Below are 56,279 nucleotides of genomic sequence, written 5' to 3'. Positions count from 1 at the left end.
TGCGCGAAACCGATATGCTCAGCGTCTTTCCCTGGCCGCTGGTGGAGCTCTGCGCACAACGCGAAGGCCTGTGCGCCCTGCCCTTGCGCGAGCCGGTGGGCAGCGCTTCGGTCGGTGCCATCAGCCGCAGCGGGCAACCGCTGCGGCCAGCGGCGGAGCGGTTCCTGGAATGCCTGATCGAAACCATCCACTTCGAGATGGGCCATGCCCACTCGCCGTATCGACGCATGTTGCAGACCGTGGATTTACTGGTGTGAGGCGCTCAGGATGACGCCGTGGCAGACCTGTACCTTTTGACCCGGTACATCTCGCCATCCGCATGGCGGAGCAGCGTATCGGCATCCTGGCCGTCGGCGGGATAACAGGCCACGCCGATGCTGCACGAGGGCATGCTGATCGCACCAAATTCGGCACCCAGCGGCTCGGCCATGGCCGCGAGGATCTGCGCCACCTTGTGCGCCACCGCGTCCGGCGACTGGATGTCGGTCAACAGCACCGTGAACTCATCCCCCCCCATCCGGGCCACCGTGTCCGTCTCGCGCACACACGCGTGCAGCCGGCGGGCGATCGTACAGAGCACCCGATCGCCAGCGGCGTGGCCATGGATATCATTGATCTGCTTGAAGTCATTGATATCCAGGAACAGCAACGCCAGCGTGCGCTGCTGCCGGTGGGCGGCGTGCAGCGCTGAGTCCAGTCGATCATTGAACAGCGAGCGGTTGGTCAGTTGGGTCAGCGGATCATGATGGGCGAGAAACCGTAGCTCCTGCTCGGCCTGCCACAGGGCCGTCACGTCCCGAGCGACGCCGATCCGCGCCCCCACCTCCTCGGACCAGAACGCCGCCCACAGGATGTGGACGACAGCGCCATCCTTGCGCAGATAGCGGTTGCGAAAATCCACATGGGGCTGGCCATTCATGACCCGGACAATCGAAGCCCGCGTGATCGCCAGGTCGTCAGGGTGCATGTAGTCGGTGATCGGGGTGCCGATCATCTCATCGGCGCGGTAACCGAGCAGCGTCTCGCAGGCGTCGCTGACAAATGCAATCTGGTTATCCCGATCAACGACAAACACCGTGTCCAGCATCAGATGGATCAGTTTGGGATAGAGCGCTTGCAGGTCTACGGCCATAGGTCAGTGCAATCTGGTTCGAATCGACTGATCATGCCCGATCACCCGGGGCGCCGGCTAGGGATCCTTGGGCAGACAGGTTCAATCACTGATGACCTGCCCTGTACGCGAGCGGGTTGAACACCTGCAACGTGGCAGCCCCTCTGGAAAAGTCTCCTGCACTCAATGGACAAAGACAGCTTGAATGACGACCTTCTACGGTTTTCAGGGCAGCACTACAAAAAAACTAGACTGTAGTAAACACTACACATACACTCGATATCGATGATGTGAAGCAAATCAAACAAACCCATAAGAACCGCACACATGACCAATTTGCGAGAACGCCTCACTGATCCTGCGCTGAACCCAACGCCTTCTGAACGCAAGGTGATCCGCGCATTGCTCGACCACTACCCGCGCAGCGGTTTGGGGCCCATGGCCAAACTGGCTGGACATGCCGGCGTCAGCGATCCGACCATCATGCGCCTGGTCAAAAAGCTGGGGTTCATTGGTTATGGTGACTTCCAGGATGCCTTGCTCAGTGAGATGGACCATCGCCTGCGCTCCCCTGTCACCCTCTTGCAACCCCGCTCGCACTCCTCCCAGGACGATTCCTGGACGAGGTACCTGGATGAGAGCAGTCGCAGCCTGCAAGAAACCCAGGCGCTGACCCAACCTGAAGATGTGCGCGTGCTGGTTGAGCTCATACTCGATACCCGTCACCAGATTTATTGCTTTGGTGGACGCCTGAGCAGTTTCCTGGCCGGCTACCTGGTGGGTCACCTGCGCCTGCTGCGCCCAGGCTGCCATGCACTGGAAGACAACGCCCAACTGCCGGACCGCCTGTACGACGTCCAGCGCCAGGACATTGTCCTGCTGTTCGACTACCGCCGTTATCAGACCCAGGCGCTGCGCGTTGCCAACGCCGCCAAGGCACGTGGGGCACGCGTCGTGCTGTTCACCGACATTTACGCCTCGCCCTTGCGCGAACTCGCCGACCTGGTCATCAGCGCCCCCGTTGAGTCGATCTCTGCCTTCGACACGATGGTGCCGGCCCTGGCGCAGGTTGAAGCCCTGATTGCCGCTCTCACAGTGCGCACCACGGACCTGGAAGATCGCCTGGAAGGCATCGACAAACTGCGCACCCGTTTCGCCGCCCACCTCCTTGAGGAAAAACAATAATGTTCACACTCCCTCATCAATCGCCACGCGACCTTCCCTACGTGCACGGCCACACCGCCCTGCTGCTGGTGGACATGCAACGTGCCTGGCTAGACCCGCAGTTCGATCCACATTTACACGACCCTGAGGCGCAGTATTTCCTGACACGCACTCAGGCCGAGGTCATCCCCAACCAGCAGCGGCTCCTCAAGACGATGCGCGACGCCCAGCAAAATGTGCTTCATACCATCATCGAAAGCCTCACGGCCGACGGGCGTGACCGCTCCCTGGACCACAAGCTGTCGGCTATGCACTTGCCCAAGGGCAGTTACCCCGCCGGCATCATCGACGAACTGGCCGCCCGTGAAAACGAAGTGATCTTGCCCAAGACCTCATCCGGGGTGTTCAACTCCACCAACATCGATTACGTGCTGCGCAACCTTGAGACCCGCCATTTGATCATCGCGGGTATCGTCACCGATCAGTGCGTGGACATGGCGGTGCGCGATGCGGCGGATCGCGGCTACCTGGTGACGCTGGTCGAAGATGCGTGTGCCACCTACACATCGGCCCGGCACCAGGCCTGCCTGCAAGCAATCAAAGGCTATTGCTGGATCACTGACACCGAGACCGTGATCCAACGGCTGCAGGAGATGCAAGCATGAGCCGGCCCACACCTGACACTGGCATGATCGGCCCTGTTGCGATGACCACGATCGTCACCACCGACTTGATCGGCATCACCCGCGGTCGCTCATTTCCCACCGACGAACTTGAAAGCTATCAAGCCAGCGGCTGTGGCTGGGTGCCCGCCAACAGTGCACTGACCCCACAGGATGTAGTGGCCGAGAACAATCCCTGGGGCGCTTATGGCGACTTGCGGCTGATCCCGGACATGCACACTCGCGTCAAGGTACCTAACGGTCCCGACGCCACTGCACCGGGCCTGGATTTCATTCACGCCGATATTTGCGAGACCGATGGTCGGCCCTGGGCGGCGTGTCCGCGCACACTGTTGCGCACCGAAGTCGAACGCTACCGCGACCAATTGGGCCTGGAGGTCACGGCTGCTTTCGAACACGAGTTCAACCTCGGCGAGTTGGATGCGCCGCTCTCGCACCGGGCATTCTCGCTAGGCGCCCAGCACCACGCGGCCAGCTTTGGCGGCTGGCTGCTCAGTGCCTTGAGGGCCGGCGGGGTCGAGCCTGAAATGTTCCTGCCCGAGTACGGCAAGGCGCAGTACGAAATCACCTGCCGCCCGACCCAAGGCGTTGCCGCGGCCGACCGGGCGGTGAACGTGCGCGAAATCACCCGCGAAATCGCTCGCCAGATGGGCCTGGCCATCAGCTTCTCACCCAAGCTGCAAGAGGATGGCGTCAGCAACGGGGTGCACCTGCATATCAGCCTGCAGGACCAACAAGGCAACCCGGTGATGTACGACCCCGACACCAGCAATGGCTTGTCGACACTGGGCCAGCATTGGGCTGCCGGCGTGTTGAAGTACTTGCCAGCATTGTGTGCTTTCAGCGCTCCGACGCCGATCTCCTACCTGCGCTTGAAGCCCCATCACTGGAGTGCGTCCTACGCCTGCCTGGGGCAACGCAACCGTGAAGCTTCGCTGCGCATTTGCCCGACGATCACCATTGGCGGCAAATCACCGGCAAACCAGTACAACCTTGAGTTCCGACCGCTGGACGCCACTGCTTCGCCGCACCTGAGCATGGCAACGGTATTGATCGCCGGCCGGCTGGGCATCGAACAGAAACTCGCGCTGAACGCCACCACCGATGAAGAGCCCGACACCCTGACCGACGAACAACGGCAGGCGCGCCACATCGTCGCTCTACCAGGCTCCCTGGGCGAAGCTCTGGATTGCCTGCGCCACCACTATGAGCTGTTCGAAGCGCTGCCGAAACTGATGCTGGACGCTTACTTCGCGATCAAGACTCAGGAGCTCAAGTCGACAGATTCATTCACTCCTACCGAACTCTGTGACCACTATGCCCGCATCTACTGAAAACCCGGAACAGGGCTTGTACAGCGAGCCGGTCTACACCCTGAGCCAAGAGGATTCCGGGCACCCGGTGATCCTGGTGTGTGAGCATGCAAGCCCCTACATACCGCAGCAACTGGAGCGCCTGGGGCTCAGTCGCGAGGCGGCACGCGAGCATATTGCCTGGGACATCGGCGCCCTGGACCTGGCGCAACAATTGTCAAAAGCCCTGGGGGCAACCCTGATCTCGGCAGGTTATTCACGTCTGCTGATTGACCTGAATCGCCCCCTCGAGGCGCCTGACAGCATTCCAGAGCGCAGTGAAATCTATCCGGTGGCCGGCAACCAGAACCTCGACGAGACCGCACGTCAGTATCGACGGGACTGCCTGTTCGACCCTTTTCATCAAAGGCTCAGCGCCCTGATCGACGCCCGGCTTGCCGCTGGCCGCGCCGTACGAGTCGTTGGGATTCACAGCTTCACCCCGATCTACTTCGGCCAGCCACGCACCCTGGAAATCGGCGTGTTGTACGCTCGCGCCCAGGCCTATGCCCAACGTTTGCTCGAAGGCCTCGCGGCCCAGGGTCTCAAGGCGGCGGCGAACCAGCCGTATGAAATCAACCCGCTGGAGGATATGACCGTCCCCTTTCACGGTGATAGTCGCGGCATTGAGGCTGCGCTGATCGAGGTCAGGAACGACCTGCTACGCAGCCCGCAAGCCGTACAGGCTTGGTCGGATGCTTTAGCTCCACTGCTCTGAACGCTGTTGCTTGGTAAATCGGTAATACAACTATAAAAACACCGCTTGGGCGCCTTTAAACCTGCCGGGTTCAAAAACTTGCTTCAGTCGCCGCCGTTACCCGGCAGTGACTGGGCATCCGCCTTACTCGCTTACGGAGTACCCTGTCATGGCCGTCGAAAATTTTGGTTATAAACAAGAATTAAAACGCAGTTTGTCGCTCGCCGACCTGGTGGTCTATGGAATGATCTTCATGATTCCCATCGCCCCCTTCGGTGTGTACGGCTACGTCAACCAAGAGGCCTCCGGAATGGTTCCGCTGGCCTACATCATTGGCATGGTTGCCATGCTGTTCACGGCATTGAGCTACGGCAACATGGCACGGGCCTTTCCCATCGCCGGTTCCGTGTACTCCTATGCGCAACGGGGCGTGCACCCCAACCTTGGGTTCATTGCAGGCTGGCTGCTGTTGCTGGACTACTTGCTGATTCCACCGTTGCTGTACATCTACGCCGCCATGGCACTCAACCACCTCTACCCTGATATTCCGAAGTTCGGTTTTATCTTCGCCTTTCTGATCAGTGCGACCCTGGTCAACCTGCGCGGCATCACTTTCACGGCCCGCATGAACATCCTGTTCCTGCTCGCGCAGCTCACGGTCCTGGGTATTTTCCTGGCCTGTGCCTGGCAGGCACTGCACGCAGGTGGCGGGAACGGGCAGCTCACATTGGCCCCCCTGTACAACCCGGCGAACTTCAACTTTGGGCTGATGATGCAGGCGGTATCGATTGCGGTGCTGTCGTTCTTGGGCTTCGATGCCATCTCCACACTGGCCGAAGAAACCAAGGGCGATGCCGGGCGAAACGTTGGCAGGGCAGCTCTGATCAGCCTGCTGATCATGGGGGCCATTTTCGTCGCACAAACATGGCTTGCCGCGGACCTGGCCGCGGGCATGGGCTTCACATCGGCCGACACTGCCTTCTATGAAATTGCCGCCATCGCCGGTGGGGATCGACTGGCCTCCCTGGCAGCCATCGCCACAGCGCTGTCCTGGGGGGTTGCGGTCTCCATTACCTCGCAAGCCGCCGTTTCGCGGTTACTGTTTGGGATGGCCCGGGATGGCAAACTGCCAAAAATCCTCGCGAACGTTCACCCCAAATACCGCACGCCGCACGTGAGCATCTATCTGGTGGCGATCCTGTCAGTGGGTATCTGCTACGTCTTTATCAATGCCGTCGACACGTTGACGTCGCTGGTGAACTTCGGCGCGTTAAGCGGCTTTATCATTCTTCATATCACCGTCATCAACTACTACTGGCGCCGCCAGAAAACCGGAAAATTCCTCGCACACCTGATATTTCCACTGATGGGGTTAATCATCACCAGTGCAATCATGTACAACATGGGCCTGGACGCACAAAAACTCGGCTGTGCCTGGATTGCGCTCGGCCTGGTCTACTTGTGCATCCTCAACCGCAAAGGTGCAAACCTGGTGTTATCCAAAGACATTTGATGCACCTTGGCGGTGCGCTGCTGGATGAAAAACGGCGCCGCCCGCCACCCGTGCGGCCCCCCCGCGTGGGGTCACACAGTGCCCCCAGCGTTGGGATCAGTGCGAGATGTCGGCTCAACAGTCAGTCCCATGCATCACCACTTCATGATCATCGGCAATCCAGGACGGAAATCGTGTGTCTGCTTGCGCTCTCCATCTGCGCACGTGAGGCAGTCAAAGAGTTGGGTTGGCGCCGTTAACTGACTTTGAGCTTCTGATTCATCAGTGAGGTGTAGCCCGATGCATTGGCTGCCGGTATCCGTCCTTTGCGCAAGTCGGCGAAACACAGCGACTCGTCTTCTCCCCTGCGACACCGGAGCACGCCGAACCTAGGTCAGGTTCAACCCGCCGTCTGAGAGGAGTATCTCGCCGGTTAAGTAGTCCGACTCGACCAGCATGACAACCGCTTTTGCGATGTCGTCTGGGCTAGCGGCCCTGCGCATAGGTGCGCGAGTTCGCCACAACTCCTGGGCACCTGTCCACTCTGCGGTCAGAGGCGTGTCGACCAAGCCAGGCGCCACAGCGTTTACGCGAATTTCCGGCCCCAGCGTTACCGCGAGCAAGCGGGTCATGTGATTGAGCGCAGCTTTGCTTACTGCATAGGGAATCGATGCCCCCTTGGGACGGACACCGGCATGCGAACTGATGTTTACGACGCAACCTGCTCGACGATAACGGGCGGCATCGCGCAATGCCGACTCGGCCAATGCGACCAGGTGGAAGGGCGCCACGACATTGACCTCGTTGAGCTCGTGCCACACTGCCGAGTTGGCCGAGGCCAGGTCGCCGTGCGCAATGACTCTGCTAATACCGGCGTTATTGACCAATACGTCGAGCTGCCCCCACGCGGCAATTGCCTCGTCAATAAGCCTGACCCTGTCAGCTTCGAAAGCAAGATCCGCTTGCACGTAAACAGCCTGCTTCATTTCGGTAGCCATAGCGCGTCCCGTCTCCGCAGAATTGCGCGAATGGAGCACCACCGCATAGCCTGCCTGACTGAGTACACGTGCAATGGCTGCACCGATACCGGACGTGGATCCTGTCACCAACGCAACGCGTAATACGTTGTCGATTGTCGGATTGGGGCTCATTGGGATATCTCGAATGGGATGCTAGAAAGCCATCACCGTAGCACCAAGCGGGCAATGTCGGCATCAGGCGACCACGATAAGCCGGTATCCATTTTCAAATCAGGGACGCCTGGAAGTCCTGGCGATAATGATGCGTCCGACACCACGCCTTGCATAAGAGGCGCTGCCTAGCGTTGGCCAACTCGCACCGGGAGAAATTAAGCTTGAAATAAGGTTGGCACTTTATCGTCTGATTTTTTTGGACCTGAGCATTTCGAACATGTGCACCTTGAACGCGGAGTCGAACCCCCTTTTCAGCATCGTTCTGGTCAATTACAAAACCCTGGATTTGACCCGGGTCTGTCTGGATCTTTTACATGCACATGCACAAAAAGCCGGCATCCCCGTATGGGTAGTCGACAACGAATCTGCGGATGCCAGCACTGAATACTTGCGCTCACTCGATTGGATCAACCTGATCGAACGCAAGTCGCTCACCCCGGAACCAGGCCACATTGCCCACGGCAACGCCCTGGATATGGCGCTGGAAAAGGTGGATACCGATTACTTGTTTCTGATGCACACCGATACATTCGTCTTTGATCCACACGTATTCACGATGATGATGGAGCATTGTCGTCAAGATCCGGAAGTTGTCGCAGTCGGTTGTACCGAGCAACTCAATCGAGGCGTGCCCAGGACGCTCTGGCGATTCGCTTCGCGCCTGATGAAACATCATTTCCGACGCCTGAAGTTGTCCCTGGGTCTGCGATCCAGAGAACCGAAACCTTATAGGGAAACCTACCTCAAGAGCTTCTGTACGCTTTGGAACATCAAAATCATCAAGCAGCACGGCTTGCATTTTCAACTGGATGATCGAGTACCTGGCTACGCGTTGCAGGATTGGCTGACTGATTTCGGCTACAACGTTGTGTTTCTTTCACCGCGAAAAATCTTCAAGTATCTGGACCACATCCAGGCGGGAACGGTCGCCGCCGCTGGTGGTTATGGTCAGCATCACCGACGCACAAAAATGTACGAAAATATTCTTCAGCGTTTCAATACGTTGAATACGCCCACAGCCTGAACATGGCCAGTTCCGGCTATCGGCCGCGGCAGGATGGATGGATGGCGGTATCTGGGATTGGTGGCTTACAAGGCTACGGCAGGGAACCATAGACAATAAAATGTATGGTCAGCCCATCTCCTGCAACCCCATCGGGTGTTTTCGGTAAAGCTGGCTTGCGCTAATGCAACGCAGTGCCCCCAATAGGCAGGCTGATCCCGAACTCCAGCAGAAAGCCATGAATCTGGTTGGTCGCGACGGTGCGCTGGCCAATCAGGGCATCTCGGACACGATGCAGGGCTGAAAGCGTTTGCTGCTCTGCGGTTTTGATCGAGCAGAAGCGCATTGTGGGGCGGCTCGCCGCCTCGCAAATCGCTTCGGCATCAATGAAGTCGTTTTTGTTGCCTTTGACGAAGGGTTTGACGTACTGCGGGGCAATCAGCTTCACCTCATGGCCCAACGCACCGATCTGTCGAGCCAGCCAGTGGCGCCCCCGCAAGACTCCATCACCACCGTGCAGGCCGGCAGTTGGGCCAATGTGCTGAGCAATTGGCCGCGGTTGGTTTTTTTGCGCAGCACCTGATGACCTTTGGCGTCCTGGCCATGCAGGTGAAAACTGTGTTTGCCGATGTCGATACCGAGAAGCGTCATCGTGTTCATGAGAGATCCTCCGCCGAAAACGAGAAAAGCCCTGCAAGCGTAAACCTGCAGGGCTTCTCGGTCAGGCTGACCATCTCATTAAACCCGCACTAGGCGGGTTTCTTGGGTGTTTCGGGTGGCATTGGAAGCACCTGAAAACAAAAGGTGGTGCCCGGAAACGGAATTGAACTAATGCCTGTGGGCCTTATAAACAAAGGCCTCTTGCGGTTCGGGTCATTTGCTTGCCCCCCCAAAAAAAGAAATATGACAATTCTTGACGCAGACCGACGATACACCGTTGTCATCGAAATACCCGCATAAATCACCACAGGTTCCAGAAGCGGCGACACTTTTACAGCTATGTTTGATAGATCTTGCGACGCAATGGAGCCTGTCATGAAAGCTTTTTTGTGGGTGTTTGTGATTGTTTGCCTCGCCATGAACTCGGCTGGTTGCTCCTCCCGACAACCTTCCATTGCAGCCCAGACCCCGCCAGAGCTCAAACGAGTGAGCCCCAATCCTTGTCTAGACACAGTCTCCATGTGCGAAAGCCGTGATGCGATCGTATTCGTTCATGGGATTTACGGCAGTACGGATACGTTTAAAAACTCCAATACCGGTTTCGACTGGCCTAAAAACATAGGAAGTTCAATTCGAGGCAGACCCATAGACGTTTTTTCACTCGAGTATCAGAACGCGATGGTAGCTTGGGCAAAGGACAAAAACCCCAGCTTCGATGTCGTTGCAAGAGAAGTAAAAGAGTTACTAAAGCCGCTTAGGATGAAGAAATATCGTTCTATTGGATTTATTACACATAGCTTAGGTGGAAACGTAATCTCCACCTACATGGTTATGTTGCTGACAAATCCCGGCCATCCTCAACGATCTCAAGTGGGATATGTCATTAATTTGGCCACTCCGACTTACGGCTCTCAAATTGCGGATATTTCGTCGAGCTTGAAAGACACGTTGGGAATGAACGACTATCTGCTCGAATCGCTGAAGCAAGATAACCTCTATTTAGTAATGCTCGAAGTCTTCAGGAGCGAGGAAAACACGAAAAGTTTAGGGAACGGCTGCCGCCCCTCCAACCTGTATCTTGCAGTGGAAAACAAGACAATCGGCGGAGTACCGATCGTCTTAGCAGACAGCGCCTCTGGTCAGCGTGAAGAGGATGTCAGAGCTCGTCTTTTAGGGGGACGGCGAGTGGCGACAGGTGTTCGGAAGTTTGATCGTGATCATATCGCTATCTCAAAACCAGATGGAGTTGACGATGATGTCTATAAATGGGTAGGAGATATTTTGAACTCCGAATTTGTTCGACTATCCGAGTGGGATGAGCGAGTAAAAGACAAGCCTGCAAAATATCGACTCTGTACGCTGATACCATTTCATCTGGAAAGTTAATTTAGTAGAGCGTTACCAGCTGTATCCAGGCTAGGCAACGCATTGAGCGTTGCTTGACACCGGTTGCAGTCCTTACTACAAGTGCCAATCAACTACCGTACTTTGGGCTTGGCTGCTTTGAGAGCGGAATCGCTCAGGGGCGTGACTTTCAGGGCCATGGAGCACCATTTTGGGGGCATGTGAGATGACCGAACCGGTCATGCCCCCAAAGCTTTGGGCTGCCTAGGTCAGTTTGGGCAACCATAGACCACAAAAAACCCGCACCAGGCGGGTTTCTTGGGTTTTTCGGGTGGTATTGGAAGCACCTGAAAACAAAAGGTGGTGCCCAGAGACGGAATCGAACCGCCGACACGGGGATTTTCAATCCCCTGCTCTACCGACTGAGCTATCTGGGCGCGGCGCAATTAAACGTTTTTTAACCCTGAGGCGTCAAGCATATAAATAAAAATAACTAATGAATACCTATGCTTAGGAGTGTCATTCGGGTGGAAAAACAGAGCCTCAACAAAAACCTGAGCGGCAGGTCGGTACCTGGCTCAGGCCATGAGCCAACGGCAGCCCTTGGCGACCATCAACAATCGACCCAACGATGTCACGCACCATGAGATTGACCACTTCACTGACTGGAAATCTCCAGGATTGCCCGTAGCCCTCCTGAGGCTCGATTTTCCAGTTTGATACTGCCTCCCAGGCGAACGGCAATCGCCTGCACGATCGTCAGGCCCAACCCGGCGCCTTGGTCGTTGCCATGACTGTAAAAGCGTTCGAACAACCGTTCGCGCTCAGCTTCATCTATGCCTGGCCCCTCGTCTTCGACCGACAGCTCGAAGTGCTCCCCTTTTTTGGCCAGTCGAACCGTGATCGTTCCATGCGGTGGGGAAAAGTTTGCGGCATTGGTCACCAGGTTGTTCAGGGCAATATGGATCGCGGCGGGGTCTGCCCTTACCGGTGTCAGCGGGCCGCTGACATCGAATGCCAGTTCCAGCCCCCGGCTCAGCAACCAGGGTGTCAACTGCACCAGCGCTTCGCGGACCGTCGCTTGCAGATCAATGCTGGGCGTTGCGCAAAGCATCGATTGCGGTTCTATCCGTGCCATGGTCAGCAACTGATTAACCAGCCGACTGGTCCGGTCCACACCGGCGATCAAATGCTCAAGGGACTCCCGGCGGTCCTGATCGGAGCCCGATTCCATCAGGTTCTGTGCATGGACCCTGAGAACCGCCAACGGCGTACGCATTTCATGGGCCGCATCGGCGATAAACCGCCGCTCCCGACCCAGCACTTCCTGAATCTGCGCCAGCATCCGGTTCAGTGCGGCCTGCATCGGCTCCAGTTCGGTGGGCAGGGGCACCAATTGCAGCGGTTCAAGGGAGCCGGAATGCCTGGCACGCAGCGTCGTCGCCATGTTTTCCAGGGGCTTGAGCCCCCAGCCGATGGCCAGCCAGATCACCACCGCCAGCACCAGACTGCCGAGCAGGTTGGGCACCACCGTATGGCGAACGATGCGATCCACCAGGTCGGCACGCACATCGTCGCGCTCACCCACCCATATTTTCAGCGCGTATTGGGGGTCATCCAGCAGGAACGCTCGCCATTTGCGGCCATTGAGGTCGACCACGTCACTGAAACCGGTTTTGTCCGGTGCCGCAGTGAAGGCCGGCGCACTGGCGGTGTGCACCAGCAAGGTGCCCTGCATATTCCAGACCTGGAAAGCGATCTTGCTTTCGTAAGGATGGCCGTCGACCTTGGGCACCGCCTGACTCAACGCCAGATTGAACGCCTGATAAAGCTCGGCGTGTTCTTTGCTGGCCATCGGCATGCGCATGATGCCTTGCAACAGACGAGCGTTCTGGGCCAGTTGGGCGTCATAAACCTCATCGATTTCGTGATTGCTGTCGTGCAGGTTGAACACCGTCATGATCAACAGACCGATAAACAGCAGCCCGAGAATCAATGTCAGTGTGCGGCGCCGAATCGAGGTCATGGGCGTTCTTCGACCAGGTAGCCGACGCCGCGTATGGTACGGATCAGATTGCTGGAGAACTTCTTGCGCAGGTGATGGATATGCACCTCCAGGGTGTTGCTTTCCGCCTCTTCGCTCCAGCCATAGAGCAGCTGCATTAAGTGGTCGCGGGTCATCACCCGCCCTGGCGGCGACAGCAGTTCGTGAAGCAACTGATACTCCTTGGGCGTGAGGGAGACCGGCTCGCCCTGGTAGTTGACTTGCTGGGTACGTGGGTTGAGGCTGATCCCGGCGTGTTCGATCAGGACTTGGGCACGCCCGGCGCTGCGCCGCAACAACGCACGCAGGCGAGCTTTGAGCTCGGCCAGATCAAAGGGTTTGATCAGATAGTCATCGGCACCGGCGTCCAACCCGGCGATTCGATCTTCGGTGGCATCGCGGGCGGTGAGAATCAGCACCGGCAGGTTGGAGCCACTGTCCCGAAGGCGCCGTAGCACTTCAAGACCATCCATGCGCGGCAACCCCAGGTCCAGCAATGCCAGGTCAAAGGTTTCGCTGAGTAGCGCATGCAGGGCGCTGCTGCCATCGCGTACCCAGTCGACGGTATACCCTTCGCGGCCCAGGGCTTGATAGATGCCCTCCCCCAGCGCCCAGTCATCCTCGATCAGTAATAAACGCACACGCAAGCCCCCTGTCAGCCACGTTTTTGATTCACTTGCAGCAGTAAAGCTTCGATCTCTTGGCGCCGCCCTGCGTCAGCGGTTTCTCGGCCCGGCCGTGGCGTCGCTTGCAGGGCTTTTTGCAGGGCTGCCCCGGCTTCGGCGTAACGTTTCTGACGGTAGAGGTGATCGCCCCAGAAGTACAGACTATCGATACCGTTGGGGTTCAGTTGCAAGGCCTGTTTGAGCAACGCCTCAGCCTTGTCGGCATCGCCAAACCCGATCGGCCAGCCGGGCACCCGATCGTACAGGGCGCCCAGACTGGTATAGGCCGAACCCTGCAGGGCGTGGGGATCAATAGCCAGGGCTTTCTCGAGATCGGCCTTGGCCTGTTTGACCTTGCTCAACGCCCCCAGCCCACCTTGGGCTCCGGCCCAGCTACTGCTGACGATCCCGGACCAGATCCAGGCCTCGGCCACCGCCTGGCGCTCCTGAGTGAAGGCCGAGGCCTGAGCGGCCAGTTGTTCGAAAGCGGCGGTGCGCTGGTCGGCAGGCATTTGATACTGGATCTGCGCCCAGCGTTGCTGGATGCCGCTCAGACGCTGCTGATCAGCAGCATCAAGGGCCCAGACACTTTGGCTCAGGGCACCCAACAACAGGCAAGCGAGTTGTTTTTTCATGGTTTGAGGTTCTCGTTTTCAGTGTTCTGACTCAGGCGGCGGATCAATGGCAGTTGCTTGCGCAGACCACGGTCCACGAGGTTGGGCAAGAGGCTGTTGAGTCGCACGAAAAAGCGCTCCGGCCAGCCCAGGTAAAGGTCGCGTCGGTCACCGGCAATGGCGTGGATCACCGCCGCAGCGACTGTTTGCGGGTCGTCGACGTTCGCCTTGAGCGCATCGTTCAACGCCTGGGCAGCCGGGCTGTTCATGCGGGTGCGCGTGGCCCGGGGAGCGACGTACAACACGCCGACCCGGGTGTCCGCCAGTTCCCGGCGCAACGCTTCGGAAAAACCGCGCACGGCAAACTTGGTTGCGCAGTAACTGGTGTAGCCGGGATAGCCAATGGAGCCATAGGTGGAGCCGACATTCACCACCATGGCACTCGTTGCCTGCTTGAGCAGTGGGAGCAGCAGTTTGGTCAGGCAGATCGGTGCGCTGATATTGACCGCCAGCATCGCGTTGATGTCGCTGTCCTCCAGTTGCTCCAACATGGCAAAGTGGTTGACCCCGGCGGCGTTGATCAGCAGGTTGACACCGCCCATCTCTTGCGCGGCGGCCTGCACTTTGCGTCGGTCGGCCAAAAACGTCAGGTCGGCAGTCATCCAGGCCAGTTGCAGGGGATAACGCTCAAGCAGCGATGTCAGGGGTTCCCGGTGCCGAGCCACTGCCAGCACCTGCGCGCCACTGGCGCACAGCTGCGCCGCGATGGCCAGACCGATACCGCCACTGGCCCCGGTCAGGACCACGCGAGCCTCAGACAGGCGCATGCTCAACCTCCCCGTCCCGCGGCAAACCCCGGAACATGTCCGTGTAAAGCCGATAGACCACTTTGGAGGCATGGATAACCGCAGCCTGGTCGCGCGGGTCCTGGAGGTTATCCATCAGCCCGCGGTAGGTCTGCATATGCTCGATGTCCAATGAACCGTGAGAGCTGAGGTAGCTGAAAGCGCTTTGCGGCAGGTCCAGGCGCTGACGAATGCTGCCAGCGGCATGGGTCGCCAGGGCAATGCTGGTGCCTTCGAGGACATTGACCATGCCAAACAGCCCGACCGGATTGTCTCGGGCAATCAGGTCGTAGAGAAAGCTGACCATCAGTTCGATCGACATGCACGGACGACCGTCGCGCACAGCATCCTGATCGCCCCCACAGGCAGCGATGTCGTTGAGCACCCATTGTTCGTGACCGTACTCTTCCTCGATGTATTCACACACCGCTTTGCGCAGCCATTCCAGGCGCTGCGGCAAGCGCGCACCACAGGCCATCATCAAGGGGACGGTATGGCGCACGTGGTAGTAGGCCTGCGCCAGGAATGCACGATAACTTTCCAGGCTGACCTCACCTGCGAGCGCGTCGCGGATGATTGGCAGCGTGAACAGTTCCTGACGTTCCCGCTCGGTGGCGTGTTGCAGGGTGTCGAAAAAACTCATGATGCAGATTCCTCAAAATTGACCGACTCAGACAGGTGCGCCCGGTAACGCTCGACGATGGCATCGCGACGCGGGCGGCCATTGGCGGTCAGCAAACCGTTGGCGGGGGTAAAAGGTTGATTCAAGCGGGTCCAGCGGTGCACCTGGGCGTAGTCGGGCAAGGCCATGTTGGCTTCGGACACGGCGACAGCTAACTCGTCATCCGTGCACTCGGGACGGTGGGGCCAGAGCAAGGCGTGGTTGTGCGGCATGGCCTCGCCATGCACGAACGCCTGGGCAATGTCACGCCGTTGGGTCAGTTCGGCCTCAACCCACTCGGGGTTCACATTGCGCCCGAAGCTGGTGATGAACTGGTGCTTCTTGCGCCCCTTGAGGTAGAGAAAACCCTCGGCGTCGAACTCGCCGAGATCGCCACTGGCCCACCATTGCTGGGTATGTGCAGCCTCCCCCAGGTAACTGAGCAGCACCGAGCCGCGGATCAGCACTTCACCATCTTCGGCCAGGCGAACCTGTACATGCGGCAGCGGGCGCCCCACGCTACCGGGGCGATTGGCCTCGGGCCGGTTCAGGCAAACCACCGACGCACACTCCGACAAGCCGTAGCCTTCGTAGATCGGCAGACCGGCCCGCTGTGCACGCTCCAGCAACGCCAGGGACACTCGCGCCCCGCCGACGGCGGCAAATCGTAGCGATCGGGGATTGAAGACTTTCTGCTCCGCTGTGCTTGTCAGCAACAGCAGTAATTGCGGCACCAGGATCAGGCTCTGAGGCGCGCGAGTCGCCAGGCAACCGAGCAACGCCGGCACATCAACGCCACTGGCGCCTTGCATACCCAGGGTTTTCTGGCTCGGCACGCTCAGCGTTGCACCGGCATACAGCGCGGCGTAGCAACCGATGTTTTCCAGCAGGATCGCCAGTGGCAACAGGGCCAGATGATGCAGCGGCTTACACGGTTTACTGGCCCGTTCCAGTTCACGGGCAACGCTCAACAGGCTCTCGGCGCTCAGACACACGCCCTTGGGTGTGCCCGTGGTGCCCGAGGTGAACGTCAGTTTGGCCGTACCTTCAGGTAACCGGTTTGGCGCGCAGAACGTACGACGCCAGAATTCGCCAGTCTGGGTGTAGCCTGCTGCCCGGAGTTCGTCTCCCAGATCGGCTGCGCCAATGACCATTTCGGCTTGGCTTTGCTCCAGGCAATGACGGCGTTGAGCCGGACTGAAAAAAGCTGCCAGGGTCAGGCAGGTGAGCCCTTCGAACAGTAGGGCCAGGTCCCAGAGCACCGCTTCGATGCCGTTGTCCAATGCCAATGCGACCACCTTGACGTGCTGGTCTCGCAGGCACTGCTGACGGTACGACACCTCAACACTGAGCATGGCGTAGTCCAGCTTCAGTTCATCACCCCACAAGGCAATGGTGTGAGGCTGGCTCTCGGCAAAATTGCGCAGTGTCTGCTGCAATCGCAGTGTCTCAGGCGACATGACTGCCCCCCTCGATCGATGATGGCAAGCCGAGGCGATTGAACAGTCCAATGTTGCGCAGGTGGGTGAAGCCGGCACGGATGTTGCCGACGTGAACCCACGGCTGGCTTTCGTAGTAACTGCCCCAGCTGAGGCGCTCATCACCCAGACGTGCCGGGTCGGCAACACATAGCGTCAGGGGTTTGAGCCCCAGTCGGTGAAAACTGTTCACCAGACCAACATTCCCGGTGAACGCCACCCACTCCAGACCTCCCATGGCCAGCAGGTACGTCATCGCGACAATACTCAAGCGTGCGCTACCGGCATCGCTCGCGGCCAGGTTGCCGACTTCGACAATGGCAGCCCGGCCCACCGGTTGATCGGCGGCAGCGCTGATCAGCGGATCGATGGGTTCGTCCAGATAGCGCTCCAGAAACAGCGGCTCGGCACTGGCAAGCCGCACCCCCGCCACGGCACAGAGCGTGCCTGAGGGGGCACTCATACCGAACAGTTGCGGCATGAAATGGCGAATATCAGCACCGTGAATCGTCCGAAATCGTTGCTGGATATAGGCTTCGAAGGCAGGACGCTGGGACTCGTCCGGCAAGGCTCTGGCCAGCGTCAAGGGCGAATTCTCAGCTTGCCCCTGGCGCAGGGATAAAGGGATGTTCCAGTTAAAGTCGGACATTGGCGGCACGCCTCCCGGATAAGTTAGGGAGGAGTATCGAAGAGGTTTCTTAACGAAATCTGAAGGTGCTGAACAGACGCTTCGCAGGGGGCTTCAGTTCGCAAGGGGGGCGTTTGAATCGCCCCCTGGGTACCTGGAAACAACCGACCGATCAACCTGCTGAAAAACTGAACAAATAAATCAAGCCGATGACTACTGCAATCCATATCACGCACAGACATAGGTAGATCGCGATATACGGGAATTCATTCATAGGGAGGTCGAAACGCCTGAGTGAAGAATCCATAAGGACAGTTCTTGAGGGCGGGAGATAACCGGGTGTTAATTTTCACCCTGAGCCTTGTCCCTGGACGTTGCCGGGTCGTCCACCAACGGCAATGTCACAATAAACTCACTCCCTTTGCCATTACCCTCGCTCGTACCCGTCACGGTGCCGGCGTGGGCTTCGACCAATTCACGCACCACCGTCAGCCCAATACCCAGACCTGTGCCGTTGAAACCGACAGCATGAACGTCCTGCACAAAAGGCTCGAAGATAAACGGCAACGCCTTGGCGGAAATACCGATGCCCGTATCAACAATGCTGATTTTCAGCTGATCGGCTTGGGTGGTGAGCGAAAGCGTGACCGTGCCGCCTGCGCGCGTGTACTTCACCGCATTGCCCAGTAAGTTGCCGAGTATTTGCGCGAGCCGAATCGGATCGCCGTTCACCGTTAGCGCACACGCGGGCAACTCGACCTTGAATTGCAAATGCTGAGCGGTCATTACCGGACTGCACACGACGACGGCGTCCTGAATGATCTGCACCATGTCGACGATGCTGCAATCGAGGCGCAATTTACCGGTGGTGGCGCGGGAAACGTCGAGCAAATCGTCCACGAGACGCGACATGTGCTGCACCTGGCCCTCTATCAGCGCCTGCATGCGCGGTAACTCTTCACTGGTCACACGCACCAGTCGGCCGGCGATCATGCTGATCGGCGTGAGCGGGTTACGCAGTTCGTGGGCCACCGTGGTGAGGATGTGGCGTTGCTGCGCCAGGCTGTGTTCGGCCGAAGCCTGTAGGTGTTGCGCACTGAGGACGGCCAGCACCAACTGTTCGTTGGCTTCGCGCATTTCCAGATAGCGCTGCTGATCTTCGACAGAGCGCCGGGGGTGTTCCGCGTCGGATTGCGCCAACAGAATCGCCAGGACCAGTTGCTGATTGGCCTCGATCAGTTGTTCGATCTGCAGACTGTCGGCGCGCTGGGTACTGGCGTCGCTCAGCTCCTTGTTCAGCGCCGCCAGCACCGCACGTGCCTCGACGGTTTTCTGGCCGAGCAGGAACAACTCGCGGGCGGCAGTGGCCACCGCCTGCTCATTCTTGCCAGGGGGCTGGCTCATGATGTCTGGCTCATCCGTCATCTTCGCTCAGATGCTGGCGGGTCGGACGGCCTCCGAGCAGGCCCTCCTGATCCGGTAGCATCTCGCCGATCTGCAAGCCTTTATCGTCGATGCTGTACAGGCGCAGTTCATCGGAGTGGGCGCTGGCTCGGACCTTGACCACGGCCATAATGCGCAGCAAGCGGCTCTGCACTTCAATGTAGCGCTGGACGATGATCGCGTCGGTTAGAAACGCCGTGCCATAGGGGCTGAAACGCAGGTCGGTGTAGCGGTCTTCCAGCTCCGAGGTCAGCAACACGCTGACCCCGACGCTGGTCAGTGCGGTGACCATGCGCGACAGCGACTCGCGGAAGTCTTCGCGGAAGGTGGGGGCCAGCGCCAGTTCGAAGCCCGAAAGCGAGTCGATCACCACGCGGGAGGCTTTGAGCCGGGTGATCTCGCTTAACAGCAACTGCACGATTTCGTCGATGGACAGGTCTGGGGCGCGGCTGTCCACCAGGCCAACCTGTCCGCTCTGGATCAAACCCGCGAGCGTAGCGTTCTGGGAGTGATTGGGCCGTTGCTCGAACACCGCGATGACGCCTGTCTCGCCATTGCGCGCTCCTTCAGCGAGGAAGGTCGCAGCCAGAATGCTCTTGCCCGACCCCGAAGGCCCGGCCACCAGCAAGGAATACCCTCGAGGCAAGCCGCCACCGAGCATCTCGTCGAGCTGTGGCACGCCGACCTTCAGGCGCTTGATTGGCAACTCCAGCGGCGCTTCAACCGGGTTGAAGGGGGCAGGTGCAAACACCTTGATCCCCGACGTAGCGATGCGGAAGGTATGCAGGCCCGGTAATGTCGGCTGGCCGCGCATCTTCATGATTTCCATCTTGCGCACCATGGAGTTGCGCTGAACGCTTTGGCGCAACCAGATCAAGCCGTCGGCCACGGTGAAAATCGGGTTAGTGTCGGTTTCAGTGAAGTACTCCCCGATCAGGAAGGTCGTCGCCTGCCAGGTGGTCATCAACATGCCGAGTTGTTGAACAAACTGCGGCAGGTTGTTGTTCGGGTTGTCCTGGGTCTGGCTGGCCAGTACCACGGAACGGAAGGAATCGACGAACACCAGTGCCGGGGAATGCGCCTCGACCTCGCTGACAATGCGCCGCAGCACTTCATCCAGATTACCGGCCAGCGTGTCATCGGCCAGGTTGATGTAGCGAATCGAGTGGTTGATCGCTTCGTTGTCAAAAAAGTCGAATTGCTGCTGGTAACGCAGCATCTTCAGTGGCGGCTCACCCAGTACGGTAAAAAACAGCGCCGGGCGTTCAGGCGTCGCCAGGGCAAACATCATCTGATGAGCGAGGGTGGTTTTACCGCAGCCAGGCGGGCCGGCAATCAGGTTGAACGAAAACTCCGGCAATCCACCGCCTAGCACCTCGTCCAGTCCTGGCACGCCGGTGGCCAGTCGGTTGATAGTCACTTTGGTGCTCATGGCGAATTTTCCTGCGAAGGGGTGTCGCTCAAAGAAGGTTCCCACACGCCACGAAGCAAACGTGCGGTGAGCGAAGGCCCGATTAGCGTGGTCAGTAACTCGTAAAAGGTGGTCAGCAACACTTCACCGAGGAACAGCGCATCACTGTCGCTTTGCGCAACGAGTTTGGATGTGAGGGCCGTGAGGTCCATGTTGGCCTGCACACTGTCGTAGGTACCGGCCACACGTGGATGGGTAGAGCCACACAGCTGGAGGCTGCGGCGATAGAGTGCGGTAACCCCTTGATGGCCGATGATAGGCGTGAGGGCAGCGTCCATCTCTTGCAAGGTTGAAACAATCGCCTGGGCGACTCTTTCACTGTCAGCGTTGGGACCAACTCGCTGCGCCAGAGACGCTACGATCTGGCGGCTCTCTTCGCTTAGCGTGGACATGGCTGACTGATATCTGATGGACAGAGTCCGATGGTACACCCTATCGCAGGGGATGGACGCTCTATTGGCTGGCGCATTTCAAACGGGGCAGTCATTCAGGAAAAAGAGCCAGACGACTCTGAGGGCAGTGGGGGCAGCACGCCTCAGCCGGCCCCACTCGGCACCGCCAACCCCACCTTCACCCGATCCAGCGCGACAATGGTCTTGAACCAGGTGACGTTGCTGTTCTGCGCAAACAGTTGCCGTGCCAGGACCTGGTAATCCTGGACGATCGCCCGGTCGAATTTGTCCAGGTCTTGGCGTGTTGCAGGGGTTTTATCAGGAAAACTCGATTCCAGCGGCGATCAGCCGCGCAAATGGATCTCCGGACCCGAACACCCAACCGTCGGGCATTGTGGTTTTCCAGCCACGCTGTTTATCCATCCGGTTTTTTTCTTCTTCCGAGACCAGAACAATCGCCAGATGCCGCTCAATCATCTTTGCCACGTCTTCGACCAACTTGCCGTCTTGATACATCTTTATGCTTTGGTTGCGGATCAGGACGCAGGGCACAATGTGTTCTCTGTATCTGCCGCCGCTGGATGACCTTGCGCATATCAGCCACTCATCAGGAATGACGTGCTCAAAAATCCGGGTGCTGCCAACCCTGCCCTCTTCCCAATGATCGCGAAATATCTCCGCAAGTCGCTTGATGGCCCTGTGTTTCTTTTCTGCTTGCGTATGTTGAGCGATGTTGGTTGTCATTGGGTCCAGGCCATTGAAGATTGATCAAGCGCAGCCATTGCTTCCCGGCGCTGCGCAATGAGTGCAGTTTTGTCCTGCGCCGCAAGATGGGGGCCGGGGGTGGGCAAGGCCGAAGCGGTGGCCTCGCACCAGCGGTCAAAGGCGGCACTGGCAACGAACGCGGGTCCTTGCGGCTTGCGCAGCAAGGCTTTGTCTATTTGCTCAGCGATAACGGGATTGACTTTGGAATAGGTGAACCGCGAAGAGGGATGGTTGACCACGGCCACCGGCACATCACCGGCCAGGGAGCGAATCAATTTACCGCTACGCATGCTCAAGCAAACGATCAGATCCGGTGCCAACACCGTCAAGACTTCGCCGAATGCTCGCTCACCCCGCTGCCAAGCGCCTTGCGCAGGCGGAACGCGACTGTCGGGCAGGAACTCCTGCAGGAAGTTGTAATAGGCAACACTGCTCCAGAACTCCGTTTTTTGGGCGTAGGTGAAGACCTGCCGGACGTTGCGCACTGCCGTCATTATTTTCGTGAAATGGGGATGGCGCCGAAGTTTACCGGTGGCTTTGGGATGCCTCTGGCCTAGCGCAAGCGCCTTGACGATCTCGGGGGTGACGGTTGGGCGCTCATGCTGTTTGGCGCCATAGTGAGACTCGCACACCAGGAGCATGCGTAACCCGCCAAATCCTCGCTCGTAGTGGGGGCCGACCCAAGGTGCAAAGCGCACCGTGCTGTTGTTCATTTTCTTCCTTGGCTGGGGGTGTGGTGCCTTGGCCTGCCGGTGGTGCATTTGAACAGGCTGTTCTGGGAGCCCGGCTGGGTTGAGCCCGACGCCGAGCAGTTCCGTGCCCGGGTCAGCGCAGCAGTCGCGCCAAAGGCCTGGGTCTGTGAAGGCAACTACGCGCGGCGCACCTTCGACCTGCGCCTGCCCGGTGCCGACCTGATCATCTGGCTCGATACGCCGCGACTCACCTGCTTCACCCGAGTCATCCGGCGCAGCGTCATGAACCGTCCTCGCCCCGACCTTCCGGCAGGCTGCAGCGAAAAGATCGACCGGGCGTTCCTGACCTTTCTGCACTTCGTGTGGAATTTCGACCGTGGTTACCGTCCAGGCATCGAGGCGGCGCGCCAGGCCATCGGCCCGCACATCACTACCCTGCACTTGCGCGGCTCCCGGCAGATCCGCGACGTTCTCCACAGCTTGCCGGCAATGCCAGAATCAATCAGCGCCGAGCTGCAGTGCCTGCAGGATAAACCCGAGTGATTCCGGGGCCGCGCGGTGACTGTTCGGCGAGCGGTGTTGATCCCAGGGCATGGCGTCATCGGTGCAAAAATCGCCGATGCACACCATGCTCAGCTCGACGTCCAGCAGCCCCAGGGGGATCCAGAAGTACGGGGTCTGGCGCAGAGGATTCGGCACCGTGGAACCGCATGATGAGCAAAAGTCATTCCTGTAGCCGCTGGGTTTTTGCCAGCTGCTGATCAGTTCCTGCCCCGCGACCCAGCGGAAATCACCCGCCTTGACCAGCGTGGCGAGGTTATGGCCGACCCCGGTTTGCTTGCGGCACAGGGTGCAATGGCAGCGATAGAAATAGCGCGGTTCAACCTCCAAGGTAAAACGTACGGCCCCGCACAGGCATTGCCCGGATGTCATGGATAGCTCCTTTGAACAACGATAGATCGGCATTTCTACAGGCTGGACGGGGCGAGGACCAGAAAAAACACCGGTCGCGAACGTGGTGGCCTGCACCTACGCTACGGGTTCGCACCAATCCCCCGCACCACCCGCCGGGCCGTGACCATGCCCAGCAGCGGCGCGAGGGCGAACACGCCAAACAGCCAGCTTGCGGCATTCGCGGTGCCGGCGACGCCTCCGGGATCCGTCAGGCCGGCGAGATTCGCCACCATTCCCGCCAGCGCCGCACCGAGTGCCGTGGCGAACAACTGCACGGTGGTGATGGATGCCGATGCCAGGTCTTGCTCTCCCGCCGGCGCCACCTGAAAGACCCGGGTCAGCAGATGGGGCCAGGCCAGGCCGACGCCCAAGCCGATGACAACCAGCGCCAGGCAGATCGGCAGGAGTGCCTGCCACTCGCCGCTGCTTTGGCTACGCAGCAGAACGGCCAGGGCCGCCATACCGGCAAATCCGAGCAGTGGACCGGCGAGGATTACCCGGCCCACCGCCCGACCGCTGGCGCCTGAACTGCCAATCGATCCCAGTGTCCAGCCCGCCGCCATGAGTGCCGCGAGGTAACCGGCAATCAGCGGGGACTGCTGATGGAGGACCTGGAGGAACAGCGGCACGAAGATCTCGCCACTGGTGACCGCGACCGCGAGCAGCGACATCGTTGCATAGAGCACTCCGAGCGCCGAGGTGATGGAAAATGCACCGGCCGGAAGCAGTCGCTGGCGGGCGCGGCTTTCGGTCCGGATCAACAGGGCTGTGAGGATCGCGGCCGCGCCAAGGCCCAGGATGTTCCAGACCAGCATCGACGCCACGCTGCCGGCCGACACGCAGAGCACCGCCGCCGTCAGCAGCACCAGTTGGGCCAACGGCAATGGCACGCGCTGCGGTTTGTCCGCGCTGCGTTTGGGCAGTACGCGTGTCGCCAGCAGGGCGAACAGCACGGCGACCGGGATCAGCGACCAGAACGCCGCCCGCCATACCCCCAGTTGCGCAAAGATGCCCCCCACGGCGGGACCGACCAGGGTGGCCACCCCCCACATGCCGGAGACCAGCGCCATCGCCCGCGGCCACAAGGCTTGAGCGAAAACCAGCCGGATCATCGCGTAGGACAGTGCGAACAACAACCCGCCGCCCAGCCCCTGGATAAGCCGGCCCGTGAGCATGACGGCCATTGAGGGGGCGAATGCGCAGATCAGCGCACCGCCGGCAAATACCAGTGTCGCGGCCATGTACGCGCCCCGTGGCCCCATGCCCGTCAGCCAGCGCACCGACAGCGCCGAACCGAGGATCGACGCCGCGACGAAGAGCGTGGTGTTCCAGGCGTAATAGTCGAGGCCGCCGATGTCCTTGACCACCGAGGGCAGGATGGTGGTCGCGATGTAAACATTGATCGCATGGAGCACCACGCCACCGGCGAGGGCGAGCGCGCGCACGCCATTGGTCCCCGACAGCAGGTCGGCCCAGCCGGTGCCTGCCTGAGGCGCAGATTGCAAATGATCGTCAGCGAGTCCGTCAGACTTATCCATGTCAGCTCCAGTCAGTGATCCCACACGCCACCGCGAATGGGTGCTTGCAACGGCAAGCCGACCTCCTTATAAAACCTCATCCATAGATGAGGTCAAGAGCAAGCTGCCATGTCGATCGATGTTCGCGTGCCTCTTTCGGTGGGGGAAGTGTCCCGTCGCTGCGGAGTGACGGTTGCCACCGTGCACTTCTATGAGGCCAAGGGCTTGATCCACGCCGAGCGCAGTGCCGGCAACCAGCGGCGTTATGCGCGCGAAGTGCTGCGCCGGGTCGCCATCATCAAGATCGCCCAGCGCGCGGGCATCCCTCTTGCGACCATCAAGGCGACACTGGACCAATTGCCGGCCGGCCGCGGCTTGACGGCGCAGGACTGGAAACACCTGTCGACGATCTGGCGGGACATGCTCAGCGAGCGGATCCACAGCCTCACCCAACTGCGCGATCAACTCGACGGCTGTATCGGCTGCGGGTGCCTGTCGATGGATGACTGCCCGCTGCGCAATCCAAGCGATCGCCTGGGTCAACTGGGCAGCGGCGCGGTTCTGCTCGAAAAGGACACTCCAGCCAAGGATTGAGTAAGGCGAGCTGCCCCACCCTTGTGTATCTCCTATAGATTTTTTTCATGACAGGCTTTTTCGCCGAGAGAATACCTGACAGAATGTTTGTTAATGATTCTCAATAGCCATATCTATATCATTAACAACCAGGAACTCACCTATGCCGCGCGTTACCCCGCCGCGTAATTTGAATGCGCCCCGAAATCTTCTGGCCATGTCCATCTGCATGGCTACCCTGGCGCCCGCCTTTGCCGACGACAGCAGCGCTGTACAGCAAACCTCCAGGCCGAGCACCCTGGAACTGGGCGCTACCGAAGTCACCAGCACCCATCTGGGCAGCACGACCGAAGGCACGAGTTCCTACACCACCGGCGCCATGTCCACGGCGACCAAGCTGCCGCTGACCATGCGTGAAACGCCCCAGGCCGTGACCGTCATTACCCGCCAGCGCATGGACGACCAGGCCATGACCAGCATCAACGATGTGGTCAATGCTACCCCTGGGTTGTTCCTCGATTATTCCAGCGGCCCCGGCCGGCAGTCCTACTCGGCGCGCGGCTTTGACGTCGACAACCTGATGTATGACGGCATCCCGAGCGGCTATCAAGGTTGGATCGTCGGCGCCCAGCCGAACCTGGCGATGTTCGATCGGGTCGAGGTGGTACGCGGCGCCACCGGCCTGGTGACCGGTGCCGGCAACCCTTCTGCCGCCATCAACATGGTGCGCAAGCGGCCACTGGCCGAGCAGAAAGTCACCCTCACCGGCGCCGCCGGCACCTGGGACAACTACCGCGGCGAAGTCGATGCCTCCAGCCCCCTCAACGACAGCGGCACCCTGCGCGGCCGGGTCGTAACGTCCTACCGCGACAGCAACAGCTTCGTCGACGATGTCGATGAACAGCACGGCCTGTTCTACGCCGTCACCGAAGCGGACCTGGGCGAAGACACCACCCTGACCCTCGGATTCTCCAACCAGAAGGACAAGACCAACTACTTCTGGGGCTCTTCGATGATCGGCCTGGATGGTCATCATCTGGACCTGCCGCGCTCCTACAACCCCGGGACTGACTGGGAGAACAAGGATCAGGAGATCAACACCCTGTTCGCCGAAGTCCGCCAGCAGTTGGCCAATGACTGGAAGCTGCAGCTCAACGCCAACTACTCCGAACAGAATGCGCTGTTCACCGGGTCCTACCAGTCGCGCTGGGTCAACAACACCCTGGCCCGTACCGTCTACCAATCGGCCCATGATGAAAACCAGGCCGGCGTGGACGCCTTTGTCAGTGGTCCGTTCCAAGCCCTCGGACGCAGCCATGAATTGGTGGTGGGCGCCAGCAAGCGCATCTACGACATGACCACCCACAACTACTCCCCGTACGACACCAACTGGCCGATCAACGCCGGTAAACCGGACTTCGTGCACACCGACAACAGCCGCGAAGTGACCACCCAGGACGGTCTGTACATGACCACCCGCCTGAGCCTGGCCGACCCGCTGAAACTGATCCTCGGCGGACGCCTGGACTGGTACGACTACGACAACCGCGATGGCGACGGCGACTACAAGGTCACCCGCAACGTCACCCGCTACGCCGGCCTGATCTACGACCTGGACGACCATCACTCGGTCTACGTCAGCTACAGCGACATCTTCACCCCCCAGAGCGCCAAGGACACTTCCGGTACTCCGGTCAAGCCCATCGTCGGCAAGAACTACGAGGTCGGCATCAAGGGTGAATACTTCGACGGCGCGCTGAATGCGAGCCTGGCGGTGTTCCGCATCGACCAGGAAAACCGCGCCGTGCAGGTGTACGTGCCCAACTGCCCGCAGGCAACCTGCTCCGAGGCCTCCGGCGAGATTCGCAGCCAGGGCATCGACTTCGAACTGCAAGGGGCACTGACCGAGAACTGGCAGGTGGGAGGTGGCTACACCTATGCACGCCTGCACACCCTCAAGGATGCGGCCAATCCGCAGAAGGAGAACCAGCGTTTTGACACCGACACCCCGGAGCACCTGTTCAAGCTGACCACCAGCTACCGCTTCCAGGGCCCGCTGGAAAAACTGCGGGTCGGTGGCAACATCTCCTGGCAGAGCCGCATGTACAACGACGTCGCACTGGACGATGGCAGCACCTACCGTCTCGAACAGGGTGCCTACGCCATTACCGACCTGATGGCTGGCTACCGGGTCAACCAGAACCTGGACCTGCAACTCAACGCCAACAACATCTTCGACCGCGAGTACTACTCGTCCATCTCCAACTCCACCCGCTACGGTGGCGACACCTACGGCACTCCGCGCAACATGATGTTGACCGCCAAGTACAGCTTCTAGGTTGCTTGAGCGCAGGGACGCGCACGGTTGCTGATTCATGTTTGAATAGCGCACTGATTAACGGTGCTTCCCAAGGACGGACACATGGCTCTGGTCTCGCAACGAGTAGACCTGGCGCGCAACGGCGACGCCGTGGCAACTCGGAGCCAGAGCTGCATTGACAGCTATTCCCGCGCTACGCATCAGAACCGCCAAGCAGCGCAAAATGCCCGCCTGGTTCCAGGACTGTAAAACCGTCCCTCCCCCCGGCGAGGACTTCGTCCTCGAACGCAGCCTCGCACGCTCGGCAGCTGCTACGGGTTTGCACGTCCTGCGGCCGTTGACGCAGCCTCGCGGGCTCGGCAGCTGCTACGCTTTTATGGAACACCCGACACTGCCCAGGTGACTGCCATGAACGCGGCTGCGCTGTCAGAACTCGATGCCGCACTGCCCGGCCTGGCCCGCAGGATTCGTGTGCTGGAGGCGCTGTCCTGGCCGGCAGGGGTCGAAGAGGTGTTCCTGGCCAATTGGCACGCCGGCAAGGCGGCGTTGCCCAGGGTCGAGTTACAACCGCGCGAGCACGGCGCCGGGATTGCCGCCCTGGAAAGCTTTGTCGGCCGCTGTGACGAGGGTCATCCGGCCGGCAATTACCTGGCCATGACCGCCCGCAGCTACGCCACGGCCGGGCGCATGCTGGGGGCCATCGGTACGCCCGACTTCACCCGCTACGCCTCGGCGCTGTACCGGCGTCCGGACTTCTATTACACGAACCTGCAGTTGAGCATGCTCGACGCGGCCCACTTCTTCCTCAAGACCACCGACGCGCTGCTGGGCGGCACGCGGATTCCCCCCACCCAGGCCGACATCCCGGCCCAGGCCTTCGCCGCCTGGATGCAACCTGAGCTGGACCGCTTTTTCGGCGCGGGCCAGATCAGCATCGTGCTCGACCCTTGCCTCGCCGCCAAGGCCATCGCCGGGGCAAGCCGCATCCGCCTGCGGGCCAGCGCGCTGTTTTCGGAACTGGACAAACAGCAGTTGCTGCAACACGAGGCGTTCGTGCATGTCGCCACGGCTCAGAACGGTGCCCGCCAGGCCAACCTGAAAAGCCTCGGCCTGGGCGCCCCACGCACCACCCAGACCCAGGAAGGCATTGCCACCCTGGCCGAGCTGTTCACTGGCAGCATGGACATCAACCGTTTGCGCCGCCTGGCCCTGCGGGTGCTGGCGGTCCAGCAGGCGCTGGATGGCGCCGATTTCATCCAGGTGTTCGAAGGGTTCCTGGCGGCCGGCCAATCGCCAGAGGAGTCGTTCCGCTCGACCCAGCGGGTGTTCCGTGGCGCCGACCTGCGGGGCGGCGGTGCATTCACCAAGGACGCGGCCTACCTGACCGGATTGCTCGGCGTGCATACCCTGCTGCGCATCGCCATCCGCGATAACCGCCCGGACCTGGTCGGCCATTTGTTCGCCGGGCGCCTGACCCTGGGTGATACCGTACGCCTGGCACCGCTGTTCGACTCTGGCTGGCTCCAGGGACCGAAATTCCTGCCCGCCTGGGCCGCCGATCTGCGGCGATTGGCGGCCAACCTGGCGTTTTCGGCCTTTATCTCGCGGATCAAGCTCGAAGTGCTGGATCTGCAGGTGCTGATGGCCTTCGCCGACGAACACGAAACCGATGCCAGCGCCATGTGAACAATGGACCCGTTCGGCGGCAACCCACGTCCATTCAGGGGATACAAGATGAACGTAACAACAGTGGGGAAATGGGCGACCTGCCTGCTCGCCCTGCAATTGCTGCTGACGGCCGGATGCAGCAGCAAACCCAACCGGCCCCCCTACGCGAGCGCCAGCCAGGGCTCCAACTGCTATGCCAAGGCGCTGCCCACTGCCGGGGAAGGCGGCCTGGCCTGGGGCTCGACCTTGGGCGTGGCGCAGCAAAAATCCCTGGCCAGTTGCCAACGCTACGCCGGTCGATCCGGGGGCACGCCAAGCACCTGCAAAGTGGTGCTGGCCCAGTGCAAGACCCGGTAACCGAAATGGCTTGATTCAACTGCTACGCTTTGAACTCCTGCGAATGGATTAACACGATGGATTGGTGCATCCCTCTCCCTACATCTGCCTGGGCGCAACCATGAAGCGCCCGCTGATGGCTGGCCTCACCGTAGCGCTGATCGGCGCGACGAGTTACGTGCTGATTCAGTGGCAGACGGTCAACCAGCACAAACGCGAGGTGCAGTGCACCGAAGCCAGGCAGGCGCTCAAGGCTGTGCAGATTCGTGCGCGGGCGTTGGCGGCCGGCTTGTCGCTGGACGCCTACAGCCAGGAGGAGGAAGCCAAGGTGGCGGCGCTGATCAAGGCGCTCGACGCCGCCAGCAACGAGGCCGAGGTGAATGCAGTGATCGCCGCCCATGCCGCCGCCATCGAGGCCGAAGCGGCGGCGATCGATGCGCAGGTGGACACCCGGGGCGAACAGGCCTTTCTCGAACAGCGCCGCCTGGAGCAGCGCATTACGGTGGACGTGAAACAGGAACTGCAGCGCGCGGCGAAGGCCGTCAGCATGACCTGTGACTAGCCTCAGGCCTGGCGCGGTTTGCGCCACTCAGCCAGCAGCAGGACCGCGGCCCCGGCCATGATGGCGATATCGGCCAGGTTGAACACCCCGGTGTGCAGCGACCCCAGGTTGAGCACCAGGTAATCCACCACGTGCCCGTCACGCCATACCCGGTCGATCAGGTTCGACGCCCCACCCAGCGCCATGCAGTAGACCGCCAGCGCCTTGCCTGGCGAGCGGGTCCAGCGCGACAAGGCCCAGCCGATGGCCCAGCACACCACGGCACCCACGCCGACGATGAAAATCAGTTGTTTGATCGCCGGTGCCATCCCGGCCCCCAGGCTCAGGAAGGCACCCGGATTGAGGCTCAGGGCGATATCCAACCAGGCGAAACTGCCGCCGAACTTGAAGCTCTGCGCCGACAGCGACTGCAGCGCCAGCACCTTGATCCACTGGTCGAATGCGATGAACACCAGGCCAATCAGTCCCGCAAACCAGCGACTCGTTGTGACTCGTTCCATGAACAATCCTTGGGCTCACTCTCATGCCTGGACAGCAGGCACGCACCGCCGTTTTGGCAGCGGCGGCAAGATAGCGCAGCTGACGGATGCCGTCCATCCACGGGCAGCCTGGCGCGACCCGCGCCTCAGACGGCTCACTCCGCGACACCTGCACCGGCTTTTCCCTTGAGCCAGTCGATCAGCACCTGCACCCGTGGGGGCATGGGATCACGATGCGGGTGGACGAGAAAATAGTCGTAACGCCCCGGCTGGGAAAAACCACCGAACGGCAGGATCAGTTCACCCTGGTCGATACGGCTCTGCACCAGGCGCTGGCGGCCGATGGCGATCCCTGCGTGGTGGATGGCCGCCGTCACACACAGGTCAGAGCGATCGAAGGTCAGCCCGCGTTGCGGCAAGACGTCGAGCAGGCCCTGTTGCCGGGCCCAGAGTTGCCACTCGGCATCGTACAGCGCGTTGTCCCAGGCCAGGGCATCGTGCAACAGCGTGCAGTGGCGCAGGTTGAGTGGCGTCTCAAGCAGGCCGTGGCGCTCGGCATACTGCGGGCTGCAGACTGGCGCGATGGTTTCGCTCATCAAGGCATGACTGGCCAGCCCGGGGAATTCGCCATTGGCGTACAGCAGCGCGAGGTCGACGTTCTGGGTACGGAAATCGATGGCATCGTTGCCGACGCGGATGTCCAGGGCAATGTTCGGGTAGCGTTGATGAAAGTCCGCCAGGCGTGGCACCAGCCAGCATTGCGCGGCCGAAGGTCGGGCATAGAGCGCCACCGAACCGCACAGCTCGGCCTGGGGCGGTTGCTGCAGGGCTTCGGACAACTGCTCCATCACCCCTTCGAGGATCGCGAACACGCGCTCGCCCTCCCCCGTCAGGCGCACGCGGCGGGTCAGGCGCTCGAACAGGCGCAGGTCCAGGGCCTGCTCCAGGCGGGCGATGCGATGGCTGACGGCACTGGGCGTGACGCACAGCTCTTCGGCGGCCAAGGCAAAGCTCAGGTGCCGGGCGGCGACCAGAAAGGTGTGCAGGTTGGCGAACTGTGAACTGTTGAGCCGGGAGCTCAATCGAGGTGGCAGGTTCAGCATCGGGTTTTTCCGCGGGCGAGAAACCCGGGGCCGCGCGGCCCCGGGTGCAATGGCTAGTGTCCGGCCAACAGTGTACGTCCCTGCTCCAGGTACGCATCCATTTCTTGCTCCGGCACCATGCTGCCGCCCGTGCCCCACACCAGGTGCGTGGCGTTGGCCATGCGCTGTGCGTCGAGGCCCAAGCGCTGGCGATAGCCCTGTTGCTCTTGCAGCACCCGCAGGAACCCGGGCAATCCGGCCAGCGCCGAGGGCTCCAGCTTCAGGCCTTCCTCGGCCTGCAGCAGGGCCAGCAAGCGGTACATCTGCTCGTCGCTGAGGGTGTAGTAACCATCGAGCAAGCGTTGCATCGAGCGCCCGACAAACCCCGACGGTCGCCCCACCGCCAGGCCGTCGGCGGCCGTGCGGTTGTCGATGCCAAAGTCGTAGACGCTGACCTCGTCGTGCAGCCCGGTGTAGACCCCCAGCAACATGCAGGGCGAGTGTGTCGGCTCGGCGAACACGCAGTGCACCGCGTCGCCGAAAATCTGCTTCAGGCCAAAGGCGACGCCGCCAGGGCCGCCACCAACGCCACACGGCAGATAGACAAACAGCGGGTGCTGCGCATCGACCCTAATCCCCGCGGACACCAGTTGGTGCTGCAAGCGACGCGCCGCCACCGCATAACCGAGGAACAGATGGATCGAGTTCTCGTCGTCAACGAAATGGCACGTGGGGTCGCTCTCGGCCTGCTGCCGGCCCTGCTCCACGGCGACGCTGTAGTCCGATTGATACTCGAGCACCGTCACCCCGCAGGCACGCAGGCGGTCTTTCTTCCACTGCCGGGCATCGGCGGACATGTGTACGGTGGCCTTGAACCCCAGGCGCGCACTCATGATGCCGATGGACAGGCCGAGATTGCCGGTGGAGCCCACGGCGATGCTGTACTGGGCAAAAAAGGCCCGGGCGGCCTCACTGTCCAGGGCGCTGTAGCAATCGCCCGGCTGAATCAGGCCGCCAGCCAGCGCCAGGTCCTCGGCGTGCTTGAGCACCTCATAAATCCCGCCCCGGGCCTTGATCGAACCGGAAATCGGCAGCAGGTTATCGGCCTTCAACCACAGCGTACCCTGCACCGGCAGCTGTTCCTCGGCACAGAGGGTCGCCTGCAGGCGTGGCAGCGCGATCAGCGGCGACTCGATGATGCCCGCGCTCGCCCGGGTCTCGGGGAACGCCGACTGAATGTAGCTGGCAAACCGCTCCAGCCGCACACTGGCGTCTTCCACGTCGGCCAGGCCCAGGGGCACATCACTCAAGGCCTGCGCGGTCGGCGCCAGGGCCGGGTTAAACCAGGTGACCGGCTCGACGCGGGTCAACGGGCCAATCAACGGATGGCTCTGACACCAGTCAGCCAGGGATTTGTTGTGAATCATGGTGCTGCTCCAGACAGTGGCAGGCTCGCGCCCGCCCCGACGACAAAACTGGCGCTCATCCGCGCCAGAAGGGAGTGAACACGAAACCTGACCACCAGCCATACAATCAAGCCGATGGCCGCCTGCAAAATCAGTAGTAAACCCGCCTCTTCGTGCATGACATCCCCTTGTTGTTGTCGTGAGTGCATGAGGCCGCGCGGACCGCGATCCGCGGGGATTAAGCACCAGGACTCAGGGAGTTACAAAGGATGGTTGTGCAATGGATGGATGACGTGGGGTCACCTATGGCGCCAGGCAGGTTGCACCTTGGGGGATTGCCATTGACCTACTGAGCGAGATGTCCATATCCCGCCGCGCGGGTGAAGTCGGCCAACTGCCAGATATCACCGTTCGCCCCCCAGGTGCCATCAGCCACTTCCTGAATGTGTATTGAGGTCATCAATAGGCGTTGATCATCCGGTGCAAGGCTCGATTTGATTGCTCCGTGCAACTCACCCACGTAGCGCTGGCGCATCGGCGCATCAAGGACACCGGCAGGCACCTTGACGATGACAATGCAGGGGACAACCCGGGCATGAGCATCCACGCCTCCACACAGCCATTCAGTTGCCTGGACTTCTTCAATGAGCACCCAGCACAAAGCACGCTGCTGCGGGGTATCGCCCATGTGCTCATTCACCATCGCCACCTCGCTCACGCGTCGAAGCAGGTGTTGGCGCTGCGTCTGATTGAACGCTTCGGTAGGCACCTTGATCAGGATGTTCGGCATGACAAAACCTCGTTGTTAAGTGGAGGTGCCATTGAGCCAGTTCCTTGAATTTGTGATAAGTGACCGATTCGTCTTATTTCGGGCATAATCGGACAATGTACGATTTCACTATTCTGGTCGTTCCCGGGGCGTTCACCTCCAGTGTCGCGGCCACGCTGGACATCCTCTCCACCGCGGCAACACTGGCTCTGCGCCATGGCTTTGCTGTGCCACGCTGGCGAGTGTGTGGACCACAGCCAGGGCTGATTACGCTTGGGCAAGGCATGCTATTGCAGGTCGAGGAACTGACTACAGACGTCGAAGACAATTCCTGCTGGGTTATTCCAGGCCTGGGTATCAGCGATGTCGACGCGCTGCTCAACCGTCTTGAGGAAGACTGGGTACTTCAGACGCTTCCAGCGCTGAGGGCCCATGCAGCCCAAGGCAAGGAGATTGCAGCCTCATGCTCAGCGGTTTTTCTTCTGCATGCCGCTGGATTACTCGATGGCCGACAGGTGACGACCACCTGGTGGCTCGCCCCTGTGTTGTCGAGCATCGCGCCTGACTGCCTGGTCGATCCAAATGTCATGGTTCTCTGCGACCCGCCCTTGACAACCGCTGGTGCAGCCTTCGCGCAGACCGACCTGATGCTGCATCTGCTGCGCAGGCGCCTGTCACCCGAACTCGCCGATCATGTGGGCAAGATCCTGCTACTCGATGGCCGACAGTTGCAGTCGCCGTTCATCAACCCCGCGATCATGGCCCAAGGCAATACGCTGGTGGCCAATCTCACCGCCTACATAGAAGCACGGCTGCCCTGTCCGCCCAGTGTCCCCCATCTTGCAGCGCACGTCGGTATGTCCGAGCGAACGCTCTCCCGACATCTTCGAAAGGCAACCGGCCTGTCAACCCAGCATCTGATCCAGCGCGTGCAACTGAACAGGGCCCGCGTGCTGCTGGAAACCAGCCGATACTCCGTTGAATCTATCGCCGAGCAGGTGGGGTACCAGGATGCCACGGCCCTACGGCGGCTTATGCGCCGCCTGTTGAACACCTCGCCCAAACAACTGCGCCAGTCAACGCGACGCCTGTAGCACCCGCTCGACGACTTCACAGGCAGCCAACCGCCCTTGTTTCAGGGCCCGCGTCCAACAGAGGGTCTTCGACATTCTCAACGCACAGGGCTTCGAGCAGTACTTGCTCCAAGATGGCGAAGAAGCATTTGATCTGGGGCTGTTTTAATGCCTGAGGCCGGGTCACCAAATAGACATCCATATCTGGAAGCTGGATCTGCGCAAACAACTCGATCAGGCCTTTCGCCAGAATTCGAGGCAGTACGGCTACCCCCAAACCTTTTCTGACCGAATCGAGTTGCACGGCGAACGAATTCACGCTGATCTGCGCACGCTCCAGGCCCGCCGCCTTTGCTGCACGCATTTGCGGCAACAGGTCCAGCGGAGGGAGCAAGGCAACATTGACTGCTGTGGCCGGGGTCACTTCAGGAAAGCGCTTCAGGTACCCTGCATCAGCAAAGACACCATAGGCAAGCTTGCCTATGGGTCGATAAATCAGCGAAGGCTCGCCCAGATGTGCGGTGCGCACAGCAATGTCTGCCACGCCGCGGACGATCTTGTGAAAGTCGGCTGTGACCAACAACTCCACCGAGCAAAGCGGATGGGCCGTGGTGAAACGACGCGCGGCTTCCAGCACGCAAGTAGAGAATCCCTCTCCTGCACTGACCAGAACGCTGCCCGATAGCGCCGTGTGCGATCCGGACATGTCCGCTTCGGCTGGACGCCTCAAGCCCGCCTCCGCAGCAAGGGCAACGTCCACGAGCGACAACCCCCGCGAGGTCAACCAGCAACCCTCGACGCCACGCTCGACGAGCGGCTCGCCCAGAGCCGCCTCCAGTTGGGTCAGGCGACGAGACACCGTAGACGCCGCAATCCCCAGCAACTGGCCCGCTTGAAGAAAGCTGCCACGTCGCGAGACTGCCAACAACAGCCGAAGATCGTCCCAATTTGCTTGCACCGCCATGCGCTCTATCTTCCTTGGTTTGCAAATGTGCAAATCCATTATGCAGCAGTGGTTGTTTTTCAGGCGCGATCTCAACGGTATATCTACAGGCCTTCGAAACAACGGGAATGGACTGTATGACAACTGGCCCCAACGACTATGCGGACCTTGCCGCTAGAGCCTTCAATCGCCGCGATGTCGAGGCAATGCTTGCATTGGTGGGCGAAGACTTCCTCTACCTCGATAGCAGGGGGATTCAAATCGGTCGCGAATCCATGCGCAAACGAGAGACCGCACTTTTCTACGCACTGCCTGACGCTCGAGTGACGCTCACCCCATTCATGGTCACGGACGATCACTTGGCGCTGACGGCCTTATTGACCGGCACCTTCGCCGCCCCGCTGGTGCTGTCAGGCCGGGTGATTCCACCCCATGGCCAGCCTATCACCGTGCACTATGCCGCACACTTCACGTTCGAAAACGGGTTGGCTGTACGCGAAGAGGTCTTCTTCGACAGTGCGCAGTTGATGCCGTTAGCCGTACAAGGTGAGGGTTGAGGGATGCACAGCACATTCGTTACTGGCGCAACTGGCTTGCTGGGCAACAACCTTGTGCGGGAATTGGTCGCGCGTGGCTACGCCGTCAAAGCCCTGGTCCGCTCAAGAGCCAAAGGTGAACAACAATTCAACAATCTGCCGGGTGTGGAATTGGTCGTTGGGGATATGGCCAACGTCGAGGCATTCGCCGCTTCGCTGCAAGGCTGCGATACGGTGTTTCATACCGCGGCGTTCTTTCGCGATAACTACAAGGGCGGCAGCCACTGGAAGGAACTGGAAAAGACCAATGTCGCCGGCACGCGAGACCTGATGGAGCAGGCCTATCGTGCTGGTATTAGACGGTTCATCCATACATCGTCCATTGCCGTACTCGACGGCGCACCAGGCTCTTCCATCGACGAGACCTGTCTACGGGCCGACGCCGACGCGGATGACTACTACCGCAGCAAGATCCTCGCTGACCGTGTCGTCCTGTCGTTCCTGCAAACCTATCCCGAGATGCACGCCTGTATGGTCTTGCCCGGTTGGATGTGGGGGCCTTGCGACATAGGCCCGACGTCCTCGGGACAATTGGTAAATGATGTCGTGAAAGGCAAGCTGCCCGGGTTGACTCCTGGCAGTTTCTCCATTGTGGATGCCCGTGATGTGGCCGCTGCGCTGATCGCTGCCGCCAAACATGGGCGCCGAGGTGAGCGCTATCTAGCGGCGGGCCGTGACATGACGATGCGGCAGTTGGTGCCTACTTTAGGTCGAATAGCGGGCGTCAAGACACCCTCTCGAAAACTGCCGCTGCCCTTTCTGTACACCTTGGCTGCTGTCCAGGAGATGTATGCGCGCCTTACCGGCAAGCCCATTCTGTTAAGCATGGCCACGTTACGCCTGATGATCCGAGAGGAGCACCGCACCATGTTCAATCACCGCAAGAGTGAACAAGAACTGGGTCTCAGTTTCCGAGCGCTGGAGCAAACAATTGCCGACACCGTGGCGTGGTATCGCGATCACGGCTGGTTTGAAAACCACAGCGCGCGTACCTCGAACACAAGTCGCTGATCCGACCTGGTTGAAAAAATAGTCAGCGCAGCGAAATGACTATCGAGCCCCAAAGCCGATAGTCTCGTGAATCATTCTGCGATTTGACGCTGGCACGCGAGCCATACCTTCAATTGCCAATACGGAACTTCCTGTATATTCGCCACACACCCGAACAAGGACGTAAGCACATAGTGAACAGGGAAATAATTCTGATGCGACATGGCCAGCCAGCGCTGGCGAACGTCACTAAAGTCTCAGCGCTTGAGATGAAAGACTGGATCGAACACTACAACCGATCCGAAATTACCCAGCAACCGATTCCGAATGCCAGCCTGCAACTCGCCGCCTACGCCACGACAATTGTTTCAAGCAGCGCGCCTCGTGCACTGACCTCCGTACAAGCGCTCGGGCTGAAGCCTGCACTGGTCGACGCACTTTTCTGCGAAGCGCAACTGCCTTTTGGGCATTGGAAACGACCCCGCCTATCGCCCTTTACCTGGGCATTTATCCTTCGAATCTTATGGCTGTGTGGTTACTCAGGCGGCGTCGAATCGGCTGGCACGGCAAAGATGCGCGCCAGCAAAGCCGCTGAACGACTGCAGTCCCTGACTCGCGAAGGATCCGTTCTCTTGCTGGGTCATGGCTTCATGAATCGCATGATCGCCAAACAGCTCGTGAAGGATGGGTGGGTTCGCCAAAAGCGTAACGGCAGCCAGTATTGGAGCGCGACGGTATATCAATATGTGGGTGAGTAAGCGGCGCCCGTGGATCGGCAGAGAGGCATCACTGGTACCGTAGGCCCAGACATAGGCGCGAAGGGTTTTCTTTGCCCATGGCGTAAGGTCCTGCACCGGCGTTTCATCGGCATGGATTACGCCATGTTCCGGGCTCAGTGGTTATCTGCGCTTGGCAAACTGGAAGCGCTTGAGCCACGCGATCTCGTGAGCCCGTTTTTCGTTAACCGCTTCTGAGGCGGCGCGGGTGGCCTGGCTGACATTCGGCAAGGGTATAGTTCTAGCTGCCCCCCCCACGGGAAGATAAGCCCGGGCCCAGAAAACCTCCATAGGGTTGGACAACTTCATGCTGAGCGCTTTTTTGCAGTACCCCGTTTCATTTGGCGATCCAGAAGCAAATTTCAGGAAGGTTCGCGCGAGTGTCGACTTGGTACGATTTGACCTATTAGTCATGCCCGAGCTTTGCACCATCGGTTACTTTCACGACTCGCGTGAGGCATTGTTTCTTCATGCTGAATCGGCGCTCGATGGGCCAACGGCGCAGTTCTTGCTGCAACTATCGGCCGACAAGAATGCAACGCTAATTGCTGGCATCGCCGAGCGTGACGGCGATCGTATCTACAACACTGCGATTGTCGTATCGCGAGGGCGCTGGCTGGGCAAGCAACGCAAGTGCCACCTGTCACGCATAGAAAAACGCCTCTTCACCCCAGGCGATTCATTGGCGTGCTTCGATGACGGAATCTGCCGTTTCGGCGTTCTGACTTGTTTTGACCTTTGGATGCCAGAAGCCGCTCGCCTGTTGGTGCGCCAAGGTGCGCAGTTGCTGTGTTGTCCAGCCAACTATGGTGGGCCTTGGACAACCCAGCTTGCGCGCATTCGCGCAATGGAAAACGCCACTCCGCTGATCTGTGCCAATCGCACCGGTGTGGAAATGTATGCAGGCACAGAAGTGACATTCAGAGGTGAAAGCCAAATTGTCGGGCCTATGGGAGAAGTTTGGGCATCCGCCACAGAAGAGACGTCGCTTGGCGTGTCGATAATTGACCCCGCTGCGCACGTTCTCAAGGCGAATCCTATGTGCGATGACTTGATGGAAGAGGCAGGTCGCTATGCTTTATCAGGCCCATGTCCACAATGAACAAGCCACGTCTGGCGGCAAAACCTGCAACCTTATCTACTGCCGCCTTCGTACTGGATAACGCAAACCCTAAGCCAGCCGCGATCAACGTGGAAAAATCTACTCCAGTTCATGAAAGCGGCTGACGGAGGGCTTAACCACCCGTACATTCATCAACGGTCAGACGAGCACCGTTGACTTGATGGGAGCTTGCTGCGCAAGCGGTCACCGCACAATGCTTCTCGATCCGATTGCGTCCGCCGGACTTGGCGTTATACAACGCCTGATCCGCAGCCTCGATTAACCCTTGGAACTGATCCAAGTCTGACCCTGCGGCAGTGGCCACCCCAATACTCACACTGACGCGCCCCAATGGGCTGGTTGTGTGGGGGATGTTCTCTTGGCTCAATCGGTCCAGGATAAGTTGCGCCACGACGATTGCGCCGCCACTGTCGGTGTTGGGCATGATGACTCCCATTTCCTCGCCTCCATAGCGCGCCACGAGATCCGACGGCCGCCGTACGCACTGCTCCAGGATGTTACAAACGGTCTGCAGACAGGCGTCTCCGGCAACATGCCCAAGAGAGTCATTGAACAGCTTGAAATAGTCGATATCGATCATCAGCAGTGCCAACGGGCTCCCATCCCGCTGCGCTCGCCGCGCTTCCAAGGCCAGGGTCTCATCAAAGCAGCGTCGGTTCGCAAGGCCCGTCAGCGCATCCTTCATCGCCAACATTTCCAGTTGTCGATTCGAACTGACTAGCTGCTGCTGTGTGACCAGCAACTCCGATTCCACGGTGATGCGTCGTCGAATATGCAGGATTAAAAATCCACCAATGATACCGGTGAGCCCCAGCACGCCAGCAACCAAGCCTATCGAAAGCACCGCTTCCTGGCGCCACGCCGCCAATGCTTCGCGCTTACCTAGCGCAACCGTGGTCACCAGCGGCAGCTTGTCACTCTTACGGAAGGCGTAGAGCCTCTCCACCCCATCCAGGCCGGAGGTGAACGACGCCGTACCGACCGGTTGATCGACAAGGTACTTTGCAAAGATAGGCGACTGCGAAAAGTTGCGACCCATGTCCTGCTCGCGGAAGGGATAGCGAACCAGCAGCGTCCCATCGGTATGGGATAGTCCGATGGCGCCCTCTTGCCCCACGTCAATCTGTCCAAACAGGCGCAGGAAATTTTCCACCCCCAATGTCACCGCGACCACTCCGGCAAACTCCCCGCGAACATCATTGAAGCGCCGGCTAACGGTGATCACCCACTCCTGATTCGACCGGCTGCGGATCGGCGGACCGATAAAAGGCTCCCGACTGGGATCATCGCGATGATGAATGAAATACGCACGATCACTGCTGTTGGCACCCGCAGGAATCAGACGGTTAGAGGACATTAACCAGTGGCCCTGGCTGTCATAGATGGTGATCCCACTGAGTTGTGGCATCAGGGGTTGCTGTCGACTGACCAATGCACTTAGCCGCCGAATATGTTCCGGGCCACTCCCCTCGGTTTCAAGACGTTCGACGAGCCCAAGCAAGAGCAGCGAGCTTTGCCGGACAATGCCTTCGGAATAGGTGGCGAGCGTCTGGGAAAGGTTCAAGCCGTGGACGTCAACTTCATCCAGTGCTCGATCGCGAGAGGTAACCACCTTCCAGAGAGTCAGTGATGCCAAGGAACAGCCGATGACCAACAACAAGAGTATCACTAGGTGGATGTCACGCTTCACGTCAGTACCTTCTGGAAAATCCGGTTTCCCGTTCTGGTTGTTACTGGAGCAAGGCAATAACAACCGGCCCATGTCCTGAGCCTGAATAAGGATACAGAGAGCCCCGCGAAGGTGCAGCAATAGAATGAGCGGAAAACTCAGTGCAATCAGCAGGACAACCGGCCTTATCCAGAGCGGCGCAACATTGATTACACCCCCATTCACATACCGTTCCAATGAAGACTGTTGTGCCTGGAAAAATGGGGGACCTCGAGTTCATCTGCTCAGGCGCCGTAATGTTTGGCGCATGCTCAAGCGGCCAGGGCGCTTGCGATTTATCGACTGTCGGAACCAAGCAAATGGTCTGGCCGCCGATCTAAAACTGGCGGGGCGAGCTTGGCCATTGGCACGATATAAATCCGTTACCAGGGGTGCTGATACCACTTGGGGTCGGTACCGCAGCGGACACAGAAGGCTTGGCGCATCGACATTTGAAGTGAGCGTTTCCACCGTCATTAAGGATGAGCATGACAGCAGTAAAACAGGCTTTATCGGTTCGCCCAGTAGAGCAAAAGGACTTCGAGACGTGGTGCAATTACTGGGCTAAGTATCAGGCGTTCTACGAGGTCGATGTGGGTTTGGCGACGACCAAGATAACTTGGGCGCGTTTCTTTGACACTGCCGAGCCGGTGCAATGCGCGGTCGCCTGCGACGGCGAACACCTCTACGGTTTCGTCAACTTCGTCTTTCACCGCTCGACCTGGAGCCGCAATGACTTCTGCTACCTGGAAGATCTCTACGTCTGCCCAAGCGCACGAGGCCAGATGATCGGTAAACAACTTATCGAATATGTGCAAGGACAAGCGCGGGAAAAAAATTGTGAGCGGCTTTACTGGCACACCCAGCAGACCAATCAAACGGCCCAGAGGCTGTACGACTGGATTGCCGAAAAGCCTGGCGTTATCGAATACCGAATGCCGTTGGGTACAACCGCCTAAAGGGTGCTCGCCTGGGTGTCTGCGGCCACCGGGGGGGCGCAGACACCCACATCGTGCTCAGTGTGCGTGGCGTAGACGGTTGAACAACGTCGGCAGATGACCGCCAGAGAGGCAGGGATCGAGGTCGAGCTATCGCAGAAAACTCAGGTCCAAGGGGTAGTCAAGGATGATCCGGGTTTGATCCAGGTCGTTGGCAATCGCGCCGTAATCGCCACCGGTACGCATCGAGGCGAGCATCAAGCGCAACGACAGGTTCTTCGCCGGCCCTGACTGCACCACATATTTGACCCACAGGTCCCGCTCCCACTGCGAGCCATCGCGTACGGCCCGGTATCGGGAGTAGGCGCCGCCGGCATCCCTGCCATCAATGTCGGTACCGCGAATGTAGCGCGCGGTGAAGGTCAGACCCGGCACGCCCAGCACGGCGGCATCCAGATCGTAGCGGGCACTCCAGGCCTTTTCGTTGGGGCTGTTGAAGTCACTGCCCTGGGAGGCTGCGTCGAGTTCGATATCAAAACTGTTCCAGACATAGTCAAAGGGCTGGTCGCCGTCGATCTGCGTATAGGCCAGTTCAAACTTGTGCCCACCCAACGCATAGCCCGCACGCGCACTCCAGGCATCGTTGCGGATATCGCCAAGCAATGCCGCGCCGGTATTGCGGGTCCGATAATAGTTGACGCCGGTATTCACCACGCCGCCCACGGGCAAGGGCAGGCGGTAGTCAAGCGAGGCGAACTGCTGATTCCAGATATCATCCAGCTCGGAACCAAACAGCTTGACCTTGAGGTTGTTGACCCCTGTGTAAATACCGCCGTAGTAACTGACAAACTCGCTATCGACCTGGCGTCCGCTGTAGGCCGTGCCCAGATGCCCACCATGATTGGGTTGCGCCCGGTCGCTACTGGAGACAAAACGCCCGGCATTCAGGGTCAGGTCGTCGAGCGAGCGATCCGTGGCATTGAAGCCCCTTAATGTTTGCGGCAACAGACGAATGTCGCCGTACTTGAGCACTGGCGAATCGGGGAACAGATCGCCGTAGGCCAACTCGGTCTGGCCGACGCGCATCTTCACCGCGCCCCCGGCCTTGGAGTAGCCACGTTTAGGCTCGCCCCGATTGTCCCGTGCGACGATGCCGCCATTGCCGATGCCATCCCCGACGCGGCCGTTGCCACCGTCGAGTTTGAGCGCCCCCATGTAATGTGCATCCACGCCGAAGCCAATCAGCCCCTGGGTGTAACCTGAGTTGAACTTGGCCAGTACCCCTTGCGCCCACTCCTGACGGTAACTTTGCCGTTCGCCTTCGGGGTTGCGGTAACTGCCGTTACGGTTGTCGGCATTCCAGTAAAAGTTGCGCAAGCCCACCGACGTCGTGCTGTCTTCAATAAAACCATGGCCCGGCTCTACCGCGCCCACAATTGCACTGTTCAGGCAGACACTGGCGCCGGCCATCCCCAAGGTAAAAAGTTTGAACCACATGGTGCACTTCCTTTTTGCCAACGTTTAAGAGTGGCAGCGTTGAATTTTTATTGTTATTGACCAGGTGTGTTGGCAGCGGGCAGGGTCAAGCCCGACCGCAGACTTACGCCGAGGCGTAAGTTGCACCCTTGTTGTTTTAGGTATTGCCCGCTGAGCCCGGGCTGGTCAGCCCGGGCGATTGGCGCTCAGCGCAAAGCGGTCAAGCCGTCGAAGAACCGCGCGGCGTTTTCATCGAGGGTCGCAATGTCGTAGCCGCCCTCCTGCACCACCACGCACGGCAGGCCCAGCGCCTTGATTCGCTGCCCCAGCACCCGAAAACCTTCATGGCTGACGGCGACTTTGGACTGCGGATCGTTTTCGTAGATATCAAAACCCAGCGACAGCACCAGTACGTCCGGAGCGAAGGCGCGTAGGGCAGCCTCGGCCTGGTCCATGCACGCGAAGAAATCCGCCTCGCTGGAGCCGTGGGCCATCGGCAGGTTCAGGTTGAACCCCTCCCCCCGGCCAATGCCAGTCTCGTCGTCGAAGCCGGCCACCACCGGGTAGAAGTTGGTGGGATCGCCATGGATCGACACGTAGAGCACGTCGTCGCGGTCGTAGAAGATCTCCTGGATGCCCTGGCCGTGGTGCATGTCGGTGTCCAGCACCGCGACCTTGGCGAACGTGCCCCGCAACGCCTGGGCTGCAATCGCCGCGTTGTTCAGAAAACAGAAGCCGCCAGCGCCTTCGGCCCGGGCATGGTGTCCCGGTGGACGGCACAGGGCATACGCCGCGTCATCGCCTTCGATAATCGCCTGGGCGGCGGCGACCGCACTTTGCGCTGACCAGTAAGCGGCCTGCCAGGTGTGTTGGCCAATCGGGCAACTGCCGTCGGCCAGGTAGCGGGCGGTCTTGCCCAGGATCCCGCGCAGCGGATTGCCTTCGCGAATGAAGATGTTGGACATCACCTCATCGCCCCAGTCCTCCGGCACCTCGTGCCATTGCTGGTAAGCGCTGCTCAGGTATTGCAGGTACGCCGGACTGTGCACCGCGGCGAGCGGCGCCTGACCGTAGTCGAGCGGCTCCAACAGCGGGTAACCGAGTTGCTTGACCACCGCCAGCAGCGGGTCGATACGCGCGGGAACCTCTTGCGGCTCGCGCATCTGCCCGCGTGACAGGTAGGAACGTGGATGGTGCAGGCGCTGTGCCGGGTGGAAAAACGTTTTCATGGATAACCTCACGCAAAGACAATTCAGACTGCACGCGCCTGGGCCGATCACGCCGCCCGCAACGCGCAGTGATTAATTCGCTGTCCGCTCAATAACCCTGTTCGGGATCGACCAGATTGTTCAATGCCAGTCCCGCCGTCAGCCGCGAGACGTTGTCGGCGACCTGCTGGGCGATGCATTGATCCGAGGCGGCGGACGCCATGTGCGGCGTCACCCAGACCCCGGGGGTGTGCCATAACGGCGAATCCACCGGCAGCGGCTCCTGCTCAAACACATCAAGCAAGGCGCCCCGCAGCTGCCCGCTCGCCAGGGCCTGTTGCAGGTCGAGCTGATTGAGGTGCTGGCCACGCCCGCAATTGATCAACGCACTGCCCCGAGCCATGGACTGGAACACCTCGCGGCCCAACACACCTTGAGTCGCGGCAGTCAGGGGCAGCAAGTTGACGAGCACATCCAGCTGCGCAAGAAACGCCGGCAGCGCGGGCTCTCCGCTGAAGGTGCTCACACCCTCGATTACTCGCGGCGTGCGGGCCCAGCCGCGCACGTCGTAGCCAGCCTCGGCCAGCCGCATGGCCACCGGAGCCCCAATCGCGCCAAGGCCCATCACCCCGACCCTGAAGCCTTGCGCGCGGCGCTGCACCGGACGCTGCCAGCGTTGCGTAGCGTTGCCAGCAATCACCTGGTCGAAGCCGCGGTGAAAGTGCAACACCCCCCAATGCACGTACTCACTCATGCCCTGGGTGTGATCCGGGTCGACGACCCGACACACCGGCAACGCGGGATCACGCGAAGGATCCTGGGCCAGATGGTCGACCCCCGAGCCAATCGAGTACACCAGGCGCAGATTCGGCAAGGCACCGAGGCTGCCCGCTGGCGGGAACCAGCACACCGCGACCTGGGCCTGTTGTGCGCCTGAATCTTCAGGACGCAGCACCTGCAAGTGCGGGGCATGGCGGGCGAACAGCGCGGCCAGCCAATCGGTCAGCGCCGGGTTCTGGCACAACAACACGAGACTGGCCATGGTCAACTGCACCAATCGGCGCGCTGCTCATCGATCAGACTGAGCGCGGCCTGCCAGGCCAGATCAATGATCCCGTCGATCCCGTCACGGCCAAACTGCGCGGCGGTGTGACGGCACACGGCTTCGTCGGGGATGTTCAGCGCCACCCCGGCGGACATCGCCTGGATCTGCGCCTGGCAGGCGCGCTCCAGGAAGTAGATCTCGTGGAATGCCGCCGCCACGCTGCCACCGGCCGCGAGCAGGCCGTGATTACGCAGGATCATCGCGTTGTGCGAGCCCAGGTCGGCCACCAGCCGTTCGCGTTCGTGCATCGACAGCGCGATGCCTTCGTAGGTGTGATACGCCAGGTTGCCGTAGAACTTCAGGGCGTGCTGGGTCAGCGGCAACAGCCCGTCGCGCTGCGCGGCCACCGCCATACCGGCAGCGGTGTGGGTGTGGATGATGCAGTGCAGGTCCGGGCGAGCCTCATGAATTGCCGAATGGATGACGAACCCGGCCGCATTGACGTGCCCACCGTGCTGACCGTCGACCACCTTGCCCTCGAGGTCTATCAGCACCAAGTCACTGGCGCGCATTTTCTCGAACGCCACGCCGTAGCGGTTGATCAGAAAATGCCGCTGCGACCCGGGCACTCGCAGGGTGATGTGGGTGTCGATCAGGTCCGTCATGCGGTAGTAGGCAACCAGTCGATACAGCGCGGCCAACTCGCAACGCGACTGCCACTCGATGGGCGACATAGCGCTTGGCTTGTTCATTAAACAACTCCTTGGGAAAGGGGCAGCCCGACCGGCTTGGCGTTGACGCCGCGCAAGTACGCCAGGCCCAGCACACCGATCAACGACATCAGCGCCAGCACGCTGAAGAAGATCGCCAGCGGCCACCACTGGCCGGCGAAGTGACCCGCCAGGAAGGTGCCGATCAGCGGGGTCAATCCGCCGCTTACGCCGCTGCCCAGTTGATAGGCAATCGAGATGCCTGAGTAGCGCACCCGCGCCTGGAAGGCTTCAGCCATGTAGCCGGCGATTACCGCGTACAGGGCTGCCAGCAGCAGTACCGCCAGGGCAATGCCCGCAGTCATGTAGACCAGGTTGCCGGTCTGCACCAGCAGGAACATCGGGTACGGCACCAGGATGCACAGCGACGCCACCCACTTGAGGAAGCGTCCCTCGCCCAGGCGTTCGGCCAACAGCGCAGAACAGGGTTGGGAGAGAAATTGCAGGACGGTGACCAAGAACAGACAGTCCAGGATCGTGGTCTTGGCAATGCCCTGGTACTGGGTGACGTAGGTGATCATGAAGGTGTTGGTGAAGAAGAAACCGCCCGAGCCGATGGTCACCGCCAGGGCCGCGAACAGAATGCTCTTCCAGTCCTTGCGGATAACTTCCAGCACCGGGTTCTCGGCGGTCTGGCCGTTGTCCTTGACCTCGGCAAACTCCGGCGACTCAGGCACCCCGAAACGAATCGCCAGGCCGACCATCATCAGCACGCCGCTCATCAGGAACGGAATACGCCAGCCCCAGCTCATCAGTGCGTCCTGTTCCATTTCACTGATGCAGCGGAATGCGATCAACGCCAGCAGCAGGCCCGCCGGACTGCCCCACTGGGCGAACGAGGCGAAGAACACCTTGCGGCCCTTGGGTGCGTGTTCACTGGCCATTAGCACCGCACCGCCCCATTCGCCACCGACCGAAATCCCTTGCAGCAATCGCAGGAACACCAGGCCGATGGGGGCCCAGATACCCGCCTGGGCATAAGTGGGTAACAGACCGATGCAGGTGGTCGCCACCCCCATCAGCACGATGGTCACCAGCAACATTTTCTTGCGCCCCAGGCGGTCGCCCAGATGGCCGAAGACCATGCCGGCGAACGGGCGGGCAATAAAGCCGACCGCGAAGCTGCCAAAGGCGGCCATGGTGCTGAGCATCGGGTTTTCACTGGGGAAGAACAGCTGTCCAAGGACCAGCGCTGCCGCGAAGGCATAGATGTAGAAGTCGTAGAACTCGATGGTGGTGCCGATAAAGGCCGCTGCCGCGGCACGTCGCGGACTTGAGGTGGTACTCGTCATCTGTAGCTCCTGGGCGTCATTGTTATAAGCAGGAGGAAAGTTGTGTCATGCGCGGGCACAACGTTCGCACTCTGGCGGTGCGTTGCAGGATCTTGCGCCAACCCCTATGCTAGGAAAAGCTTCTAATCTAAATACTCAAGTATAAGTATCAAGAATAATGACGACCCCCGCCGCTCCGTCAATCCGCGACCCCGAAGCCAAGCGCTTTCTCAACGACCGCCTGGACTGGAACCTGTTGCGGACCTTCCTGGTGATCGGCCAGGAGGGCAGCATCAGCCGGGCCGCCGCGCGCCTGCACTTGAGCCAGCCGGCCATCAGCCAGGCCCTGCGGCGCCTGGAGGAGCAACTCGACAGCGCGCTGGTGGTGCGCCGCGGGCCGCGTATCAGCCTGTCCAAGGCCGGTGAGGAAGTCATGCAGATCGCCGCCGAACTGTACGGCACGGTCTCGCGCTTGGGGCCAGCCCTGGATTCACCCGCCGAAACGGTGGTGGGCAAGATCCGCATGTTGACCATCAGCCGTATTCAATCACGCTGCTACGATGAGTTCCTCGCGCAGTTTCACCTTGAGTACCCGCAGGTGGAGTTCGAGGTCGATGTGCTGCGCAGCTCGGATGTGGCCAGCGCACTGCTGCAAAAAACCGCCTCGTTCGGCCTGAGCCTGTGCCGCACACCGCAGCCCAAGCTTGAACAGCGGGTGTTGCTGCAGCAGCGCTATGCGTTTTTCTGCGGCAAGCGGCACCGGCTGTTCGGTCGCAAGAACCTGACCCTGGCGGATTTGCAGAGTGAAAACTTCGTCAGTTTTACCAGTGACCAGATCGGCGGCAACCTGTCACCGCTCACGGTGTTTCGTGATCAGCAAGGGTTCACCGGGCGCATTGTCGCCTCCTCTCCGAGCCTGGATGAAATCCGCCGGCTGGTGGGCGCAGGCTATGGCATCGGCTGCCTGCCGGAACATATCGTCGCGGCTGATGTGCTGGCTGAAGAAGTCTGGCGCTTGCCACCCTGGGAGGGCGTCATCGACGTGAATGTCTATCTGCTCTGGAACCGTGAACAGAAACTGACCCGGGCAGAGTCGGTATTTCTGGAGAGGTTCGAGCAGATGCTCATGACCACGGACCTGGCTGAGCGATTCTAGGTTCTGTACACGATCCCGCGAAAAACCAGCGGCTGCCACGCGCTTTTTGCCGGTAATCCCAGGGCGCTGCCAACCTCCCCTGCAGACGCCGCGAATCCACTCGAATCGATCTCAAGGACATCCCTGGTCGCAGCGCAAGTCGCCCGCGGAGTCATACCCAGCGCAGATCACCGACTGCTGATGCCTGCCGCGGTGCTCCTGGGTTCCTCGCTCGGGCTGGTGGGTGCCAAGCCCAAACTTCACTCAGCCAGCCCCTCTCGAACCAAGTTAAAAAAGGTCGTCAGGATGCGCCGGGAACTCTGCGCGCGCAGGCAAACCAACGTCTCGGTGAAGCGCCGCTGACAATCGACGATGGGCAACCCGCGAAGCCGTGAATCAGAGCCCAGCTCGGTCGCCGAGACCACACCGACACCCATGCCAATCGCCACGGCTTCACGCGCGGCTTCACGCCCATCCACTTCGATCGCCTTTCGGATGCGCAAGCCCGCGGTTGCCATCTCTTCCTCCAGGCACTGGCGCGTCATTGAGCCTCTTTCGCGCAGGACCAACGGCGTGTCGTGCAGATCGCCCAGGCGGATGGATTCGCGTTGCGCCCAGGGATGGTCATGCGCGACGAACGCGAGCATCGGATCGCTACGCAGGGGCAGCGACAGCAGACGGTCGTCTTCGATTGTGCGGCCCAGCAATGCGATGTCGGCCTGATGGCCGAACAACCGTTGCAGTACTTCATCGGTATTGGCGGTTTCAATCTTTACATCGATGCCGGGGTAACGACTGCAAAAGCGTGCGACATAGGGCAGCACATGCACCGGCGCATCCACGGCGAGGTTCAAGGCCCCCGTGGACAGGGTGCGGTAGTCCATCAGCATGTCGTGGGCATCGACACTGATATCAAACAAGCGCCGGGTCAGGCCGTACAACCGCTCGCCCACTTCAGTCAGGCGCACCAGACGCTTGTCGCGGTAGAACACCATCACCCCGTAGTAGTCCTCGAGCTTGCGAACCTGATCGGACACTGCCGGTTGTGACAGGCAGAGCTGCTCGGCCGCGCGGGTGAAGCTGCCGTTGACGGCAACGGCGTGGAACGCCTTGAGCTGGGTATGGGAAATGGTCATCACGGCAGCCTTGTCATAGGTTCAGCTTATTCATGCATACGGTAAATCGATTTTATTTATAGACGATGAACTGCAAGCATGGTTTTCGCAAGCCCCAGACCCGTGCTCGAACACTGCCGCCCTCGCACCAAGCCAGGAATACTTGATGGAAATCGAACGTTTCGCCGTGACAAAACGCCGTTCGGACATGGTCCGCCATGACAACCACCTCTATATCGGTGGCCAGGTTGCCACCGACCTCAGTGGCGACATCGAGGCACAGACCCACGAGGTGCTCGCCGGTATCGAGCAGCTATTGCTCAGTGCCGGCAGCAGCCGCAGGCAGGTGCTTTCGGTACGTATCCTGCTCGCCCATCGCGAGGACTATGCAGGGCTCAACAGGGTCTGGGACGCGTTCTTTCCCGAAGGCCATGCCCCAACGCGAGCGTGCACCCTGGCGGATCTGATCGACCCCGGTTGGCGCGTGGAAATGATCGTGGTCGCTGCGTGCGGCTGATTGCTTGTTGAACCCTGCCCCCAAACTGCTCCAACGGAGATGACGTCATGCGACCCTATTGGCTCGATCAGGCCCTGAAAACTCAACCCGACTCGCCCTGCCCGCCGCTGCGGCAGAACATCCGCGCCGATGTCTGCATCGTCGGTGGGGGTTACACCGGCTTGTGGACTGCCATCATGCTCAAGGAACAGAACCCGGAGCTGGACGTGGTCATCGTCGAAGCCGACATCTGTGGTGCCGGTGCCAGTGGGCGCAACGGCGGCTGCGCGCTGTCCTGGTCGGCCAAGTACTTCACCCTGGAGCGTTTGTTTGGCGTCAAAGAGGCCATACGCCTGGTCAAGGAATCGGAGCAAAGCATCTACGCCATCGGTAGCTTTTGCGAGAAGTACGCGGTGGATGCCGATTACCGCCTCGATGGCACGCTTTACACGGCGACCAACCGCGCTCAGGTCGGCTCGACCGACAGCGTGATCGCCGCGCTGGAGCGCAATGGCATTAACTCGTTCTCCAAATACGCGCTGGCTGACGTGCAGCGCATGGCGGGCTCGGCCCGACACATTGAAGGCTGGTTCTCGCCGGCGGCAGCCAGTGTGCAGCCGGGCAAGCTGGTGCGCGGTCTGCGTCGAGTCGCACTGGAATTGGGGGTGCGCCTCTACGAAGGCTCGCCGATGACCGGTTTGGCAGAGGGGCGCCCTGCCACCGTCAACACGCGGAACGGCACCGTCACCTGCGACCGGGTCGTGTTGGCGATAAACGCCTGGATGGCGCGGGCCTTTACTCAGTTCTCGCGGTCGGTTGCCATCGTCTCCAGCGACATGATCATTACCGAGCCTCGACCCGACCTGCTCGAGCGGATCGGCCTGACCAGCGGGGTCACCGTACTCGACTCACGCATCTTCGTGCACTACTACCACAACACCCCGGACGGCCGGATCATGCTTGGCAAAGGCGGCAATACCTTCGCCTACGGCGGGCGCATCCTGCCGGTGTTCGACCAGCCTTCGCCCTACAAAGGACTGTTGCGCAACACCCTGGCCGAGTTCTTCCCGGACTTTGCCGATGTCGGCATCGCCGCCACCTGGAATGGCCCGTCCGATCGCTCCGTCACCGGGCTACCTTTCTTCGGCCGGATGGGCGCAAGCGGCAATATCTTTTACGGCTTCGGTTACTCCGGCAGCGGTGTCGGCCCCTGCCACATGGGTGGACAGATCCTGTCATCGCTGGTGGTGGGGCAGGACAACCCCTGGACACGCTCGCCGCTGGTGCAAGGTCCGCTCGGCCACTTCCCACCGGAGCCGATCCGCTACCTGGGTTCGCTGATGGTGCGCAACGCCATTCGCCGCAAGGAGCACGCCGAGGACCACAACCTGCGGCCTCGTCGGCTGGACGTGCGCCTGGCCAAGTTCGCCGCTGCAGCGGGCAAGTCAGACAAGGGATAACACACCCGCTCACGCAGCGACCGCTCACTTGAACAGCAACGCAGGGTCTGATCTGGATGGGGAGACGAATGAATTCGTCTTATAAGTTCAGCTTGTTTGTGACATGTGATAAATCGATTTCAGTTATTTTTTCGCAGATGTTTTGATCACGCCATGCATCACTCCCCACAAAAACAAAACCGCCGGAGAAGATCATGACCAAAGCTGAATTTCCGACCACACAGGCGCTGGCTACCCCAGCCCTGGGTGAACCCTACCTGCTGACCCCGGGCCCCTTGACCACGTCCAAAGCGACCAAGGAAGCCATGCTGCGAGACTGGGGCTCATGGGACGTTACCTTCAATCAAGTCACTGCCCAGGTTCGCCAGAACTTGCTCAGCATGGCAGGTATCACGGATGACAGCTTCGCTTGTGTGCCGCTGCAAGGCAGCGGTAGCTACTCGGTGGAGGCCGCTTTGGCCACGGCCATCCCGCGGGATGGTAAAGCGCTGGTGCTGATGAATGGCGCCTACGGCCAGCGCGCCACCAAGACCCTGGAGTATCTCGGCCGCGCGTTCATGACGTTGGACAAAGGGGACTACCTGCCGCCGCAGCCCGAGGAAGTGGACGCCCTGCTCAGGGACAACCCGGACATCACCAACGTCTTTCTCGTCCATTGCGAAACCAGCTCCGGCATTCTCAATCCGCTGCGCGAGATCGCCGATGTGGTCAAGGCGCATGGCAAGAGCCTGATCATCGATGCGATGAGCTCCTTCGGAGCCGTGCCTTTGACGGTCAATGAAATTGCTTTCGACGTAGTCGTGTCCTCGGCCAATAAATGCATCGAGGGTATTCCGGGCTTCGGTTTCGTCATCATCCGTCGCTCCGTGCTGGAGGCCGCCAAAGGCCGCGCCAACTCCCTGAGCCTCGACCTTTATGAGCAGTGGGTTTACATGGAGCGCACTGGCCAATGGCGCTTCACGCCGCCGACCCACAGCGTAGTAGCGTTCCATAAAGCCCTGGAGCAACACACTGCCGAAGGCGGTGTACACGGTCGTCTGGCCCGTTACACCCGCAATCGCGATGTACTGGTCGCCGGCATGCGCGAACTGGGCTTCAGAACCTTGCTTGAGGACCGTTGGCTGTCGCCCATCATCACCACGTTCTTCAGCCCGGAACACCCCAGCTTTGAGTTCAAGCGGTTCTACGATGAACTCAAAGCCCGTCAGTTCATCATTTACCCCGGCAAGCTGACGGTAGCCGACAGTTTCCGTATTGGCTGCATCGGCCAGATCGACGAATACATCGTTCATCAGTTGCTGCGCGCCATCGCCGACAGTCTCGTGGCGATGAACGTCGACATGCAACAGCCAGCAGCCTGACGGCTCTTTGAAGGTCCTTGTCAATTCGAGCCTAGGTGCAATGGGTAGCACCTGTGGACAGGGGTCTTTTTTAAACCATGGATTCGGTGACTTATCGCTAGGCACAGCCGAGCCGGAGTCAGCGACCGCGTCAATTTAAGACTGAAAGCCTGATGCCATCTCACTGCCATCTGATCGATGCCGTGTGCGTGGCCAGATTTTCCGTACCAACAATAAAAACAAAACCCATTACTTTGCGCTGTCTGGCACCACATACGGGATCAGAACACCATGAACAAGAACGCTACAAGCCCTTTCGCAACCGGCTGGAAATCGCTCCAGCGCTGGCGCGTGCAAATTTTCCTGATTACCTGGGTGGCCTATGCGGCCTTCTACTTTACCCGCAAGGCTTTTTCTGTAGCCAAACTGGGTATCGGCGAAGACCCAGACTTCATGCTCGAAAAGAGCATGATGGCCAACCTCGATGCCCTCTACCTAACCGCCTATGCAGTAGGACAGTTTCTTTGGGGCAACTTCTCTGACCGCTTCGGTCCCAGGGTCGTGGTACTCAGCGGACTGGTCATTTCGGCGCTGGCCGCGCTACTGATGGGCACCTACGCCACGCTACCGATCTTCGCCTCCTGCATGCTGATCCAGGGCCTGGCTCAGTCCACGGGTTGGTCGGGTCTGTGCAAGAACGTTGGCAGCTTCTTCAGCACGGGTGAACGTGGCCGCGTGCTGGGTTACTGGAGCACCTGCTACGCCTTCGGCGGTCTGGTTGCCACACCGTTTGCCGGTTGGTGGGCCTACAACGCTTACCATGACTGGCGCATCGCGTTCATCAGCAGCGCCGTCGTGGTGCTGGTGGTCGCGGTGCTGTTCTTTTTCCTGCAACGCAACCAGCCAGAAGATGTCGGTCTGGCGCCTGTAGAGATCGAAATCGAACCCGTCAGCAAGGTCGCAGTGCCGCGCGAAAGTATGTGGGCTGGTTTGCGCACGGTGATGAAAAACCGAACCGTCCTGGTGCTCGGCCTGGCCTATTTCATGCTCAAGCCAGCGCGCTACGCGATCCTGCTTTGGGGGCCTGTGATTATCTACGAACGGATGCCAGAGATTGGCAAAGTAGCATCCGCCATCGTGCCCACGGCTTTTGAACTGGCAGGTCTGGCAGGTCCGATCCTGATTGGTATCGCCTCAGACAAGTACTTTGGCGCTCGTCGGATGCCAGCCTGTGTGCTTAGCCTGGTGCTCCTGACCATTTGCCTTGCGCTGTTCGTCCCCGCCATGCAGAGCGGCAGTCTGTACATGGTGGTTGGCCTGCTGTTCATGATGGGGCTGACGCTTTACGGGCCGGACTCGATGATGAGCGGCTCGGCGGCCATTGATTTCGGCAGCAAGGACGGCGCGGCCTCCGCCGCAGGCTTCGTCAACGGTTGCGGTTCGATAGGCGCGGTCCTCGGCGGCCTGTTACCCGGTTACTTCGACACCACCACCATCTTCATGGTGTTCACCGCCGCGGCGCTACTGGCCAGCTTGATGTTGATTCCATTCTGGAACAGCCGCCCGAAAACGGTGGAAAACACGACGCTGGCCTCGGTTCCAGTGCAAACGGTCATTGTTGGCACCACCCCCTGAACTCGAATCAATCACTCCCCACACACTGGAGCAATCACCATGCATTACAAACAACCTTCCCAGCTGCAGGCCGTGGTATTGGACTGGGCGGGCACTGTCGTTGATTTCGGTTCTTTCGCCCCCACCCAGATCTTCGTCGAAGCCTTTGCCGAGTTCGGCGTTGCAGTCTCCTTGACAGAAGCTCGCGGGCCGATGGGCATGGGCAAGTGGGATCACATCCGCACGCTGTGCAACGAGCCGCAGATCGCCGAACGCTACCAGGCCGCCTTCGGCCGGCTGCCCACCGACGATGATGTCACCGCCCTCTACGAGCGCTTCATGCCTTTGCAGATCGAAAAAATCGCCCTGCATTCGGCGCTGATTCCCGGCGCGCTCAATACCATCAATGGCTTGCGCGACAAGGGAATGAAAATCGGTTCTTGCTCAGGCTACCCGGCCGTGGTCATGGAAAAAGTCGTGGCGCTGGCACGCCAGAACGGCTACGTCACCGACTATGTGGTGGCGACCGACGAAGTGCCCAACGGGCGGCCACACCCAGCGCAAGCATTGGCTAACGTGATTGCGCTGGGTATCAGTGATGTGGCGGCCTGCGTCAAGGTTGACGACACCTGGCCGGGGATTCTCGAAGGCCGTAGCGCGGGTATGTGGACGGTGGCATTGACCTGCTCCGGTAACGCATTGGGCCTGTCCTATGAGGAGTTCAAGGATTTATCCCTGGAGGAACTGGCCGAGGAACGCGCACGCATCATCAAGATGTTCGAAGGCTCTCGCCCGCACTATCTGATCGACACCATCGTTGATTTGCCGCAGGTCATCGAAGACATCAATGCCCGCCTGGCACGTGGAGAAACCCCTCAGGGCTCCTGACCCCTTGGGGCTGGTGCAATTGACAGTGGCCGTCCACCAGACGGCCACACCCCACAACAACAAGAGAACGCCACCATGAAATACGCCCACCCTGGCACTCCCGATGCCATCGTTTCGTTCAAGAGCAAATACGGTAACTACATCGGCGGCGAGTTCGTCGCGCCTGTCAAAGGCCAGTACTTCACCAACACCTCGCCGGTCAACGGCCAACCGATTGCCGAATTCCCCCGCTCCACCGCTGAAGACATCGA

General features: G+C 60.1%; 54 protein-coding genes, 1 tRNA gene and 5 pseudogenes (1 of these 60 running past the window's edge). 27 read left to right on the top strand and 33 right to left on the bottom strand.

Annotation, left to right across the window (positions count from 1 at the left end):
* Positions 1-257, top strand: the final stretch of a protein-coding gene (locus AACY45_RS23810) for a LysR family transcriptional regulator (RefSeq protein WP_339547700.1). It extends 658 nt beyond the left edge of the window; 257 of the gene's 915 nt are visible here — the last part of the coding sequence; the start codon falls outside the window, past its left edge; the stop codon is at positions 255-257.
* 5 nt (positions 258-262) lie between these two features.
* On the opposite strand, the gene AACY45_RS23805 is transcribed toward AACY45_RS23810, so the two are convergent.
* Positions 263-1,132 carry a sensor domain-containing diguanylate cyclase gene (locus AACY45_RS23805; RefSeq protein ID WP_339547699.1) on the bottom strand — a complete coding sequence of 290 codons (870 nt, stop codon included), beginning with the start codon at positions 1,130-1,132 and terminating at the stop codon, positions 263-265.
* Positions 1,133-1,438: 306 nt separating this feature from the next.
* Here AACY45_RS23805 and AACY45_RS23800 point away from each other — a divergent pair, with 306 nt between their 5' ends.
* From AACY45_RS23800 to AACY45_RS23780, 5 genes are all read left to right on the top strand, one after another.
* Complete coding sequence (locus tag AACY45_RS23800; protein WP_339547698.1) at positions 1,439-2,296, top strand: MurR/RpiR family transcriptional regulator; 858 nt, start codon at positions 1,439-1,441, stop codon at positions 2,294-2,296.
* Entirely contained in the window at positions 2,296-2,940 is a 645-nt protein-coding gene (locus tag AACY45_RS23795) for an isochorismatase family cysteine hydrolase (protein WP_339547697.1), read from the top strand. Before AACY45_RS23800 ends, AACY45_RS23795 begins: the two co-directional genes overlap by 1 nt.
* The gene (locus AACY45_RS23790) at positions 2,937-4,292 is read left to right on the top strand and encodes a glutamine synthetase family protein (RefSeq protein WP_339547696.1); all 1,356 of its coding nucleotides are present in this window, start codon (positions 2,937-2,939) and stop codon (positions 4,290-4,292) included. Before AACY45_RS23795 ends, AACY45_RS23790 begins: the two co-directional genes overlap by 4 nt.
* The gene (locus AACY45_RS23785; RefSeq protein WP_339547695.1) at positions 4,276-5,028 is read left to right on the top strand and encodes an N-formylglutamate amidohydrolase; all 753 of its coding nucleotides are present in this window, start codon (positions 4,276-4,278) and stop codon (positions 5,026-5,028) included. The genes AACY45_RS23790 and AACY45_RS23785 overlap by 17 nt, the downstream gene beginning before the upstream one ends.
* A gap of 148 nt (positions 5,029-5,176) precedes the next feature.
* The gene (locus AACY45_RS23780; protein ID WP_339547716.1) at positions 5,177-6,520 is read left to right on the top strand and encodes an APC family permease; all 1,344 of its coding nucleotides are present in this window, start codon (positions 5,177-5,179) and stop codon (positions 6,518-6,520) included.
* 368 nt (positions 6,521-6,888) lie between these two features.
* Here the strand turns inward: AACY45_RS23780 and AACY45_RS23775 are convergent, their stop codons facing one another.
* Entirely contained in the window at positions 6,889-7,650 is a 762-nt protein-coding gene (locus AACY45_RS23775; RefSeq protein ID WP_339547694.1) for an SDR family NAD(P)-dependent oxidoreductase, read from the bottom strand.
* Positions 7,651-7,909: 259 nt separating this feature from the next.
* Here AACY45_RS23775 and AACY45_RS23770 point away from each other — a divergent pair, with 259 nt between their 5' ends.
* Positions 7,910-8,716, top strand: coding sequence for a glycosyltransferase (locus tag AACY45_RS23770; protein WP_339547692.1), 807 nt, complete (start codon positions 7,910-7,912; stop codon positions 8,714-8,716).
* A 178-nt stretch (positions 8,717-8,894) separates the two neighbouring features.
* Here AACY45_RS23770 and AACY45_RS23765 read toward each other — a convergent pair.
* A pseudogene (locus tag AACY45_RS23765) lies at positions 8,895-9,355 on the bottom strand (IS110 family transposase); the annotation flags it as partial.
* Positions 9,356-9,730: 375 nt separating this feature from the next.
* On the opposite strand from AACY45_RS23765, the gene AACY45_RS23760 reads away from it, so the two are divergent.
* Complete coding sequence (locus tag AACY45_RS23760; protein WP_339547690.1) at positions 9,731-10,741, top strand: esterase/lipase family protein; 1,011 nt, start codon at positions 9,731-9,733, stop codon at positions 10,739-10,741.
* A gap of 319 nt (positions 10,742-11,060) precedes the next feature.
* Here the strand turns inward: AACY45_RS23760 and AACY45_RS23755 are convergent.
* The 14 genes and pseudogenes from AACY45_RS23755 to AACY45_RS23690 form a co-directional block, all read right to left on the bottom strand.
* Positions 11,061-11,136 (bottom strand) — tRNA-Phe (locus tag AACY45_RS23755).
* A gap of 221 nt (positions 11,137-11,357) precedes the next feature.
* Positions 11,358-12,725, bottom strand: coding sequence for a sensor histidine kinase (locus tag AACY45_RS23750; protein WP_339547689.1), 1,368 nt, complete (start codon positions 12,723-12,725; stop codon positions 11,358-11,360).
* Entirely contained in the window at positions 12,722-13,384 is a 663-nt protein-coding gene (locus AACY45_RS23745) for a response regulator (RefSeq protein ID WP_339547688.1), read from the bottom strand. Before AACY45_RS23745 ends, AACY45_RS23750 begins: the two co-directional genes overlap by 4 nt.
* Before the next feature lie 14 nt (positions 13,385-13,398).
* Positions 13,399-14,043, bottom strand: a complete 645-nt coding sequence (locus AACY45_RS23740; protein WP_339547687.1) for a tetratricopeptide repeat protein — start codon at positions 14,041-14,043, stop codon at positions 13,399-13,401.
* The gene (locus tag AACY45_RS23735; protein WP_339547686.1) at positions 14,040-14,849 is read right to left on the bottom strand and encodes an SDR family oxidoreductase; all 810 of its coding nucleotides are present in this window, start codon (positions 14,847-14,849) and stop codon (positions 14,040-14,042) included. Before AACY45_RS23735 ends, AACY45_RS23740 begins: the two co-directional genes overlap by 4 nt.
* Positions 14,836-15,510: a TenA family transcriptional regulator gene (locus AACY45_RS23730; protein ID WP_339547685.1), complete on the bottom strand. Its 675-nt coding sequence runs from the start codon at positions 15,508-15,510 to the stop codon at positions 14,836-14,838. Before AACY45_RS23730 ends, AACY45_RS23735 begins: the two co-directional genes overlap by 14 nt.
* The gene (locus AACY45_RS23725; protein WP_339547684.1) at positions 15,507-16,988 is read right to left on the bottom strand and encodes an AMP-binding protein; all 1,482 of its coding nucleotides are present in this window, start codon (positions 16,986-16,988) and stop codon (positions 15,507-15,509) included. Before AACY45_RS23725 ends, AACY45_RS23730 begins: the two co-directional genes overlap by 4 nt.
* Positions 16,978-17,655: a thermostable hemolysin gene (locus AACY45_RS23720; protein WP_339547683.1), complete on the bottom strand. Its 678-nt coding sequence runs from the start codon at positions 17,653-17,655 to the stop codon at positions 16,978-16,980. Before AACY45_RS23720 ends, AACY45_RS23725 begins: the two co-directional genes overlap by 11 nt.
* Before the next feature lie 321 nt (positions 17,656-17,976).
* Positions 17,977-19,038, bottom strand: coding sequence for a sensor histidine kinase (locus tag AACY45_RS23715; RefSeq protein ID WP_339547682.1), 1,062 nt, complete (start codon positions 19,036-19,038; stop codon positions 17,977-17,979).
* Positions 19,039-19,048: 10 nt separating this feature from the next.
* Positions 19,049-20,509 (bottom strand): ATPase domain-containing protein, encoded by a 1,461-nt coding sequence (locus AACY45_RS23710; RefSeq protein WP_339547681.1) that lies wholly within the window; start codon positions 20,507-20,509, stop codon positions 19,049-19,051.
* Positions 20,506-20,940: a hypothetical protein gene (locus AACY45_RS23705; protein ID WP_339547680.1), complete on the bottom strand. Its 435-nt coding sequence runs from the start codon at positions 20,938-20,940 to the stop codon at positions 20,506-20,508. Before AACY45_RS23705 ends, AACY45_RS23710 begins: the two co-directional genes overlap by 4 nt.
* A gap of 143 nt (positions 20,941-21,083) precedes the next feature.
* Positions 21,084-21,200 (bottom strand): annotated as a pseudogene (locus tag AACY45_RS23700) (AsnC family transcriptional regulator); the annotation flags it as partial.
* Between the two features lie 58 nt (positions 21,201-21,258).
* Positions 21,259-21,684: a hypothetical protein gene (locus AACY45_RS23695; RefSeq protein WP_339547679.1), complete on the bottom strand. Its 426-nt coding sequence runs from the start codon at positions 21,682-21,684 to the stop codon at positions 21,259-21,261.
* Positions 21,681-22,418, bottom strand: coding sequence for a hypothetical protein (locus AACY45_RS23690; protein ID WP_339547678.1), 738 nt, complete (start codon positions 22,416-22,418; stop codon positions 21,681-21,683). Before AACY45_RS23690 ends, AACY45_RS23695 begins: the two co-directional genes overlap by 4 nt.
* 27 nt (positions 22,419-22,445) lie before the next feature.
* On the opposite strand from AACY45_RS23690, the pseudogene AACY45_RS23685 reads away from it, so the two are divergent.
* Positions 22,446-22,940, top strand: a pseudogene (locus AACY45_RS23685) (AAA family ATPase); the annotation flags it as partial.
* On the opposite strand, the gene AACY45_RS23680 reads toward AACY45_RS23685, so the two are convergent.
* Complete coding sequence (locus AACY45_RS23680; protein ID WP_339547677.1) at positions 22,896-23,330, bottom strand: GFA family protein; 435 nt, start codon at positions 23,328-23,330, stop codon at positions 22,896-22,898. The pseudogene AACY45_RS23685 and the gene AACY45_RS23680 sit on opposite strands and share 45 nt — an antisense overlap.
* Before the next feature lie 101 nt (positions 23,331-23,431).
* Entirely contained in the window at positions 23,432-24,889 is a 1,458-nt protein-coding gene (locus AACY45_RS23675) for an MFS transporter (protein WP_339547676.1), read from the bottom strand.
* Positions 24,890-24,997: 108 nt separating this feature from the next.
* Here AACY45_RS23675 and soxR point away from each other — a divergent pair, with 108 nt between their 5' ends.
* From soxR to AACY45_RS23650, 5 genes are all read left to right on the top strand, one after another.
* Complete coding sequence (soxR, locus tag AACY45_RS23670) at positions 24,998-25,462, top strand: redox-sensitive transcriptional activator SoxR (RefSeq protein WP_339547675.1); 465 nt, start codon at positions 24,998-25,000, stop codon at positions 25,460-25,462.
* A 208-nt stretch (positions 25,463-25,670) separates the two neighbouring features.
* On the top strand, positions 25,671-27,779 hold the full coding sequence (locus AACY45_RS23665; protein WP_445261217.1) for a TonB-dependent siderophore receptor: 2,109 nt from the start codon (positions 25,671-25,673) through the stop codon (positions 27,777-27,779).
* A gap of 390 nt (positions 27,780-28,169) precedes the next feature.
* Positions 28,170-29,447, top strand: coding sequence for a flavohemoglobin expression-modulating QEGLA motif protein (locus tag AACY45_RS23660; protein WP_339547672.1), 1,278 nt, complete (start codon positions 28,170-28,172; stop codon positions 29,445-29,447).
* Positions 29,448-29,495: 48 nt separating this feature from the next.
* The gene (locus tag AACY45_RS23655; protein WP_339547670.1) at positions 29,496-29,786 is read left to right on the top strand and encodes a hypothetical protein; all 291 of its coding nucleotides are present in this window, start codon (positions 29,496-29,498) and stop codon (positions 29,784-29,786) included.
* Between the two features lie 64 nt (positions 29,787-29,850).
* Positions 29,851-30,327 carry a hypothetical protein gene (locus tag AACY45_RS23650; RefSeq protein ID WP_339547669.1) on the top strand — a complete coding sequence of 159 codons (477 nt, stop codon included), beginning with the start codon at positions 29,851-29,853 and terminating at the stop codon, positions 30,325-30,327.
* A gap of 2 nt (positions 30,328-30,329) precedes the next feature.
* Here the strand turns inward: AACY45_RS23650 and AACY45_RS23645 are convergent, their stop codons facing one another.
* From AACY45_RS23645 to AACY45_RS23625, 5 genes are all read right to left on the bottom strand, one after another.
* Positions 30,330-30,827 carry a signal peptidase II gene (locus AACY45_RS23645; protein WP_339547668.1) on the bottom strand — a complete coding sequence of 166 codons (498 nt, stop codon included), beginning with the start codon at positions 30,825-30,827 and terminating at the stop codon, positions 30,330-30,332.
* A gap of 134 nt (positions 30,828-30,961) precedes the next feature.
* Positions 30,962-31,909, bottom strand: a complete 948-nt coding sequence (gene dsdC, locus AACY45_RS23640) for a DNA-binding transcriptional regulator DsdC (RefSeq protein WP_339547667.1) — start codon at positions 31,907-31,909, stop codon at positions 30,962-30,964.
* A 53-nt stretch (positions 31,910-31,962) separates the two neighbouring features.
* On the bottom strand, positions 31,963-33,315 hold the full coding sequence (locus tag AACY45_RS23635) for a D-serine ammonia-lyase (RefSeq protein ID WP_339547666.1): 1,353 nt from the start codon (positions 33,313-33,315) through the stop codon (positions 31,963-31,965).
* Positions 33,312-33,473, bottom strand: coding sequence for a hypothetical protein (locus tag AACY45_RS23630; RefSeq protein WP_339547665.1), 162 nt, complete (start codon positions 33,471-33,473; stop codon positions 33,312-33,314). Before AACY45_RS23630 ends, AACY45_RS23635 begins: the two co-directional genes overlap by 4 nt.
* A gap of 167 nt (positions 33,474-33,640) precedes the next feature.
* Positions 33,641-34,084, bottom strand: coding sequence for a tautomerase family protein (locus AACY45_RS23625; RefSeq protein WP_339547664.1), 444 nt, complete (start codon positions 34,082-34,084; stop codon positions 33,641-33,643).
* Between the two features lie 95 nt (positions 34,085-34,179).
* Between AACY45_RS23625 and AACY45_RS23620 the strand changes: the two genes are divergently transcribed.
* On the top strand, positions 34,180-35,157 hold the full coding sequence (locus AACY45_RS23620; RefSeq protein ID WP_339547663.1) for a GlxA family transcriptional regulator: 978 nt from the start codon (positions 34,180-34,182) through the stop codon (positions 35,155-35,157).
* A 16-nt stretch (positions 35,158-35,173) separates the two neighbouring features.
* On the opposite strand, the gene AACY45_RS23615 is transcribed toward AACY45_RS23620, so the two are convergent.
* Positions 35,174-36,100, bottom strand: a complete 927-nt coding sequence (locus tag AACY45_RS23615; protein WP_339547662.1) for a LysR family transcriptional regulator — start codon at positions 36,098-36,100, stop codon at positions 35,174-35,176.
* Between the two features lie 116 nt (positions 36,101-36,216).
* On the opposite strand from AACY45_RS23615, the gene AACY45_RS23610 reads away from it, so the two are divergent.
* The 3 genes from AACY45_RS23610 to AACY45_RS23600 all read left to right on the top strand — a co-directional run bounded on the left by AACY45_RS23610 (position 36,217) and on the right by AACY45_RS23600 (position 38,423).
* Positions 36,217-36,636 carry an ester cyclase gene (locus AACY45_RS23610; protein ID WP_339547661.1) on the top strand — a complete coding sequence of 140 codons (420 nt, stop codon included), beginning with the start codon at positions 36,217-36,219 and terminating at the stop codon, positions 36,634-36,636.
* A 3-nt stretch (positions 36,637-36,639) separates the two neighbouring features.
* Complete coding sequence (locus AACY45_RS23605) at positions 36,640-37,686, top strand: SDR family oxidoreductase (protein ID WP_339547660.1); 1,047 nt, start codon at positions 36,640-36,642, stop codon at positions 37,684-37,686.
* A gap of 194 nt (positions 37,687-37,880) precedes the next feature.
* On the top strand, positions 37,881-38,423 hold the full coding sequence (locus AACY45_RS23600) for a histidine phosphatase family protein (protein ID WP_339547715.1): 543 nt from the start codon (positions 37,881-37,883) through the stop codon (positions 38,421-38,423).
* Positions 38,424-38,444: 21 nt separating this feature from the next.
* Here the strand turns inward: AACY45_RS23600 and AACY45_RS23595 are convergent.
* Positions 38,445-38,549 (bottom strand): annotated as a pseudogene (locus AACY45_RS23595) (IS66 family transposase); the annotation flags it as partial.
* A 199-nt stretch (positions 38,550-38,748) separates the two neighbouring features.
* Here AACY45_RS23595 and AACY45_RS23590 point away from each other — a divergent pair.
* Positions 38,749-39,543, top strand: coding sequence for a nitrilase-related carbon-nitrogen hydrolase (locus AACY45_RS23590; protein ID WP_339547659.1), 795 nt, complete (start codon positions 38,749-38,751; stop codon positions 39,541-39,543).
* A 133-nt stretch (positions 39,544-39,676) separates the two neighbouring features.
* Here AACY45_RS23590 and AACY45_RS23585 read toward each other — a convergent pair whose 3' ends face one another.
* Positions 39,677-41,254: a sensor domain-containing diguanylate cyclase gene (locus tag AACY45_RS23585; RefSeq protein WP_339547658.1), complete on the bottom strand. Its 1,578-nt coding sequence runs from the start codon at positions 41,252-41,254 to the stop codon at positions 39,677-39,679.
* A gap of 506 nt (positions 41,255-41,760) precedes the next feature.
* Between AACY45_RS23585 and AACY45_RS23580 the strand changes: the two genes are divergently transcribed.
* Entirely contained in the window at positions 41,761-42,231 is a 471-nt protein-coding gene (locus AACY45_RS23580; RefSeq protein WP_339547656.1) for a GNAT family N-acetyltransferase, read from the top strand.
* Positions 42,232-42,360: 129 nt separating this feature from the next.
* On the opposite strand, the gene AACY45_RS23575 is transcribed toward AACY45_RS23580, so the two are convergent.
* The 5 genes from AACY45_RS23575 to AACY45_RS23555 form a co-directional block, all read right to left on the bottom strand.
* Positions 42,361-43,707, bottom strand: a complete 1,347-nt coding sequence (locus AACY45_RS23575) for an OprD family porin (RefSeq protein WP_339547655.1) — start codon at positions 43,705-43,707, stop codon at positions 42,361-42,363.
* Between the two features lie 185 nt (positions 43,708-43,892).
* Complete coding sequence (locus tag AACY45_RS23570) at positions 43,893-44,915, bottom strand: histone deacetylase family protein (protein ID WP_339547654.1); 1,023 nt, start codon at positions 44,913-44,915, stop codon at positions 43,893-43,895.
* A gap of 88 nt (positions 44,916-45,003) precedes the next feature.
* Complete coding sequence (locus tag AACY45_RS23565) at positions 45,004-45,936, bottom strand: 2-hydroxyacid dehydrogenase (RefSeq protein ID WP_339547653.1); 933 nt, start codon at positions 45,934-45,936, stop codon at positions 45,004-45,006.
* Between the two features lie 2 nt (positions 45,937-45,938).
* A complete protein-coding gene (locus AACY45_RS23560) occupies positions 45,939-46,691 on the bottom strand; it encodes a class II aldolase/adducin family protein (RefSeq protein ID WP_339547652.1) in 753 nt (250 codons plus the stop codon).
* Complete coding sequence (locus AACY45_RS23555; protein ID WP_339547651.1) at positions 46,691-48,001, bottom strand: MFS transporter; 1,311 nt, start codon at positions 47,999-48,001, stop codon at positions 46,691-46,693. The genes AACY45_RS23560 and AACY45_RS23555 overlap by 1 nt, the downstream gene beginning before the upstream one ends.
* A 157-nt stretch (positions 48,002-48,158) precedes the next feature.
* Here AACY45_RS23555 and AACY45_RS23550 point away from each other — a divergent pair, with 157 nt between their 5' ends.
* Entirely contained in the window at positions 48,159-49,136 is a 978-nt protein-coding gene (locus AACY45_RS23550) for a LysR family transcriptional regulator (protein WP_339547650.1), read from the top strand.
* 239 nt (positions 49,137-49,375) lie between these two features.
* Here the strand turns inward: AACY45_RS23550 and AACY45_RS23545 are convergent, their stop codons facing one another.
* Positions 49,376-50,251, bottom strand: a complete 876-nt coding sequence (locus AACY45_RS23545; RefSeq protein WP_339547648.1) for a LysR substrate-binding domain-containing protein — start codon at positions 50,249-50,251, stop codon at positions 49,376-49,378.
* Positions 50,252-50,396: 145 nt separating this feature from the next.
* Between AACY45_RS23545 and AACY45_RS23540 the strand changes: the two genes are divergently transcribed.
* The 6 genes and pseudogenes from AACY45_RS23540 to AACY45_RS23515 all read left to right on the top strand — a co-directional run.
* Positions 50,397-50,747 (top strand): RidA family protein, encoded by a 351-nt coding sequence (locus AACY45_RS23540; RefSeq protein ID WP_339547647.1) that lies wholly within the window; start codon positions 50,397-50,399, stop codon positions 50,745-50,747.
* Positions 50,748-50,794: 47 nt separating this feature from the next.
* Positions 50,795-52,186: an FAD-dependent oxidoreductase gene (locus tag AACY45_RS23535; protein ID WP_339547646.1), complete on the top strand. Its 1,392-nt coding sequence runs from the start codon at positions 50,795-50,797 to the stop codon at positions 52,184-52,186.
* Between the two features lie 194 nt (positions 52,187-52,380).
* On the top strand, positions 52,381-53,547 hold the full coding sequence (locus AACY45_RS23530; RefSeq protein ID WP_339547645.1) for a 2-aminoethylphosphonate--pyruvate transaminase: 1,167 nt from the start codon (positions 52,381-52,383) through the stop codon (positions 53,545-53,547).
* A gap of 270 nt (positions 53,548-53,817) precedes the next feature.
* The gene (locus AACY45_RS23525) at positions 53,818-55,161 is read left to right on the top strand and encodes an MFS transporter (protein WP_339547643.1); all 1,344 of its coding nucleotides are present in this window, start codon (positions 53,818-53,820) and stop codon (positions 55,159-55,161) included.
* A gap of 39 nt (positions 55,162-55,200) precedes the next feature.
* A complete protein-coding gene (gene phnX / locus AACY45_RS23520; protein ID WP_339547641.1) occupies positions 55,201-56,028 on the top strand; it encodes a phosphonoacetaldehyde hydrolase in 828 nt (275 codons plus the stop codon).
* A 75-nt stretch (positions 56,029-56,103) separates the two neighbouring features.
* Positions 56,104-56,279 (top strand): annotated as a pseudogene (locus AACY45_RS23515) (aldehyde dehydrogenase family protein); the annotation flags it as partial.

This window comes from Pseudomonas sp. RA_35y_Pfl2_P32, assembly GCF_963970735.1.
Taxonomy (GTDB): domain Bacteria; phylum Pseudomonadota; class Gammaproteobacteria; order Pseudomonadales; family Pseudomonadaceae; genus Aquipseudomonas.
This window is presented reverse-complemented; position numbering and strand designations above follow the sequence as displayed.

Coding starts and splice junctions, on each gene's coding strand:
- AACY45_RS23580 (WP_339547656.1), top strand. CDS start 41,761: ATGACAGCAGTAAAACAGGCTTTATCGGTTCGCCCAGTAGAGCAAAAG.
- AACY45_RS23795 (WP_339547697.1), top strand. CDS start 2,296: ATGTTCACACTCCCTCATCAATCGCCACGCGACCTTCCCTACGTGCAC.
- AACY45_RS23605 (WP_339547660.1), top strand. CDS start 36,640: ATGCACAGCACATTCGTTACTGGCGCAACTGGCTTGCTGGGCAACAAC.
- AACY45_RS23775 (WP_339547694.1), bottom strand. CDS start 7,650: ATGAGCCCCAATCCGACAATCGACAACGTATTACGCGTTGCGTTGGTG.
- AACY45_RS23565 (WP_339547653.1), bottom strand. CDS start 45,936: ATGGCCAGTCTCGTGTTGTTGTGCCAGAACCCGGCGCTGACCGATTGG.
- AACY45_RS23570 (WP_339547654.1), bottom strand. CDS start 44,915: ATGAAAACGTTTTTCCACCCGGCACAGCGCCTGCACCATCCACGTTCC.
- AACY45_RS23715 (WP_339547682.1), bottom strand. CDS start 19,038: ATGAGCCAGCCCCCTGGCAAGAATGAGCAGGCGGTGGCCACTGCCGCC.
- AACY45_RS23590 (WP_339547659.1), top strand. CDS start 38,749: ATGCTGAGCGCTTTTTTGCAGTACCCCGTTTCATTTGGCGATCCAGAA.
- AACY45_RS23635 (WP_339547666.1), bottom strand. CDS start 33,315: ATGATTCACAACAAATCCCTGGCTGACTGGTGTCAGAGCCATCCGTTG.
- AACY45_RS23530 (WP_339547645.1), top strand. CDS start 52,381: ATGACCAAAGCTGAATTTCCGACCACACAGGCGCTGGCTACCCCAGCC.
- AACY45_RS23560 (WP_339547652.1), bottom strand. CDS start 46,691: ATGAACAAGCCAAGCGCTATGTCGCCCATCGAGTGGCAGTCGCGTTGC.
- AACY45_RS23665 (WP_445261217.1), top strand. CDS start 25,671: ATGGCTACCCTGGCGCCCGCCTTTGCCGACGACAGCAGCGCTGTACAG.
- AACY45_RS23600 (WP_339547715.1), top strand. CDS start 37,881: ATGCGACATGGCCAGCCAGCGCTGGCGAACGTCACTAAAGTCTCAGCG.
- AACY45_RS23735 (WP_339547686.1), bottom strand. CDS start 14,849: ATGCGCCTGTCTGAGGCTCGCGTGGTCCTGACCGGGGCCAGTGGCGGT.
- AACY45_RS23690 (WP_339547678.1), bottom strand. CDS start 22,418: ATGAACAACAGCACGGTGCGCTTTGCACCTTGGGTCGGCCCCCACTAC.
- AACY45_RS23645 (WP_339547668.1), bottom strand. CDS start 30,827: ATGGAACGAGTCACAACGAGTCGCTGGTTTGCGGGACTGATTGGCCTG.
- AACY45_RS23790 (WP_339547696.1), top strand. CDS start 2,937: ATGAGCCGGCCCACACCTGACACTGGCATGATCGGCCCTGTTGCGATG.
- AACY45_RS23730 (WP_339547685.1), bottom strand. CDS start 15,510: ATGAGTTTTTTCGACACCCTGCAACACGCCACCGAGCGGGAACGTCAG.
- soxR (WP_339547675.1), top strand. CDS start 24,998: ATGTCGATCGATGTTCGCGTGCCTCTTTCGGTGGGGGAAGTGTCCCGT.
- AACY45_RS23805 (WP_339547699.1), bottom strand. CDS start 1,132: ATGGCCGTAGACCTGCAAGCGCTCTATCCCAAACTGATCCATCTGATG.
- AACY45_RS23750 (WP_339547689.1), bottom strand. CDS start 12,725: ATGACCTCGATTCGGCGCCGCACACTGACATTGATTCTCGGGCTGCTG.
- AACY45_RS23630 (WP_339547665.1), bottom strand. CDS start 33,473: ATGCACGAAGAGGCGGGTTTACTACTGATTTTGCAGGCGGCCATCGGC.
- AACY45_RS23675 (WP_339547676.1), bottom strand. CDS start 24,889: ATGGATAAGTCTGACGGACTCGCTGACGATCATTTGCAATCTGCGCCT.
- AACY45_RS23540 (WP_339547647.1), top strand. CDS start 50,397: ATGGAAATCGAACGTTTCGCCGTGACAAAACGCCGTTCGGACATGGTC.
- AACY45_RS23695 (WP_339547679.1), bottom strand. CDS start 21,684: ATGACAACCAACATCGCTCAACATACGCAAGCAGAAAAGAAACACAGG.
- AACY45_RS23770 (WP_339547692.1), top strand. CDS start 7,910: ATGTGCACCTTGAACGCGGAGTCGAACCCCCTTTTCAGCATCGTTCTG.
- AACY45_RS23545 (WP_339547648.1), bottom strand. CDS start 50,251: ATGACCATTTCCCATACCCAGCTCAAGGCGTTCCACGCCGTTGCCGTC.
- AACY45_RS23535 (WP_339547646.1), top strand. CDS start 50,795: ATGCGACCCTATTGGCTCGATCAGGCCCTGAAAACTCAACCCGACTCG.
- AACY45_RS23575 (WP_339547655.1), bottom strand. CDS start 43,707: ATGTGGTTCAAACTTTTTACCTTGGGGATGGCCGGCGCCAGTGTCTGC.
- AACY45_RS23525 (WP_339547643.1), top strand. CDS start 53,818: ATGAACAAGAACGCTACAAGCCCTTTCGCAACCGGCTGGAAATCGCTC.
- AACY45_RS23625 (WP_339547664.1), bottom strand. CDS start 34,084: ATGCCGAACATCCTGATCAAGGTGCCTACCGAAGCGTTCAATCAGACG.
- AACY45_RS23655 (WP_339547670.1), top strand. CDS start 29,496: ATGAACGTAACAACAGTGGGGAAATGGGCGACCTGCCTGCTCGCCCTG.
- AACY45_RS23780 (WP_339547716.1), top strand. CDS start 5,177: ATGGCCGTCGAAAATTTTGGTTATAAACAAGAATTAAAACGCAGTTTG.
- AACY45_RS23720 (WP_339547683.1), bottom strand. CDS start 17,655: ATGTCCGACTTTAACTGGAACATCCCTTTATCCCTGCGCCAGGGGCAA.
- AACY45_RS23705 (WP_339547680.1), bottom strand. CDS start 20,940: ATGTCCACGCTAAGCGAAGAGAGCCGCCAGATCGTAGCGTCTCTGGCG.
- AACY45_RS23740 (WP_339547687.1), bottom strand. CDS start 14,043: ATGAAAAAACAACTCGCTTGCCTGTTGTTGGGTGCCCTGAGCCAAAGT.
- AACY45_RS23610 (WP_339547661.1), top strand. CDS start 36,217: ATGACAACTGGCCCCAACGACTATGCGGACCTTGCCGCTAGAGCCTTC.
- AACY45_RS23785 (WP_339547695.1), top strand. CDS start 4,276: ATGCCCGCATCTACTGAAAACCCGGAACAGGGCTTGTACAGCGAGCCG.
- AACY45_RS23725 (WP_339547684.1), bottom strand. CDS start 16,988: ATGTCGCCTGAGACACTGCGATTGCAGCAGACACTGCGCAATTTTGCC.
- AACY45_RS23680 (WP_339547677.1), bottom strand. CDS start 23,330: ATGACATCCGGGCAATGCCTGTGCGGGGCCGTACGTTTTACCTTGGAG.
- AACY45_RS23555 (WP_339547651.1), bottom strand. CDS start 48,001: ATGACGAGTACCACCTCAAGTCCGCGACGTGCCGCGGCAGCGGCCTTT.
- AACY45_RS23550 (WP_339547650.1), top strand. CDS start 48,159: ATGACGACCCCCGCCGCTCCGTCAATCCGCGACCCCGAAGCCAAGCGC.
- AACY45_RS23800 (WP_339547698.1), top strand. CDS start 1,439: ATGACCAATTTGCGAGAACGCCTCACTGATCCTGCGCTGAACCCAACG.
- dsdC (WP_339547667.1), bottom strand. CDS start 31,909: ATGCTGAACCTGCCACCTCGATTGAGCTCCCGGCTCAACAGTTCACAG.
- AACY45_RS23760 (WP_339547690.1), top strand. CDS start 9,731: ATGAAAGCTTTTTTGTGGGTGTTTGTGATTGTTTGCCTCGCCATGAAC.
- phnX (WP_339547641.1), top strand. CDS start 55,201: ATGCATTACAAACAACCTTCCCAGCTGCAGGCCGTGGTATTGGACTGG.
- AACY45_RS23620 (WP_339547663.1), top strand. CDS start 34,180: ATGTACGATTTCACTATTCTGGTCGTTCCCGGGGCGTTCACCTCCAGT.
- AACY45_RS23710 (WP_339547681.1), bottom strand. CDS start 20,509: ATGAGCACCAAAGTGACTATCAACCGACTGGCCACCGGCGTGCCAGGA.
- AACY45_RS23615 (WP_339547662.1), bottom strand. CDS start 36,100: ATGGCGGTGCAAGCAAATTGGGACGATCTTCGGCTGTTGTTGGCAGTC.
- AACY45_RS23660 (WP_339547672.1), top strand. CDS start 28,170: ATGAACGCGGCTGCGCTGTCAGAACTCGATGCCGCACTGCCCGGCCTG.